55 protein-coding genes and 1 pseudogene (1 of these 56 cut by a window edge) are annotated in these 56824 nt (G+C 68.5%); 24 read left to right on the forward strand and 32 right to left on the reverse strand.

Annotated features, from left to right (window positions below):
* The 3 genes and pseudogenes from RJ1_RS02740 to RJ1_RS02750 all read left to right on the forward strand — a co-directional run.
* Nucleotides 1-468, forward strand: a pseudogene (locus RJ1_RS02740) (hypothetical protein); the annotation flags it as partial.
* A complete protein-coding gene (locus RJ1_RS02745) occupies nucleotides 449-994 on the forward strand; it encodes a DUF3558 family protein (protein ID WP_240319805.1) in 546 nt (181 codons plus the stop codon). The pseudogene RJ1_RS02740 and the gene RJ1_RS02745, both read left to right, overlap by 20 nt.
* A 35-nt stretch (nucleotides 995-1029) precedes the next feature.
* Nucleotides 1030-1518, forward strand: a complete 489-nt coding sequence (locus tag RJ1_RS02750) for a DUF3558 domain-containing protein (protein ID WP_240319804.1) — start codon at nucleotides 1030-1032, stop codon at nucleotides 1516-1518.
* 73 nt (nucleotides 1519-1591) lie between these two features.
* On the opposite strand, the gene RJ1_RS02755 is transcribed toward RJ1_RS02750, so the two are convergent.
* From RJ1_RS02755 to RJ1_RS02765, 3 genes are read right to left on the reverse strand one after another with little or no spacing between them, the layout of a single operon-like run.
* The gene (locus RJ1_RS02755; protein WP_073358369.1) at nucleotides 1592-2485 is read right to left on the reverse strand and encodes a metal ABC transporter permease; all 894 of its coding nucleotides are present in this window, start codon (nucleotides 2483-2485) and stop codon (nucleotides 1592-1594) included.
* Nucleotides 2482-3360 (reverse strand): metal ABC transporter ATP-binding protein, encoded by an 879-nt coding sequence (locus tag RJ1_RS02760; RefSeq protein ID WP_073358370.1) that lies wholly within the window; start codon nucleotides 3358-3360, stop codon nucleotides 2482-2484. The genes RJ1_RS02755 and RJ1_RS02760 overlap by 4 nt, the downstream gene beginning before the upstream one ends.
* 13 nt (nucleotides 3361-3373) lie before the next feature.
* Nucleotides 3374-4330 carry a metal ABC transporter solute-binding protein, Zn/Mn family gene (locus RJ1_RS02765; RefSeq protein WP_073358371.1) on the reverse strand — a complete coding sequence of 319 codons (957 nt, stop codon included), beginning with the start codon at nucleotides 4328-4330 and terminating at the stop codon, nucleotides 3374-3376.
* A 138-nt stretch (nucleotides 4331-4468) separates the two neighbouring features.
* On the opposite strand from RJ1_RS02765, the gene RJ1_RS02770 reads away from it, so the two are divergent.
* Nucleotides 4469-5557 (forward strand): LacI family DNA-binding transcriptional regulator, encoded by a 1089-nt coding sequence (locus RJ1_RS02770; RefSeq protein WP_073358372.1) that lies wholly within the window; start codon nucleotides 4469-4471, stop codon nucleotides 5555-5557.
* Nucleotides 5558-5576: 19 nt separating this feature from the next.
* Here RJ1_RS02770 and otsB read toward each other — a convergent pair whose 3' ends face one another.
* Nucleotides 5577-8117 carry a trehalose-phosphatase gene (otsB, locus tag RJ1_RS02775; RefSeq protein ID WP_073358373.1) on the reverse strand — a complete coding sequence of 847 codons (2541 nt, stop codon included), beginning with the start codon at nucleotides 8115-8117 and terminating at the stop codon, nucleotides 5577-5579.
* A gap of 68 nt (nucleotides 8118-8185) precedes the next feature.
* On the reverse strand, nucleotides 8186-8824 hold the full coding sequence (kstR, locus tag RJ1_RS02780; RefSeq protein ID WP_005566090.1) for a cholesterol catabolism transcriptional regulator KstR: 639 nt from the start codon (nucleotides 8822-8824) through the stop codon (nucleotides 8186-8188).
* A 94-nt stretch (nucleotides 8825-8918) separates the two neighbouring features.
* Here kstR and RJ1_RS02785 point away from each other — a divergent pair, with 94 nt between their 5' ends.
* From RJ1_RS02785 to RJ1_RS02810, 6 genes are all read left to right on the forward strand, one after another.
* On the forward strand, nucleotides 8919-11084 hold the full coding sequence (locus RJ1_RS02785) for an acyl-CoA dehydrogenase family protein (protein ID WP_073358374.1): 2166 nt from the start codon (nucleotides 8919-8921) through the stop codon (nucleotides 11082-11084).
* 83 nt (nucleotides 11085-11167) lie between these two features.
* A complete protein-coding gene (locus RJ1_RS02790; protein WP_073358375.1) occupies nucleotides 11168-12208 on the forward strand; it encodes an acyl-CoA dehydrogenase family protein in 1041 nt (346 codons plus the stop codon).
* Complete coding sequence (locus RJ1_RS02795; protein ID WP_073358376.1) at nucleotides 12193-13344, forward strand: acyl-CoA dehydrogenase family protein; 1152 nt, start codon at nucleotides 12193-12195, stop codon at nucleotides 13342-13344. The genes RJ1_RS02790 and RJ1_RS02795 overlap by 16 nt, the downstream gene beginning before the upstream one ends.
* A gap of 14 nt (nucleotides 13345-13358) precedes the next feature.
* Nucleotides 13359-14399 carry a bifunctional MaoC family dehydratase N-terminal/OB-fold nucleic acid binding domain-containing protein gene (locus RJ1_RS02800; RefSeq protein ID WP_073358377.1) on the forward strand — a complete coding sequence of 347 codons (1041 nt, stop codon included), beginning with the start codon at nucleotides 13359-13361 and terminating at the stop codon, nucleotides 14397-14399.
* Complete coding sequence (locus RJ1_RS02805; RefSeq protein WP_073358378.1) at nucleotides 14396-14818, forward strand: MaoC family dehydratase; 423 nt, start codon at nucleotides 14396-14398, stop codon at nucleotides 14816-14818. The genes RJ1_RS02800 and RJ1_RS02805 overlap by 4 nt, the downstream gene beginning before the upstream one ends.
* Nucleotides 14815-15984 (forward strand): lipid-transfer protein, encoded by a 1170-nt coding sequence (locus RJ1_RS02810; RefSeq protein ID WP_073358379.1) that lies wholly within the window; start codon nucleotides 14815-14817, stop codon nucleotides 15982-15984. The genes RJ1_RS02805 and RJ1_RS02810 overlap by 4 nt, the downstream gene beginning before the upstream one ends.
* Here RJ1_RS02810 and RJ1_RS02815 read toward each other — a convergent pair.
* Nucleotides 15956-17065, reverse strand: coding sequence for a flavin-containing monooxygenase (locus RJ1_RS02815; protein ID WP_073358380.1), 1110 nt, complete (start codon nucleotides 17063-17065; stop codon nucleotides 15956-15958). The genes RJ1_RS02810 and RJ1_RS02815 overlap by 29 nt on opposite strands.
* A gap of 109 nt (nucleotides 17066-17174) precedes the next feature.
* Complete coding sequence (locus RJ1_RS02820) at nucleotides 17175-18815, reverse strand: helix-turn-helix transcriptional regulator (protein ID WP_073358381.1); 1641 nt, start codon at nucleotides 18813-18815, stop codon at nucleotides 17175-17177.
* A 149-nt stretch (nucleotides 18816-18964) separates the two neighbouring features.
* Here RJ1_RS02820 and RJ1_RS02825 point away from each other — a divergent pair, with 149 nt between their 5' ends.
* A complete protein-coding gene (locus tag RJ1_RS02825; protein WP_073358382.1) occupies nucleotides 18965-19921 on the forward strand; it encodes an ATP-binding cassette domain-containing protein in 957 nt (318 codons plus the stop codon).
* The gene (locus tag RJ1_RS02830) at nucleotides 19918-20736 is read left to right on the forward strand and encodes an ABC transporter permease (protein ID WP_073358383.1); all 819 of its coding nucleotides are present in this window, start codon (nucleotides 19918-19920) and stop codon (nucleotides 20734-20736) included. The genes RJ1_RS02825 and RJ1_RS02830 overlap by 4 nt, the downstream gene beginning before the upstream one ends.
* Nucleotides 20737-20746: 10 nt before the next feature.
* Here RJ1_RS02830 and RJ1_RS02835 read toward each other — a convergent pair whose 3' ends face one another.
* The 3 genes from RJ1_RS02835 to RJ1_RS02845 all read right to left on the reverse strand — a co-directional run bounded on the left by RJ1_RS02835 (nucleotide 20747) and on the right by RJ1_RS02845 (nucleotide 22889).
* Entirely contained in the window at nucleotides 20747-21175 is a 429-nt protein-coding gene (locus RJ1_RS02835; protein ID WP_073358384.1) for an ester cyclase, read from the reverse strand.
* A 71-nt stretch (nucleotides 21176-21246) separates the two neighbouring features.
* Complete coding sequence (locus tag RJ1_RS02840; protein WP_073358385.1) at nucleotides 21247-21861, reverse strand: nucleotidyltransferase family protein; 615 nt, start codon at nucleotides 21859-21861, stop codon at nucleotides 21247-21249.
* Between the two features lie 35 nt (nucleotides 21862-21896).
* Nucleotides 21897-22889, reverse strand: a complete 993-nt coding sequence (locus tag RJ1_RS02845; protein ID WP_073358386.1) for an isopenicillin N synthase family dioxygenase — start codon at nucleotides 22887-22889, stop codon at nucleotides 21897-21899.
* Nucleotides 22890-23122: 233 nt separating this feature from the next.
* Between RJ1_RS02845 and RJ1_RS02850 the strand changes: the two genes are divergently transcribed.
* Nucleotides 23123-24067: an alpha/beta fold hydrolase gene (locus RJ1_RS02850; protein ID WP_073358387.1), complete on the forward strand. Its 945-nt coding sequence runs from the start codon at nucleotides 23123-23125 to the stop codon at nucleotides 24065-24067.
* Here the strand turns inward: RJ1_RS02850 and RJ1_RS02855 are convergent.
* Nucleotides 24064-24963 (reverse strand): LysR family transcriptional regulator, encoded by a 900-nt coding sequence (locus RJ1_RS02855; RefSeq protein WP_073358388.1) that lies wholly within the window; start codon nucleotides 24961-24963, stop codon nucleotides 24064-24066. The two genes, RJ1_RS02850 and RJ1_RS02855, sit on opposite strands and share 4 nt — an antisense overlap.
* 153 nt (nucleotides 24964-25116) lie before the next feature.
* Between RJ1_RS02855 and RJ1_RS02860 the strand changes: the two genes are divergently transcribed.
* Nucleotides 25117-26421, forward strand: a complete 1305-nt coding sequence (locus RJ1_RS02860) for an NAD(P)/FAD-dependent oxidoreductase (protein WP_073358389.1) — start codon at nucleotides 25117-25119, stop codon at nucleotides 26419-26421.
* A gap of 9 nt (nucleotides 26422-26430) precedes the next feature.
* Nucleotides 26431-26895 (forward strand): NUDIX hydrolase, encoded by a 465-nt coding sequence (locus RJ1_RS02865; protein ID WP_073358390.1) that lies wholly within the window; start codon nucleotides 26431-26433, stop codon nucleotides 26893-26895.
* Nucleotides 26896-26927: 32 nt separating this feature from the next.
* Here the strand turns inward: RJ1_RS02865 and RJ1_RS02870 are convergent, their stop codons facing one another.
* The 10 genes from RJ1_RS02870 to RJ1_RS02915 all read right to left on the reverse strand — a co-directional run bounded on the left by RJ1_RS02870 (nucleotide 26928) and on the right by RJ1_RS02915 (nucleotide 38246).
* Nucleotides 26928-29639 (reverse strand): molybdopterin-dependent oxidoreductase, encoded by a 2712-nt coding sequence (locus RJ1_RS02870; RefSeq protein ID WP_073358391.1) that lies wholly within the window; start codon nucleotides 29637-29639, stop codon nucleotides 26928-26930.
* Nucleotides 29636-30445 carry an FAD binding domain-containing protein gene (locus RJ1_RS02875; RefSeq protein WP_073358392.1) on the reverse strand — a complete coding sequence of 270 codons (810 nt, stop codon included), beginning with the start codon at nucleotides 30443-30445 and terminating at the stop codon, nucleotides 29636-29638. Before RJ1_RS02875 ends, RJ1_RS02870 begins: the two co-directional genes overlap by 4 nt.
* Before the next feature lie 4 nt (nucleotides 30446-30449).
* A complete protein-coding gene (locus tag RJ1_RS02880; RefSeq protein WP_501193843.1) occupies nucleotides 30450-31811 on the reverse strand; it encodes an 8-oxoguanine deaminase in 1362 nt (453 codons plus the stop codon).
* On the reverse strand, nucleotides 31811-32722 hold the full coding sequence (pucL, locus tag RJ1_RS02885) for a factor-independent urate hydroxylase (RefSeq protein ID WP_073358394.1): 912 nt from the start codon (nucleotides 32720-32722) through the stop codon (nucleotides 31811-31813). Before pucL ends, RJ1_RS02880 begins: the two co-directional genes overlap by 1 nt.
* Nucleotides 32723-32725: 3 nt before the next feature.
* Nucleotides 32726-33055, reverse strand: coding sequence for a hydroxyisourate hydrolase (uraH, locus tag RJ1_RS02890; RefSeq protein WP_073358395.1), 330 nt, complete (start codon nucleotides 33053-33055; stop codon nucleotides 32726-32728).
* The gene (uraD, locus tag RJ1_RS02895; protein WP_073358396.1) at nucleotides 33055-33567 is read right to left on the reverse strand and encodes a 2-oxo-4-hydroxy-4-carboxy-5-ureidoimidazoline decarboxylase; all 513 of its coding nucleotides are present in this window, start codon (nucleotides 33565-33567) and stop codon (nucleotides 33055-33057) included. The genes uraH and uraD overlap by 1 nt, the downstream gene beginning before the upstream one ends.
* Before the next feature lie 44 nt (nucleotides 33568-33611).
* Nucleotides 33612-34931: an amidohydrolase family protein gene (locus RJ1_RS02900; RefSeq protein ID WP_073358663.1), complete on the reverse strand. Its 1320-nt coding sequence runs from the start codon at nucleotides 34929-34931 to the stop codon at nucleotides 33612-33614.
* A 120-nt stretch (nucleotides 34932-35051) separates the two neighbouring features.
* Nucleotides 35052-35819 (reverse strand): alpha/beta fold hydrolase, encoded by a 768-nt coding sequence (locus RJ1_RS02905; RefSeq protein WP_073358397.1) that lies wholly within the window; start codon nucleotides 35817-35819, stop codon nucleotides 35052-35054.
* Nucleotides 35816-36880: an isopenicillin N synthase family dioxygenase gene (locus RJ1_RS02910; RefSeq protein WP_073358398.1), complete on the reverse strand. Its 1065-nt coding sequence runs from the start codon at nucleotides 36878-36880 to the stop codon at nucleotides 35816-35818. Before RJ1_RS02910 ends, RJ1_RS02905 begins: the two co-directional genes overlap by 4 nt.
* Nucleotides 36861-38246 (reverse strand): uracil-xanthine permease family protein, encoded by a 1386-nt coding sequence (locus RJ1_RS02915; RefSeq protein WP_073358399.1) that lies wholly within the window; start codon nucleotides 38244-38246, stop codon nucleotides 36861-36863. Before RJ1_RS02915 ends, RJ1_RS02910 begins: the two co-directional genes overlap by 20 nt.
* Nucleotides 38247-38387: 141 nt before the next feature.
* Between RJ1_RS02915 and RJ1_RS02920 the strand changes: the two genes are divergently transcribed.
* The gene (locus RJ1_RS02920) at nucleotides 38388-38951 is read left to right on the forward strand and encodes a helix-turn-helix domain-containing protein (protein ID WP_073358400.1); all 564 of its coding nucleotides are present in this window, start codon (nucleotides 38388-38390) and stop codon (nucleotides 38949-38951) included.
* 3 nt (nucleotides 38952-38954) lie between these two features.
* Here RJ1_RS02920 and RJ1_RS02925 read toward each other — a convergent pair whose 3' ends face one another.
* The 7 genes from RJ1_RS02925 to RJ1_RS02955 form a co-directional block, all read right to left on the reverse strand.
* A complete protein-coding gene (locus RJ1_RS02925; RefSeq protein WP_073358401.1) occupies nucleotides 38955-39683 on the reverse strand; it encodes an aspartate/glutamate racemase family protein in 729 nt (242 codons plus the stop codon).
* Between the two features lie 12 nt (nucleotides 39684-39695).
* Nucleotides 39696-41234 (reverse strand): NCS1 family nucleobase:cation symporter-1, encoded by a 1539-nt coding sequence (locus RJ1_RS02930; protein WP_073358402.1) that lies wholly within the window; start codon nucleotides 41232-41234, stop codon nucleotides 39696-39698.
* Between the two features lie 177 nt (nucleotides 41235-41411).
* Nucleotides 41412-42125: a GntR family transcriptional regulator gene (locus RJ1_RS02935; protein WP_073358403.1), complete on the reverse strand. Its 714-nt coding sequence runs from the start codon at nucleotides 42123-42125 to the stop codon at nucleotides 41412-41414.
* Nucleotides 42126-42136: 11 nt separating this feature from the next.
* Nucleotides 42137-43069 carry an allantoinase PuuE gene (gene puuE, locus RJ1_RS02940; protein ID WP_073358404.1) on the reverse strand — a complete coding sequence of 311 codons (933 nt, stop codon included), beginning with the start codon at nucleotides 43067-43069 and terminating at the stop codon, nucleotides 42137-42139.
* A complete protein-coding gene (alc, locus tag RJ1_RS02945) occupies nucleotides 43066-44061 on the reverse strand; it encodes an allantoicase (RefSeq protein ID WP_073358405.1) in 996 nt (331 codons plus the stop codon). Before alc ends, puuE begins: the two co-directional genes overlap by 4 nt.
* A gap of 89 nt (nucleotides 44062-44150) precedes the next feature.
* The gene (locus tag RJ1_RS02950; protein WP_073358406.1) at nucleotides 44151-45398 is read right to left on the reverse strand and encodes a DUF6986 family protein; all 1248 of its coding nucleotides are present in this window, start codon (nucleotides 45396-45398) and stop codon (nucleotides 44151-44153) included.
* 95 nt (nucleotides 45399-45493) lie between these two features.
* Nucleotides 45494-46072: a TetR/AcrR family transcriptional regulator gene (locus tag RJ1_RS02955; RefSeq protein WP_073358407.1), complete on the reverse strand. Its 579-nt coding sequence runs from the start codon at nucleotides 46070-46072 to the stop codon at nucleotides 45494-45496.
* 78 nt (nucleotides 46073-46150) lie between these two features.
* Between RJ1_RS02955 and zapE the strand changes: the two genes are divergently transcribed.
* A complete protein-coding gene (gene zapE / locus RJ1_RS02960) occupies nucleotides 46151-47068 on the forward strand; it encodes a cell division protein ZapE (protein WP_073358665.1) in 918 nt (305 codons plus the stop codon).
* A gap of 45 nt (nucleotides 47069-47113) precedes the next feature.
* Here zapE and RJ1_RS02965 read toward each other — a convergent pair whose 3' ends face one another.
* On the reverse strand, nucleotides 47114-48430 hold the full coding sequence (locus RJ1_RS02965) for a TrpB-like pyridoxal phosphate-dependent enzyme (protein ID WP_073358408.1): 1317 nt from the start codon (nucleotides 48428-48430) through the stop codon (nucleotides 47114-47116).
* Nucleotides 48431-48545: 115 nt separating this feature from the next.
* Between RJ1_RS02965 and RJ1_RS02970 the strand changes: the two genes are divergently transcribed.
* From RJ1_RS02970 to RJ1_RS02990, 5 genes are read left to right on the forward strand one after another with little or no spacing between them, the layout of a single operon-like run.
* Complete coding sequence (locus tag RJ1_RS02970) at nucleotides 48546-49520, forward strand: DUF4129 domain-containing protein (RefSeq protein ID WP_073358409.1); 975 nt, start codon at nucleotides 48546-48548, stop codon at nucleotides 49518-49520.
* Nucleotides 49502-49984 (forward strand): hypothetical protein, encoded by a 483-nt coding sequence (locus RJ1_RS02975; protein WP_073358410.1) that lies wholly within the window; start codon nucleotides 49502-49504, stop codon nucleotides 49982-49984. Before RJ1_RS02970 ends, RJ1_RS02975 begins: the two co-directional genes overlap by 19 nt.
* Nucleotides 49981-50937: an AAA family ATPase gene (locus tag RJ1_RS02980; RefSeq protein ID WP_073358411.1), complete on the forward strand. Its 957-nt coding sequence runs from the start codon at nucleotides 49981-49983 to the stop codon at nucleotides 50935-50937. Before RJ1_RS02975 ends, RJ1_RS02980 begins: the two co-directional genes overlap by 4 nt.
* Entirely contained in the window at nucleotides 50934-52184 is a 1251-nt protein-coding gene (locus RJ1_RS02985; RefSeq protein ID WP_073358412.1) for a DUF58 domain-containing protein, read from the forward strand. The genes RJ1_RS02980 and RJ1_RS02985 overlap by 4 nt, the downstream gene beginning before the upstream one ends.
* On the forward strand, nucleotides 52181-52510 hold the full coding sequence (locus RJ1_RS02990; RefSeq protein ID WP_073358413.1) for a hypothetical protein: 330 nt from the start codon (nucleotides 52181-52183) through the stop codon (nucleotides 52508-52510). Before RJ1_RS02985 ends, RJ1_RS02990 begins: the two co-directional genes overlap by 4 nt.
* Here RJ1_RS02990 and RJ1_RS02995 read toward each other — a convergent pair.
* The 3 genes from RJ1_RS02995 to kstD form a co-directional block, all read right to left on the reverse strand.
* A complete protein-coding gene (locus RJ1_RS02995; RefSeq protein WP_073358414.1) occupies nucleotides 52489-53016 on the reverse strand; it encodes an NlpC/P60 family protein in 528 nt (175 codons plus the stop codon). The two genes, RJ1_RS02990 and RJ1_RS02995, sit on opposite strands and share 22 nt — an antisense overlap.
* 170 nt (nucleotides 53017-53186) lie before the next feature.
* Nucleotides 53187-54053, reverse strand: a complete 867-nt coding sequence (gene chsH3, locus RJ1_RS03000) for an enoyl-CoA hydratase ChsH3 (RefSeq protein WP_073358415.1) — start codon at nucleotides 54051-54053, stop codon at nucleotides 53187-53189.
* Nucleotides 54043-55761, reverse strand: coding sequence for a 3-oxosteroid 1-dehydrogenase (gene kstD / locus RJ1_RS03005; protein WP_083400729.1), 1719 nt, complete (start codon nucleotides 55759-55761; stop codon nucleotides 54043-54045). Before kstD ends, chsH3 begins: the two co-directional genes overlap by 11 nt.
* 148 nt (nucleotides 55762-55909) lie before the next feature.
* On the opposite strand from kstD, the gene RJ1_RS03010 reads away from it, so the two are divergent.
* Nucleotides 55910-56695, forward strand: a complete 786-nt coding sequence (locus tag RJ1_RS03010) for a 2-keto-4-pentenoate hydratase (protein ID WP_073358417.1) — start codon at nucleotides 55910-55912, stop codon at nucleotides 56693-56695.
* Between the two features lie 11 nt (nucleotides 56696-56706).
* On the forward strand, nucleotides 56707-56824 hold the beginning of the coding sequence (locus RJ1_RS03015) for an acetaldehyde dehydrogenase (acetylating) (RefSeq protein ID WP_073358418.1). It continues 785 nt past the right edge of the window; the window shows 118 of its 903 coding nt (coding positions 1-118); it begins with the start codon at nucleotides 56707-56709; the stop codon falls past the right edge of the window.

Below are 56824 nucleotides of genomic sequence, written 5' to 3' on the forward strand. Positions count from 1 at the left end.
CTTCCGAACATAAGTCGGAAGATCAACCGGGAACTGGCCTTCGACTTCGCCCGCCAGGCCACCGACTACGCCGCCGCCGCGGGCGCGCAGGTGATCGCGGTCGAGGATCTCACCACCCTCGAGACCCGCGGACACGGACGGGCCAATAGCAGTGCATCAAGCTGTGTGACGATCACGCGAAGAAGTGGGGTGACCTCGCTGGTCGGGCTCGCACTGACCTGCGTGCAGTGGCCCTTGGGAATCGGTGAGGCCGACATTGCGTCGGCGGCGGATGTGGCCCGAAAGTTCGACGAGAAAGCTATCGGCGGGGAGGGAATCGATTTCGCAAACACCGCACTGGGGCTATTTCGAGCCCATCAGACGTATGCGCTGGACATGAAGTCGATGTTTGAAGCGGTATTGCGGCGGTACACCGAGCAGGATTCCGCGACCGCCTCCGTCCTAGGTAGTGCGAAGGCGATGTTGTGAAACGTCGATACCGAGTCGCGGCCGGGCTCGTTGCGGTGGCATCGCTGAGCTCGATTACGGCCTGTACGTCGACTACCGATGGCGAGGCGCGCAAGCAGAATCCTCAGACATTACGTATCAACCATGCGACGGAATTCCGGCGGATGCGATCGCGCAGGCGCGGATCAACGCGCAGGTGCCGGTGCGTCAAGAAGACGAGCACCCCACATCCCACTCGTGTCGATATCTGGATAGCGACCTGTATTACGGTGTCGTGGTCTCAGCGCGTGCCGAGACTGTCGAGGACATCGAGTCGAGCGGGCGATTCCAAGTCTTGACTGAGACCGAGATCGGCGGACGGCGAACTCTTGTCTCGGACTTCCATGGCGGTAGTGCGTGCACGGTCTCGGTGGACGTCGAGCCGGGGATCCTCGAAATCATGATTGGTTACAGCGAGTTGGAGGACTTCAAGACCGTCGATGCGGCGTGCGGTAGGGCACTAGAGGTCGCCACTACCCTTGCGCCGCACTTCCCAGAACGCCTTTGACCGTTCGGGGTCCTTCCGTCGTTGGTCTTGCCTTTGTGACGTTTCTTGTCGTTTGCGGTTGCGCAGAATCTGTCGACGGGCAGGCGGACGACGCGCCAACTTCTGAGATCACGTTTCATCCCTGCGATGCAATGCCCGCCGAGGCCATTCAGGGTTTGGGGCTCGACGTTCGCCCGCCCGACCGTCGCGACCACGACAATCCGAAGTCTCTGGGATGCGGGTATCTATCCAATGATCCTGAATATGGGCTGACGATCGCTGCGCGCCCTCACACGCTCGATGAGGTAAAGAGCGACGACCGCTTCAACATCCTGAGGGAGACCGAGATCTGCGGGCGTCGTGCGTTGGTGTCGGATTTCCGTGGGGGCAGTGCGTGCACGGTGTCGGTGGCGATCGAGCCGGGGATTCTCGAGTTCATGATCGGGTACAGCGAACTGGAGGATTTCACGACTGTCGATGCGGCGTGTGATCAGGCGACGAAGGTGGCGACGACGCTGGCGCCGTATTTCCCCGACCATCTGTAGGTGAGGTGTACTGAGCCGCCACTCTTCGGCGTGTGACGGCCGATTCGGCCGTGGGGTCGCGAAGAGTGGAGGCTCAGTGCGTGTGGGCGTGTGATGTGGCGATCCGGCCGGCGTTCTTGCGCCGTGAGGATCCGCTGAGCCTGCACACGAGGTAGATGATGAACGAGATCGTGGTGACGAAGCTCGACACCGGTACGCCGGGTGCGAGGGACAGCAGGATGCCGCCGACGGCGGCGAGTTCGGCGAACACGATCGACAGGATGGTGGCCTTGAGGGGGCTTGCGGTGACGTAGGCGGCGGCCGCGGCGGGGGTGATGAGCAGTGCCATCACCAGCAGGGCCCCGACGATCTGCACGCCGAGGGCGGCCGTGATGCCGACGAGCACGGCGAACACGATCGACAGCGCACGCACGGGGACGCCGCGGGCTTCGGCGACGTCGGGGTCGGTGCTGGCGAACAGGAGGGGCCGGTAGATCAGGCCGAGGACACCGATGACCAGCACGGCGCAGAGCAGCAGCAGTTGCAGGCCGCTGTTGCCGGGTGCCACGATCTGTCCGATCAGCAGCGAGAAACTGGTGCCGGTGCGACCTTGGTACGACCAGATGAACAGCACCGACAGTCCGAGCCCGAACGCCATGATGACGCCGATGACCGAGTCGCGGTCGCGGGCCTTCGCGCCGAGTAACCCGAACAGCACAGCCGCGACCACCGACCCGGCGATGGCGCCGGCCCCGACGCTGACACCGATGAGGAGGGCCGCCGACGCACCGGTCAGCGACAGCTCGCTCGTGCCGTGCACGGCGAACGACATCTGCCGGCTGACGATCAGCGGGCCGATGGCGCCGGCGAGCAGGCCGAGGATGGCGCCCGCGATCAACGCCTGCTGGACGAAGTCGTACTGGAGGAGGTCGACGGTGGCGGAGACGTCGAACATGTGCGACATCGCGTCGGTGAACTTGTTGCTCATGCGTGTCCCTCGTCCGTGTGGTGCACACCCTCGCCGGGGCGGAGGCCGCCCGCGCTGCCGAGCGCGTCGATGGCGTCGCCGGTGCCGATGACGACGAGGCGCCCGCGTACGTGCAGCACCTCGACGTCGGTGCGGTACAGCTCGGACAGCACCTCCGACGTCATGACTTCTTCGGGTTTGCCGATGCGGAACTGTCCGTCGACGAGGTAGAGCACGCGGTCGACGAGGGGAAGGATCGGGTTGATCTCGTGGGTGACGAACAGCACCGCGGTGTCGTGGGTGCGTCGGCGCCGGTCGATGAGACCGGACACGAGACTCTGGTTGGCCAGGTCGAGGCTGAGCAGCGGTTCGTCGCAGAGCAAAATCTGCGGGTTGCCGACGAGGGCCTGCGCGATACGCAGCCGTTGCTGCTCACCGCCCGACATGGAACCGATCGGTGCGTCCGCGTAATTCTGGGCTCCGACCTCGGCGATCGCGGAGTCGACGATCGCCCGCCGTCGGCCGCGCCGGAGCAGACCGGTTCCCCACTGGTGGCCGTCGACGCCGAGTCCGACGAGGTCGCGGCCCCGCAGCGGCAGTCCGTCGTCGAGTGACTTCTGCTGGGGGATGTACCCGACGTGTGAATTGCCCTTCCGTGCCGGTGATCCGGCGATGTGCGCGGTGCCGGAGCTGAGGGCGAGCTGGCCGAGCAGCACCTTGAGCAGCGACGTCTTGCCCGACCCGTTGGGCCCGAGGACGGCGACGAATTCGCCGGGTTCCACGGTGAGGTCGAGGTCCTGCCACAGTGTGCGTGCGCCGAAGGACAGTCGCGCCCCCGTCAGTTCCAGTGCGGGGACGCGACCGTTGCCGGCGTTCTTCGAAGTGGGTTCTGTCACAAGCCGATCAGTTCTATTGCAGAGCCGCAGCAAGCGACTCGGCGGTCTTGGTCTGCCACTGAATGTAGTCGAGGCCTTCGGGCAGGGTTTCGGTCACCTCGACGACGGGGATGCCCGCCGACTCGGCTGTGGCCCGCACGTCCTGGGTGACCCGGTCCTGCGTCTGCACGTTGTAGACGAGGGCCTGCACCTGCTTGTCGGTGAGCAGTTGCCGCGTCGCGGCGATGGCGGCGGGTGCGGGGTCGTTGCCGTTCTCGATGGCGCTGGTGAAGTCGGGCGGGGTGACGTCCTTCAGGCCCGCCGACTGGAGCAGGTAGTAGGCGATCGGTTCGGTCTGCGCGACGGGCGCGTCCTTGTGCGCGGCGGCGATGCCGTCGGTGATCGCGGAGATCTGCTCGAGCTGACCGTGGAAGGTGGCGGCGTTGGCCTTGTAGGCGTCGGCGTTGTCGGGATCGAGTTGGCCCAGCTTGTCGGCGATGGACTGGGCGGTGGCGTCGACGGTGTCGACGTCGAACCAGACGTGTTCGTTGACGTCGCCGTGGTCGTGGCCCTCGTGGGAGTCGCCGTCGTCGGAGTGCTCGTCTTCGTTCGCGTGCGCGCCGCCCTCGAGAAGGTCGAATGCGTTGACCGTGAGCTGGTCGCTGTTGCCGGTGCCGATGATGTCGTCGACGAAGTGGTCGTAGCCGCCGCCGTTGTAGACGATGAGCGACGCGTCGGTGAGCTTGGCGGCGTCGGCGGGGCTCGCCTCGAAGGAGTGCGGGTCGGACGACGGCTCGGTGATGATCGAGGTGACGTCCACCTTGTCGCCGGCGACGGCCTGCGCGACGCTGCCCCAGACGTTCGTCGACGCGACGACGGTCAGCGTGCCGTCGTCGGTGGTGTCGGAGCCACACGCGGTGAGGGTGAGGGCCGCGGCGAACGACAGCCCGACGGCGGCCGTGGCGGCACGAAAACCTGAGGAAGCGCGCACAGAAAACTCCTGACCGAAGACGAACGCTAAACGCTATTGGAAACCGTTACCGTTGCACTTTAGCGGATCGTTCCTGGTAGTGCACTTTCGGTGCAGCCCCGACGAGCCGGAAGCCGGGCCAGGTACTAACGTCCCCCTATGCCCAGGTCTCGACAGCCGCGTCGTCAAGCCACGCTGGCGTCGCTCGCGGCCGAGCTCAATATTTCGCGAACGACCGTCTCCAACGCCTACAACCGGCCGGATCAACTCTCCGCGGAACTCCGCGACCGGGTGCTGCAGGCGGCGAAGCGCCGCGGTTACCCCGGGCCCGACCCGGTCGCCCGCTCCCTGCGCACCCGCAAGGCCGGCGCCGTCGGACTGCTGCTCACCGAGGCCCTCAGCTACTCCTTCCGTGACCCCGCCGCGATGAGCTTCCTGTCCGGACTGGCCGAGTCGTGCGAGGCCGCCGGGCAGGGTCTGCTCCTGATCCCCGCGGGTCCGGGACGCGAGGAGGCCGACGCCGCCGCGGTCGTACAGCAGGCGGGCGTCGACGGATTCGTCGTGTACTCCGTGGCGGACGACGACCCGTACCTCGCGGCGGTGTGCGAACGCCACGTGCCGATGGTCGTGTGCGATCAGCCGCGCGAGATCCCGGGGGCATCGCTCATCGGAATCGACGACCGCGGTGCGATGCGGGGCCTCGCCGACTATCTGATCGGGCTCGGCCACCGCGACATCGGCGTGCTGAGCATGCGGTTGGGTCGGGACCGTTCGGACGGGGTGGCCGACGTCGAGCGTCTGCGGTCACCGCACTTCCACGTCCAACGCGAACGCATCGAGGGAGTGCGCGACGCGATGGCCGACGCGGGCCTGGACCCGCAGACCCTCACCGTCGTCGAGCGCTTCGAGCACACCGGAAAGGCGGGGCACGCCGCGGCCGCGCAGGCACTCGGCGTGAATCCCCGGATCACCGCGCTCGTGTGCACCACCGACGTCCTCGCCCTCGGCGCCCTGGATTGGGCGCGCTGGCAGGGCATCGACGTGCCCGGACAGTTGTCGATCACCGGGTTCGACGGCGTTGACGACGCCCTGCGCGAGGGCCTGACCACGGTGCGGCAACCACAAGAGGAGAAGGGCCGCCGGGCAGGCGCCCTGCTCATGTCGCCGTCGCATTCCGGCGTCGCGACCGTCGAGATGCTCGACACCGAACTGCTGCGGGGTTCGACGGCCGGGCCCGCCAAGCGCTGACCCAGCCATCCCATACGCGCTAGGCCAGGAGCTGAGCGCAGCGCAGCAGACCGAGGTGGCTGTACGCCTGGGGGTGGTTGCCCAGTGAGCGTTCGGCGACGGGGTCGTACTCCTCGCTGAGCAGTCCGGTCGGTCCGGCGGCGTCGACGAGTTGCGCGAACAACGCCTCCGCCTGCGACCGCTGACCGATCAGCAGGTACGCCTCGACCAGCCAGGCGGCGCAGAGGTGGAAGCCGCCCTCGGTGCCGGGCAGTCCGTCGTCGTGGTGGTACCGGTACACGGTCGACCCGCTACGGAGTTCGGCCTCGGTGGCGGTGACGGTGGCGGCGAACTTCTCGTCCGACGGGTCGATCAGCCCGGACAGTCCGATGAACAGGGTGGCGGCGTCGAGGTCGGTGCCGTCGTACGCGGCGGTGTACGAGCGGACCTCGTCCTTCCAGCCCTTCTCACGCACCTCGTCCGCGATCTTGTCACGCAGCGGCGTCCAGCCGGGTTCGATGTCGCGGCCGAAGTGCTCGGCCAACGCCACCGCACGGTCGATGGTGACCCAGCCCATCACCTTGGAGTACACGTGGTGACGCGGGTTGTCGCGGATCTCCCAGATACCGTGATCGGGTTCGAACCAGCGACGTTCCACGGCCTCGACCATGGCGCACACCAGTTCCCAGTCGCGGTCGTTGAGCGCCACCGCGACGCCCTGCTTCTCGCGGGCATGGGACAGATCGTGGATGAGCTCGACGATGGGTCCGAACACGTCGAGTTGCACCTGCTGGTTTGCCGCGTTGCCGATGCGGACCGGACGCGAACCGGCGTATCCGGGCAGCGAATCGATCACGGCCTCGGGCGGAAGCCCACCGCCGTGCAGCGTGTACAGGGGGTGCAGGCGTTCCGGGCCGGGCAGCGTCTCGAGGACGTCGTGCACCCAGTCGAGGTACCCCTCGGCCTCTCCGAGCGAGCCGAGGCTGACGAGCGCGGACGCGGTGAGCGCCGCGTCGCGCAGCCAGCAGTAGCGGTAGTCCCAGTTGCGGACGCCACCGATCTCCTCGGGCAGCGACGTGGTGGCTGCGGCCATGATCGCGCCGGAGTCGACGTGCACGAGACCGCGCAGGGTGAGCGCCGACCGCTTCATCAGGTCGGGTTTCAGCGTGGGCAGGGTGAGGCTCTTCGCCCAGTCCGACCAGTACGACTCCGCGAGTGCGCGGCGCTCTTCTTCCGGAGTTTCCGAAGGTCCGAGTTCCTCGGTACCGCACCGCAATTCCAGCACGATATCGCCGCCGGACGGATCGACGACGGCATGAGCGGTCTGCTGATTGCCGTCCGACGTGACGTTCCACTGGACGCCGGGGGAGCGCAGCACGATCGGCTCGTTGGTGCCGTGCACCCGCAGTCCCTCGCTGACCGCCTCGAGGATCACCTGGCCCTGACCGAACTCGGGCCGCGGTGCGAACGTCACGACCGCAGCGGCCCGGCCACTGATGACCCGGGTCAGGTCGGTGCGGCCCTGGCGGACGTCGTGCGGCAGGTAGTCGGTGACGGCGAGGCTGGCCCACCGGGTCTGCACGGTCATCGTGCTGTCGATGTACCGCTGGCTCAGCGGCAGGGCGCTGCGGTGCGGGCCCACGCTGAAGTGGCCGGCTTCAGGTCCGCCGAGCAGATGCGCGAACACGGACGCGGAATCGGGTTCGGGATGACACAGCCACGTGAGGGTCGCGTCGGGGGTGACGAGGGCGACGGTCCGGGGGCTGGCGAGCATGGTGAGTCGCTCGATCGGCGGCGCGTGTGCCCCGGACAGCCAGGTGCGGCGCTCATCCAGCAGGAACGCGAGGGCCGCGGCCACGTCTTCGGTGCTCGACACCCGGAATTCGGCGAGGCTCTCGCCGGGTCCGACCTTCACACCGAGGTCGGGGCCCTGGAGACGCGCGAACGCCTTCTCGTCGGTGACATCGTCGCCGACGAAGACGGCTGCTGTCGCACCGTCCTGGTGGCGGATCAGGTCGAGGGCATGGCCCTTGTCGGTGGCGACGACGGCCAGTTCGATGACGGACTTGCCCTCGGTGACCTGCACGCCCACGCGCTGCCCGGCGTCGGCGCGCACTGCGGCCAGGGCCTGGGGACCCTCCTCGGCGTCGGCGTTGCGGACGTGGAGGGCGACGCTCGCCGGCTTCGCCTCGACGGACGTGCCGGGGTGCAGCGTCGAGATCCGGGTGAGTTCCTCGGTGATCTCGACGAGAAGCTTTTTGGCGTCGGCGTCGATCGCGTGGATGAAGCCGATGTCGAATTCCGAGCCGTGGCTGCCGACCAGTTGGACCTCGGCGGGCAGCCGCGACAGCGCGGCGAGGTCTTTGAGGGCGCGCCCCGAGATCACGGCAGCCGTGGTTCCCGCGAGGCTGGCCAGGGCGCGGAGAGCGCGCACCGATTCGGCGTGGGGAAATGCCTTCTCGGGGTCGGAAACGATGGGGGCCATCGTGCCGTCGTAATCGGAAGCGACGAGTAGGCGAGGGGTCCGTGCAACCCTCGACAGGGCACGACGAAGTTCGATGGGCAGATCGTGGGCGCTCACATGTTCAAATCTAGGGGATGCGACGGCTGTGAGCGCGTTGTCGGCCGGGGCTGTGCCCCGATCGGGTCCTACTCCGGTCTGCGGCTTCCGTCACCGAGCAGCAGTTCGACGGTGAGTTCGAGCCGATTCGCGACATCGGTCGCGGAAGAGCGGCGTGTGAGCCAGGCCACCAGGTTCGACAGCCACACGTCGGAGATGACCCGGGCGACGGCCAACTGGTCCTCGGTGGGCTCGGTGTCCGTCATCGCGCGGGCGAACAGCCGGTCCATCAGCTTGCCCACCTGATCGACCTCTGCGGCCGCGGAGGCGTCGGCGAACATGAAGGCGCGCGTCATGGCCTCGGTCAGCAGCGGGTCGCGCTGCATGGCCCGGGTGATCTGGCTGAGGATCAGCTGCATCCGCTCGAGCGGGTTCCGGCCCGGCGGGTTCTTGCCCCGCGAGTCGATCCGCTCGAATTCGCGCGCGAGCGCCGACACCAGCAGGTGCACCTTGGACGGGAAGTAGCGGTACAGCGTTCCCACGGCGACGTCGGCGCGTTCGGCGACGGCCCGCATCTGCACGGCTTCGTACCCGCCCTTGGACGCCAGGGCCAGGGTCGCGTCGAGGATCCGCTTGCGCCGTTCCTTCTGCGCGTTGGAACTGAGATCGTCCTCGCCCAGCGTCGCCGCAGCGACCGTCGTGGACCGTGATCGAGAGCTGGTCGTCATTACCTGTTTTCCTTCGCGCCTTGACTCATGGCCAGGTGTCATATTAGAACACGTTCTAGACGAATGTGTCATTCAGGAGAGGCGGATACCCGTTGTGACAATCGCCACCACCGAAGAACAGAGGGCTGCAGCGGGTTCGATCCAGGCGTGGGCGCGGTCGACGGACCCGCTGGTCACAGTACGGCAAGGACCAGCAGATTCGTGGCGCACGTCGTGGCAGTCCTTCTCCGCGCTCGGAATTTTCTCGGTCGCCGTGCCCGACGAGGTCGGAGGGTCGGGGGCAGAAATCGTCGACCTCGCCGCCATGCTCGAGCAGGCCGCAACTGAACTCGTCCCGGGGCCTGTTCTCCCCACCGCTCTCGCCGCACTCGTCGTCGGGCGCAGCTCCGGCGCCGCCGCGAAACGATGGTCCGAGGATCTCGCGGAGGGCTCGACGCCGTGCGCGGTGGCTCTCGGCAGCAACTCCCCGGTGAACGCGACCCTCGGCGCCGACGGCGGGTTGACGGTCACCGGCGACGCAGGGTTCGCGATCGGTGGGGACACCGGGGTGTCCGTGCTGCTGCCCGCCGACGTGGGCGACGGCGTCGTGTGGTGCCTGGTCGACGGCGACTCCGACGGCCTGGACATCACGATCGCCGACACGATCGACAAGAGCCGTCCGCTCGCGCGGGTGCGGTGCGACGGCGTGTCGGTGAGCGCCGACCGGGTGATCACGGGACTGCGGGACGGCCTGGTCCTCGACCTCGCCGCGACGCTGGCCGCCGCGGAGGCGACCGGGATCGCGAGCTGGTGTCTGCGAACGGCGGTGGAGTACGCCAAGATTCGCGAACAGTTCGGCAAACCGATCGGATCGTTCCAGGCGATCAAGCATCTGTGCGCGGAGATGCTGTGCCGCGTCGAACAGTCCGGGGCGGCGGCGTGGGACGCGGCCGTGGCGGCGGAGGGCGCTTGGGATGCGGACGGCGGCGAGCTGCCCGTCGCGGCCGCGGTCGCGGCGTCGATCACGCTCGATGCCGCCGTCGAGACCGCGAAGGACTGCATCCAGGTGCTCGGCGGCATCGGCTTCACCTGGGAGCACGACGCCCACTTCTACCTGCGCCGGGCCACGTCGCTGCGGCAGCTGCTCGGCGGCTCCGCGCGCTGGCGGGCGCGGGTCACGGAACTGACGCGCGCCGGTGTGCGCAGGCACCTGACGATCGACCTGTCGGCGCTGGACGACGAGCGGGCACGGATCCACGCCGAGATCGCCGAGCTGGTGGCGCGGCCGGAATCCGAGCGACGCGCGGCCCTCGCGGAATCGGGCTACCTGGCCCCGCACTGGCCCGCACCCTACGGACGCGGTGCGCGCGCGGCCGAGCAGATCCTGATCGAGGAGGAGCTGGCGGCCGTCGGGATCGGCAGGCCCGACCTCGTGATCGGCTGGTGGGCCGTTCCGACCATTCTCGAGCACGGGAGCGCCGAGCAGATCGAGCGCTTCGCGACCCCGACGCTGCGCGGCGAGATCATCTGGTGCCAGCTGTTCAGCGAACCCGGCGCCGGCTCAGACCTCGCGGCGCTGCGGACGTCCGCGGAGAAGGTGGACGGCGGATGGAAGCTGAACGGTCAGAAGGTGTGGACGTCGCGGGCGCAGGAGGCGGACTGGGCGATCTGCCTCGCCCGCACCGATCGGGACGTGCCCAAGCACAAGGGCATCAGCTATTTCCTCGTCGACATGACGAGCCCCGGCATCACCATCTCGCCGCTGCGCGAGATCACCGGCGACGCCCTGTTCAACGAGGTGTACCTCGAGGACGTCTTCGTGCCCGACGACCTGGTGGTCGGGAATCTCGGGGACGGCTGGAAGCTGGCTCGCACCACGCTGGCCAACGAGCGGGTCGCGATGGGCGGAGGGTCCTCGCTCGGCGAGGCGATGGAGGAACTGCTCGCGCTCGCCGGGGACAGTGACCCGCTGACCGACGACAAGCTCGGTCACCTCATCGGCAACGCGCTCGTCGGCTCTCAGCTCGAACTGCGCACCACGCTCCGGCAACTGGACGGCCAGGACCCCGGACCCGAATCGAGCGTCCGCAAGCTCGTCGGTGTCCGGCAGCGGCAGGCGGTCGCGGAATTCGCGATGGAACTCGGCGGCCCGGACGGCTGGGTCGAGGGGCCGCTGGCGCGGGAGTTCCTCAACACGCGCTGCCTGTCCATCGCGGGCGGAACGACGCAGATCCTGCTGACGGTCGCGGCCGAACGGATCCTCGGGCTGCCCCGCGGCTGAGCCGGGTCGCGAACGGTCTTTCGCGAGTTCCGGGATGGTGATACAACTAGAACACGTTCTAAATTGAAAGTGGGATTGTCAGCGTGGACTTCACTCCAGACGAAACCCAGGAGGCCGTGGCGCAGGTCGCGGCCGGACTACTGGCCCGCGACCTCGACGGCGACGCCCTCTGGGCGGCCTTCGCCGACGCCGATCTGCTGACCCTCGCGCTGCCGGAACGTCTCGGCGGTGAAGGGCTCTCGGTCACCGACGTCGGTGCGCTGCTCACCGAGGTCGGGCGGAAGGCGGCGCAGGTCCCCGCCCTTGCGACGCTGGGATTCGGCGTGCTGCCGATCGTGGCGCTGGGCGACGACGCGACGCAGGACGCACTACTCACAGGTCTCGCCGACGGTCGCACGTTCACCGCCGCGCTCGCGGAACCCGGGGCGCAGTTCCCCGCACGGCCCTCGGCGACCGCGGTCGCGGACGGCGACGCCTACTCCGTCACCGGGCGGGTGCTCGCGGTGCCGTTCGCGGAGGGGGCCCACCGGATCCTCGTCCCCACGAACGCGGGGGTGATGCTGGTCGATCCCGGCGCGGACGGCGTCACGCTCACCCCGACACCCTCGGCGTCGGGGAGTCCCGAATACGCGATCACGTTCGACGGGGCCCGCGGCGACCTGCTCGCGGCCGGTGAGGACGCAGTGCAGACGCTCTACCGCATCGCGCTGGCATCGATCGGGGCGGTGGCGGACGGACTGCTCTCGGGTGCAACGGTTCTGGCGGGCGAGCACCTCGCCACCCGCCACCAGTTCGGCAAGCCGCTCGCCACGTTCCAGGCCGTCTCACAGCAGATCGCCGACGTCTACGTCACCTCCCGCACCCTCCACGTGTCGGCGCTCGCGGCGTCGTGGCGGGTGTCCGAAGGACTGGACGCGCAGGATGATCTGGACGTGATGGCGTACTGGATCGCCGCGGAGGTGCCCGCCGCGATGCAGGTGCTGCACCACCTTCACGGTGGCATCGGCGTCGACGTCACGTACCCGCTGCACCGCTACTACTCGACCGCCAAAGACCTGGCCCGCCTCGTGGGCGGCGCCTCGTACCGACTCGACCTCGTGGGGGCCCGGTGTTCATCGATCTGACCGACGAGCAGCGTGAACTGCAAGCCGAACTCCGGCGCTACTTCTCCGGGCTGATCTCCCCGGCCGAGGCGGAGGTGATGCGCACGGAGCGCCACGGCAGCACCTACCGCGAGGTCGTCCGCCGGATGGGCAAGGACGGCTGGCTCGGCGTGGGCTGGCCGGTGGAATTCGGTGGCCGCGGTTTCGGCGAGATCGAGCAGCAGATCTTCGTGAACGAGGCTGTGCGAGCCGATGTTCCGCTGCCCTCGGTGACGCTGCAGACGGTCGGTCCGACGCTGCAGGTGTACGGCACGGAGGAACAGAAGCGTAAATTCCTACCCGCGATCCTGGCCGGCGAGGTGCACTTCGCGATCGGCTACACCGAACCGGAAGCGGGCACCGACCTCGCCGCGCTGCGCACGACGGCCGTGCGGGTGGGCGACGAGTACGTGGTCAACGGGCAGAAGATCTTCACCACCGGCGGTCACGACGCCGACTACCTGTGGCTCGCCGTCCGGACGGGTTCGGCAGATTCGCGGCACCGGGGCATCTCGATCCTGATCGTGGACACGAAGGACCCGGGCTACAGCTGGACGCCGATCATCACCTGCGACGGTGCACATCACGTCAACGCCACCTACTACTCCGACGTCCGGGTACCCGCGGACATGCTGGTCGGCGAGGAGAATCAGGGCTGGCGGCTGATCACCACCCAGCTCAACCACGAACGCGTCATGCTCGGGCCCGCCGGCCGGGTGGGAGGTCTCTACGACCGCATCCGCAACTGGGCCGCGGCGCACGATCTGCTCGGCGAACCGGACGTGCGGCGGGTGCTCGGCGAGATCCACGCGACGTACCGTCTCAACGAACTCCTCAACTGGCAGGTGGCGTCGAGTGAGGCCGCCGCCGTCGACATCGCCGACGCGTCCGCGACGAAAGTGTTTGCCACCGAACGTATTCAGCGCATCGGCCGTCTCGTCGAGGAGATCGTCGGACGGTACGGCGACCCGTCCGAGCCGGCGACCGCCGACCTCATGACGTGGCTCGACATGCAGGTCAAGCGCAACCTCGTCATCACCTTCGGCGGCGGTGTCAACGAGGTGATGCGTGAACTGATCGCGACCGCCGGCCTGAAGCTTCCCCGAGTCCCGCGATAGGAGCGCCGCGCGCTATGAGTTCCGAACAGATTCTCGCTGCCGCAGCCGAGGTCCGGGCCGCGGGCCCGAGTGCCCCCCGCGCCGGACGCGACCCGATCAACCTGCCGATGATCCACAACTGGGTGGAGGCGATCGGCGACAGGAATCCGATCTACGTCGACGACGCGGCCGCGCGGGCGGCCGGCCACGACGGCATCGTCGCCCCGCCCGCGATGGCCCAGGTGTGGACGATGCAGGGCCTGAACGCCGTTCGGCAGCCCGACGACCCGCTCGGACGCATGACGAACATCCTCGACGAAGCCGGGTTCACGTCCGTCGTCGCCACCAACTGCGACCAGATCTACCACCGCTACCTGAGGGTCGGCGAGGAGGTCACCATCACCACGACGCTCGAGGACGTGGTGGGCCCGAAGAAGACGGGACTCGGGGAGGGGTTCTTCTTCACCACTCGCAGCCTGTGGCGGGTCGCGAACGACGACGGCACCGACGAGGTCGTGGCCGAGATGCTGTTCCGGATCCTGAAGTTCGTCCCCAAAACCGCTGAACCGACGTCACATTCGGGCAGTCGACCGGCGCCGCTGTCGCAGTCGGCGAACGGGCAGGGCGCGTCGTTCGACGATCTGGACCCGACGAAGATGATGCGGCCCAGCGCCTCGCAGGACACCCAGTTCTTCTGGGACGGGATCGCCGCACACGAACTGCGGATCCAGAAACGTGCCGACGGTGCGCTGCAGCACCCGCCGGTGCCTGCGCTGTGGAAGGACAAGGCGGAGACGACGGATTACGTCGTCGCGTCGGGCCGCGGCACGGTGTTCAGCTATGTGGTCCACCACGCGCCGAAGGTGCCGGGGCGTTCGCTGCCGTTCGTGGTGGCGCTCGTCGAACTGGAGGAAGGCGTCCGCATGCTCGGTGAGTTGCGCGGTGTCGAACCGTCCGAGGTGACGGTCGGGATGCCGGTGGAGGCCATCTACCTCGACTTTCCCGGCGACGAAGACACCGGCGGCACGCCGTGGACCCTGTACGCGTGGCAGCGCGGAGCGAAGGAGCAGTCATGACGTCCACTCTCGATGTCGCGGTGGGAACGACACTTCCGGAGCTGTCCGTCACCGGCGACCCCACGTTCGTCGTCTCCGCCGCCCTCGCGACACGCGACTTCCAGGACGTGCACCACGACCGCGACCTGGCGCAGCAGCGCGGATCCAAGGACATCTTCGTCAACATCCTCACCGACACGGGACTGGTGCAGCGGTTCGTCACCGACTGGGCGGGACCGACCGCGGTGATCAAGTCGATCGCGCTGCGCCTCGGGGTTCCGTGGTACGCCTACGACACGCTCACGCTGAGCGGCACGGTGGCGTCGGTGGACGACGGCGTCGTCACACTCGACGTCGTCGGGAAGAACGGTCTCGGTGACCACATCACGGCGAAGGTGACCCTCGTCCTGGACGGACGCACGAACGGAGCGGGTGCATGAGCGGGCTGTCGGGCAAGGCTGTCATCGCGGGTATCGGCGCCACCGACTTCTCCAAGAACTCGGGCCGCAGCGAGTTGCGGCTGGCGGCGGAGGCGGTCACGGCGGCGCTGGACGACGCCGGGCTGACCCCCGCGGACGTCGACGGCCTCACATCGTTCACGATGGACACCAACACCGAAGCGGCCGTGGCCCGTTCGGTCGGTATCCCGGACCTGAAATTCTTCAGCCGCATCCACTACGGCGGCGGTGCGGCGTGCGCGACCGTGCAGCAGGCGGCGATGGCCGTGGCCACCGGTGTCGCCGACGTGGTGGTGGCGTACCGGGCGTTCAACGAGCGGTCGGGGATGCGCTTCGGCCAGGTGAACTCCGGTCTGGTGCAGCAGGTGAACTCGTCGGGCACGGACAACGCGTTCTCCTACCCGCACGGACTGTCGACGCCCGCGGCGTTCGTCGCGATGGTCGCCCAGCGGTACATGCACGAATATGGCGCCACCAGTGAGGATTTCGGGCGTGTGGCGGTCACCGACCGCAAGCACGCGGCCACCAATCCGAACGCCTTCTTCTACGGCAAGCCGATCACCCTCGAAGACCACCAGAATTCCCGCTTCATCGCCGAGCCCCTGCATCTGCTCGACTGCTGCCAGGAATCCGACGGGGGCATCGCCATCGTCGTCACGTCCCCGGAGCGGGCGAAGGACCTGAAACAGAAACCGGCCGTGATCGCGGCGGCGGCCCAGGGCAGCGGCAGCGACCAGTACATCATGACCAGCTACTACCGTCCGGAGCTCGCGGGACTGCCCGAGATGGAGTTGGTCGGGAGGCAACTGTGGGAGCAGGCCGGGCTCGGACCGCAGGACATGGATCTGGCCGTCCTCTACGACCACTTCACACCATACGTATTGATGCAGCTCGACGAGCTCGGCTTCTGCGGACGCGGTGAGGCCAAGGACTTCATCGCCGACGGCGCCATCGACCTCGACGGCACACTGCCGCTCAACACCCACGGCGGCCAACTCGGCGAGGCATACATCCACGGGATGAACGGCATCGCCGAGGGAGTGCGTCAGATCCGCGGCACGTCCGTGAACCAGGTCTCCGACGTGCGGAACGTCCTCGTCACCGCCGGGACCGGGGTGCCTACGTCGGGGTTGGTGCTGACGGCCTGAGATCGGCCCGCGTCCGTCTGCGCGCAATGTGTTTCGCGACGTACTCGGCGTCCCGCCCCACCCCGCCGGTGAGCATCGAGGCGAATGCCCGCAGGAACGGCAGCCCCACGAAATAGAGTCCCGGATGGTCCGGGGAGACGCCGCGGGACTGCTCGGGCCAGCCGTCGGATCCGGTGACGGGGATCTGGATCCACGACGTGTCCTTGCGGAACCCGGTGCACCAGACGACGTTGCGGACGTCGACTTCGGTGCCGTCGCTCAGGACCGGCCTGCCGTCGCGCACACTCGTCACCTTCGCGGGGAAGTGCTCCACACCGGCTTCGGCAAGGTCGGCTCGTTTGACCCGCAGGAGCGGTCCGCCACCCGAGCGGACGTGGGCGCGCATCTTCCGGCCGATGGGTGTGCGTTCCGTCAGAACATGATTGGCCATGAACCACATGATCGGGATCGCGACGTGGGCGGCGCGCCCCTCGATGTCGAACGGCACCTCACCGCGGACCGGTCCGGAGATCGTGGTGCGATGCGAACGGGAGACCTCCAGTGCGATGTCCGCGCCGGAGTGGCTGCACCCGACCACCAGCACCGGCCCGTCCTGCAGTTGAGAAGGATTGCGGTAGTCGCTGGAATGCAGTTGCCGGATCCGGGGGTCGAGTTGCTCGGCGAGATCCGGGACGAGCGGGTTCTGCCACGTCCCGGACGCGACGACGACGTTGTCGGCCTCGAAACGGTCGGTCCCGGCGGTGACGACGTAACGATCGCCGAGACGGGACAGGCCGTCCACGGTGACGCCGGTCCGGATCGGTAGCGCGAATCTTTCCGCGTAGGCCTCGAAGTAGTCGGCCACCTCGTCCTTCCCTGGCCAGGACCAGGCTTTCGCGGGAATCCCCCAGCCGGGGAGGCCGTCGTAGCGGGCGGGACTGTAGAGGCGGAGCGAGTCGAACCGCTCCCGCCACACGTCTCCGACGCGGTCGTGGGCGTCGAGGATCACGAAGTGCTGTCGGCGCCCCGCGAGGTGGTATCCGGTGGCGAGGCCGGCTTGTCCGGCACCGATCACGATCGTGTCGAAGCGTTCTGTGGACATCGTCTGCCTTCTTCCGTCGGGTGATCGGTGGTCACGTTCAACGCTATGACCGGGCCGATCTCGACGCGTCGGGCGAATGGCGCAGATACGTACGACCGTATGGGTACTTTCATGCAGACGGCTCGACGAGATGGTGCTCGTACGCATAGGCGGTGGCCGCAGACCTCGACGAGATGCCCAGCTTGACGAAGATGTTGCTCAGGTGCCGTGCGACCGTCTTCTCGCTGAGGAACAGCTCCGTCGCCACCGTGCGATTGCTCTTGCCCGCCGCGACGAGGCGGAGCACGCACACCTCACGCGGCGTCAGCGGCGTGGCGGCCGCCGCGTCGGGGTGGAACTCTGCCCGGAGGCGTTCGAGGTCCGGGACCGCGCCCAGTTGCCGGTAGGCGGCGGACGCGAGGTCGTGCTCCATCTGCGCGGTGTCTTCGTCGCCCAGGTCGCGGCACACCAGCGCGACCGATTCCCGGACGCGCGCGCACTCGTAGGGCGCCCCGATGTCCTGCCAGCGCCGCCACGCGTCGCGGAGGACGGTCAGTGCGTCGCCGGCCCGGCCTTCGGCGTGCAGCACCGATCCCGACGCCTGAGTGGACAGTGCAGACAGATAGGGAATCGCGAACCGTGTTGCCGTCGAGGCGAGTTCGTCGGCGGCAACGCGCGCTGCCGGGACGTCGCCGGCGGCGAGCTGGATCTCCACGTACGCGGGCAGCAGCCGGGCGCGTTCGACGGCGCCATTGGACTCGTCCACCGCGCAGCGGATCGAGGCGGCTGCGCTGCCGACCCGTCCCTGCGCCATCCGCAGCAGGGCGAGGCCGGGTTGCGGTTGCCTGCCCCACCGGTTCGCCTCCACGAACAACTTCTCGGCCTGGGCGATCTCGCCGCGCAGGCGGTGGAGATCACCCATCACGTAGGCGGCCGACCCCGCCGCGGCATGCGAGGCGAGCCGCTCGTGCGCCCGCCGGGCCGAGTCCATCGCCGTCGGCCAGTCGCCCTGCAGTTGCAGGATCTCGGCACGGTGGACGAGACACTGGCCGCGGTACGGCACGAGGTCGGGTTGTGAGGAGCACCATTCCTCCAGTGCCACAGTCCATTCCCTGGACCGGCGGAGATCGCAGATGTTCTGGCACTGCTCGATCACCGCGCAGTACACGATTCCCGCCACCACCGGGGACACCTCGTCGGACATCACCCCGACCATCGCCTCGTCGAACGCGGACACCGCCTCGGCAACGTGTCCCAGGAGCACGAGCGAATGGCCAGTGCCCAGAACCCCGAGCGTCGTCAGATCCGGGTCGGAGAACCGGGTGCCCGCCTCCGTCACCGCGAGGAAGATGTCGCGGGCGGCGGTGCCGTCACCCTCGTCGATTTTTCGCAGCCCCTGCGGCACCAGCAGGTAGCCGCGCTCGGCGCAGTCCACACCCGCGGTGTCCAGCAGTCGCTGGGCCTTGCTCAGCCAGCCGCCGCCGCGCGCCTGCTCGCCCCGCATGATCAGGACGAACGACAGCCAGAATGCGCACCGCGCGGACCGCACCGGTTGGCCCGCGCGGGACCACTCGCGCAGGGCCCGTTCCCACCAGTCGGTGCTGGCGTCGTCCTCACCGAGCAGGTACGCGGCGGTGGCGAGCAGTTCGAGATCTTCCCCGGGCAGCGGGTTCTGCCGGTCGGCGCTCGACAGTCGTGTGTAGGTGTCGCGCCAGTCTCGTCGATCGAAGGCCACCCGGCCCGTCCGGAGTTCCGACGCTGCGTCGGACATCACTGTCTCCTGCCGAAGATCTGCGCGCTGACCTGCTCGGATTTCAGACTACCGCCGCACCGGGCCGCCCGGGAACGTCGAATATCCCCTGCACCCTGTCGGTGCCTCGAGTCACACTGGGTCCAGACGCCAACGGATGGGAACTTCTGATGGTCGATGCGATAACGGCAGAGGGTCTGGTCAAGAAGTACGGCAAGGTCACGGCACTGGACGGGATCGACCTCGCGGTGCCGTCGGGAACGGTGATGGCGCTGCTCGGCCCGAACGGCGCCGGCAAGACGACCGCGGTGCGGGTCTTCACCACCCTTCTCGTCCCGGACGCCGGCCGGGCGCAGGTCGTCGGACTCGACGTCGTCCACGACGCGCGGGTGCTCCGATCCAGGATCGGGGCGTCGGGGCAGTACGCGGCCGTCGACGAGTACCTCACCGGATTCGAGAACCTCGAGATGGTCGGGCGGCTCTACCACCTCGGAGCCAAACGCAGTAAGGCGCGAGCCCGGGAACTGCTCGAACAATTCGACCTGGTCGAGGCGGGAGATCGTCCCGTCAAGGGCTACTCGGGTGGCATGCACCGCCGTCTCGACCTCGCGGGCGCGCTCGTGGCCGAGCCGGAGGTGCTGTTCCTCGACGAACCGACCACCGGGCTCGACCCCCGTGCCCGGCTGTCCCTGTGGGACGTCATCGACAATCTCGTCGCCAAGGGCACCACGCTTCTCCTGACCACGCAGTACATGGAGGAGGCCGAGCGCCTCGCCGACCAGATCGCGGTGATCGACCACGGTTCGGTCATCGCCCGCGGAACCGCCGACGAACTGAAGGACCGCGTGGGCGGTGAGCGCATCGAGCTGAGCGTCCGGGAGGGCGTCGAGCTCTCCGTCGTGCGCGACGAACTGGCCCCGCTCGCCGCCGGCGACATCCTGGTCGAAGACAACGTGCGCCGGGTGACGGTGCCGGTGACCGGCGGTGCCGACGCCCTCGTCGAGGCGCTGGGCCGGCTCTCGAACCGAGGAGTGAAGGTGTTCGACGTCGGTCTGCGCAGACCGACTCTCGACGACGTCTTCCTCACCCTGACCGGACACGAAGCCGAAGAGGAGCACGTCTCATGAGCGCCCAGCAGACGGCGTCCGTGCACACCGCGCTCGCGGACGGACTCACGATCGCCAAACGCAACATGATCAAGATCAAGCGCGTCCCCGACCTCATCGTGTTCACCACGTTGTCGCCGATCATGTTCGTGCTGTTGTTCGCGTACGTGTTCGGCAGCGCGATCCAGGTTCCCGGCATGTCCTACCGGGAATTCCTGATCGCCGGGATCTTCACGCAGACCGTCATCTTCGGCGCCACGTGGACGGGCCTCGGGATGGTCGAGGATCTGCAGAAGGGCATCATCGACCGATTCCGGTCGCTGCCGATGGCCCCGTCCGCGGTGCTCCTCGGTCGCACGTCCACCGACGTCCTGATCAACATCGTCAGCCTCGTCGTGATGTCGCTGACCGGTCTGATCATCGGGTGGCGCATCCACTCGAGCTTCGGTGAAGCCCTCCTCGGCTACCTGCTCCTGCTGCTCTTCGCCTACGCCCTGTCGTGGGTGATGGCGGTGGTCGGGCTCTGGATCCGCACGCCGGAAGTGTTCAACAACGCCAGCTTCATCGTCATCTTCCCGCTCTCGTTCATCGCGAACACGTTCGTCGAGACCACCAACCTGCCCGGACCGCTGAAGGTGATCGCGGAATGGAACCCGGTGTCCGCGGTGACGCAGGCCGTGCGGGAACTGTTCGGAAACACCAACCCGGACATGACCGTTCCCGACGCCTGGCCGTTGCAGCACCCGATCATCGCCTCACTGGGATGGTCGGCGGTGCTGCTGGTGATCTTCGTGCCGTTCGCGATCCGCCGGTACAAGAAGGCCGTCAGCCGCTGAAGCTGTGGCCTCAATTCGCTGCGGTGGGGATCACCCCCAACTGCTGGAGCATGGCGAGGACGTCCTTGTCCGACCACTTCTCCGCGATCCGCCCGTTCTCGATGCGGTGGATGACGGTGGCGGTCATCTCCATGTGGTTCCCCGTCGCGGGAATTCCGGGAAGATCACCCGTGTGCTTTCCGGTGCATAGCAGCCGGGTGACCACCTTGTCGCCCTCGGCCACCTGATCGTCGATCCGGTGCGTCCCCGGTGTGGCATCCCAGAACAACCGGAACTCCTGTTTCAGTCCCTCACGCCCCGGTGCGTCGAGACCGGGAAACGGCGCAGGTGAATGGTCGAGGTAGTTCTCGTCGACGAGTTCATCCAGTGCGTCGATGTTGCCCGCGTCGATCTCGGTGTAGAAACGCCGGATCAATTCCTTGTTCGTTTCCAGTGACATGACTCCATTGTCTGCCGCGCGGTTCCCGGCGTATACCCCATCTCCGCTGCGCGAACGGGACGCTCGTTGCGTCAGATCGAACCGGCGTCCTGTTCGTCCAGCGGTCGGCCGAGTTCGCGCGGCGAATCGACGTCGCGGCCCGATCCCAGGTCGGAGCAGTCGACCCTCTCGGCGCCGTGTGCCTCGAGGTATTTCCGTGCACCGGAGTCTCCGGTGAGGCTGCGCCGCAACGGGAGCCAGTGGTCCCGGCCGATCAGAACGGGGTGGCCCGGACGTCCGCCGTAGTGGGCCTGGCGGAGCGCAGTCCGGGCGTCGCCCTGCGGCACCGATCCCAGCCGGCACACGGCGTCGACGCCGAGGTCGGGGAGGTCGACCAGGGTGATGACGACGGCGTCGACGTCGTCGAACGTCGCCGCGACCTCCAGTCCCTTCCGCAGGGATGCGGAGAGCCCCGACTGCCAGTCCTCCGCGATCCCGACGGTCACCGCGACGCCGTCGGGCAGCAGGTTCTCGGCCTCGTCGGCGCGGGCGCCGAGCACCACCACGGTGTGCTCGCATCCGGCGTCCGTCAGCACTCGGACGCCACGGGCCAGCCACGGCTGCCCGTCCGCGCCGACGACGAGTGCCTTGGGCATGCCCATGCGCGAACCGGCGCCGGCGGCGAGCAGCACGCCCCCGATCGTCATCGAGTTCTCACCGGTCCGCGCTGCATGCGTCCAACCTACTTTTCCTCGGCGAAGTTCGCGTTGACGCGCTGGTAGAGGTAGTCCTCGGCCGTGATGTCGGGGTACTTGCCCGCCGGCCCGGAAATGACGACGTCGCGGTTGGCCTGGGCGAAGAACGCGAGGCTGTAGCGGGCGCCGTGGTCGCCGTCCGGTCCCGGATTCTTGACGCGGTGGAAGTTGGACGGCAGCCGGTCGTCACTCCACCGCATCAGCATGTCACCGATGTTGCAGGTGATCGCGTCCTCGGACGGCTCGATCGAGGTCCACTCCTCAGTCTCCATCTCCTTGCCCGGCAGCACCTGCAGCCCGCCCTGGCCTTCCTGCTGGAACAGGAGAGTGAGGCAGTCGAAGTCGGTGTGGGCGCCCGCGCGCCACAGGCCGAGGTCGCTGCGAAGGTGCTTCGGGATGGCAAAGTAGTGCAGCATCCGCAGGGTGCTCTGGTAGCTGTCCACCGACGGGTCGTGAGCCTGGGCGAAGAAGTCGCGCTCGAACCCCAGTTTGTCGGCGAAGCAGGACAACAGTCGCATCGCCACCGCCCAGCACTGTGCCTCGAAGCCGAGCATCGTGTCGCGGAAGCCGGCCAGTTCTTCCTCGGTGGGCCACAGATCGCCCATGCGGGGCCGGGTGATCTGGTACGACTCCTTCTCGTCCGGGACACCGATGGACGGGCGCACCTGTGTTTTACTCTCCCACCCGGAGTTGAAGGCTTTCTTCAGCGGGTACTGCGCCTTCACCGCCGGATCGAGGGCGAAGAACTGCTCGGACATCGCGAAGGCCCTGCGCACGTCGGCGAGGTCGATGCCGTGGTTGTAGACCTGGAAGAAGCCGACGTCGACCGCCGCGTCCCACAGCTGTTCGCTGATGTCCGAACGTCGAGCATCGAAGTCCGAGAGGTCGATTCGGCGTATCTCCCGGTCGGTGGTCTCCGTCCCGGGACCGCCCATGCGGGATTCCTTCGCGAGTTCGTTCAGCGTGTGGCTGCCGGTCATGTGTCGCTCCGTTCATGATTACATGCAATCTTGGTGTTCCACCCACTATGGCCACTGAAGATGACGATCAAGGATCCGGGTGTGACGTGCGCGTTAACTGGGTTGCCTGCATCGACCTGCAGAAACAGCCGAGTGACTTCATTACATGCAATATGAAGTCAGGGCCGATGTCGCTGCGTGCGCCGTAGACTGGCCGTGGCCTCGACACGGCGACAGTCGGAACGGACGGACACATGGTGGATCCGAAATCAGTCGGCGAACCTGCTCAGCAGGGCTTCGCGCAGCGATGGGGTGGCGCGGGCAGCATCGTCGACCTCGACGGGCCGGTGCACTGGGTCGAGTACGGCGAAGACACCGGGTCCCCGCCGGTGGTCATGGTCCACGGACTCGGTGGCTCGCACCTCAACTGGGTCCGGATCGCACCGATCCTCGCCGAGCGCACCCGGGTGCTGACCGTCGATCTCCCGGGATTCGGGCTCAGCCCGTCCGGACGTCGCCGGACCGGGGTCGGCGCCAACGCGAAAGTGCTGCACCGCTTCCTGCGTGACGTCGTCGGCCGCCCCGTGATCCTCATGGGCAACTCGATGGGCGGAATGATCTCGCTGTTCGAGGCGGCGGCGCACCCCGAGACGGTCTCGGCCCTGGTTCTCGTCGACCCCGCACTGCCTGTCGCGCAACGGATCCCGGACCCACGGATCGCCGCGCAGTTCGCGATGTACTTCACCCCGTTCGTTGGGGAGCGGTTCCTGCAGTACTCGAGCAGGAAGATGACGGACCGGCAGTTGGTCGAGCGAATGATCGATCTGTGCTTCGCCGACCCGAGCCGGGCGTCCGAGGATTCCCTCGACGCGGCAGCGGCGCTCGCGGGCTACCGGCGCGGACAGCCGTCCGAGGACGCGGCGTTCCTTCAGGCCAGCCGCTCACTGATGCGGGTGCTGGCGCGCCCGCGGCGATACCTCGACGTCATGCAGTCGATCGCACAACCCGTCCTCCTGCTCCACGGCGACCGCGACCGACTGGTCCCGGTCGCGGCGGCCCGCAAGGTGGCGACGGCAAACCCGCGGTGGGACAGCGTGATTCTCGCGGACGTGGGGCACACGCCGCAGCTCGAGGTTCCCGACACGTTGCTCGATCGCGTGCTGACGTGGGTCGACAGGCACGGTCTGATCGACGTCTAGATTTCGGCCGATCCGCCGGACCCGGCGATCGACTGCGCGAGTGCGCGGAACAGGTGCGTCAGTTCGGGCCGGGTCGCGGTTCCGCTGCGGACGACACCGCACACCGGGATGCGCAGACGGTCGTGGGCCTCGCGCAGGAAGCTCAGCCCCCTGCGGGGTGTCGCGTCGGCGGTGTCGGCGTACAGCACGGTCCACGACCGGGGTGTGGTGAGGACGTCGAGGGTGGCCGTGTGGTCGCTGGGGATCGACGGTCCGAGCATCACCCGCTGCCCGACCTGCCGGAACGCGTCCTCGACCACCGTGTGGATCAGGATCTGACTGCTGCGCGGCGGGAGCAGCAGCGGGTACGGCGCCAGTTCGCTCAGATCGACGCTGGAGACCCCGGCCAGCGGGTGTTTGCTCGACGTGACGATGACCAGGTCTTCGAGCCCGAACTCCACCGTTTCGAGGCCCGGCCGATCGACGCCGCCGCGGATCAGCGCGAGATCGGCGTCGCCCGACGCGACCGCGGTCATGCGGTCGGTGAAGTCCTTGATGACGAATTCGATGTCGAGCTGTGGGAAGTCTTCGCGGACAAGTGAAATCGCCTCGAGGCTCTGCGTCGCGAAGCTCATGCTCGCGCTGATGCGCAGCCGGTTGCGCGGATCGAGCCCCACCGACAGCGCGCGCGCCTCGAGACCCATCATCTCGGCGGCGATCGGCATCAGGCGCTCGCCGGCGGGGGTCAGCCGGGTGGCGCGCGTCGACCGCTCGAGCAGAGTGGTGCCCAACTCGTGCTCGAGTTTGGCGATCTGGTGGCTGATCGCCGACTGGGAGATGAAGCAGCGTTGCGCCGCGCGCGAGAAACTGCCCTCCTCGCCGACCGCGAGGAAGTAGCGAAGCTGTCGGAACTCCATGACTCGAGGTTACGTCTTCCTGTGCTGACTTATGAGCAATCGAGATAACACAATTTCGATTTCCCCAGCTTACTGGCGATTAACATCGGCCGATCCCTAATGTGGAGCTCATACGCAGCGCTAACAGATGCTCGAGGCAGTAGGAGGTTTTCGGTGGATCGCACACAGGTCGTCATCGTGGGATCGGGATTCGGCGCCCTCGCGGCGGCGAAGAAGCTCGGCAAGGCCGGCACACCGTTCGTGCTGATTTCCGAGACCACCGAACATCTGTTCCAGCCTCTCCTGTACCAGGTCGCCACCGGTGTCATCTCGCCCGGCGAGATCGCTCCGTCGATCCGCGCGATCCTCGCCAAGTACCCCAGCGGCGACGTCCGGCTGGGCCGCGTCGTCGACGTCGACCCGGACAAGAAAGAGGTCGTCTACGAGGCCGGCAGCATCCGCCACACCATCGGATACGACAGCCTCATCGCCGCGACGGGCGCACGGCAGGCCTACTTCGGCCACGACGAGTTCGCCGAGGTCACGTACGCGCTCAAGACCGTCGCCGACGCCGACCGGCTGCGCCGTCAGATCGTCCGCTGCTTCGAGGAGGCGCACACCACCTCCGACCCGGAGCGTCGCCGCGACCTGCTGCATTTCATCGTGATCGGTGCCGGCCCGACCGGTGTCGAACTGGCAGGTCAGATCAAGGAACTGGCGGGCCGCTACTTCGAGAAGTCGCTCCGCGACATCACGTCCGAAGACGTCACCGTCACCCTCGTCGAGGGTGCGAACGAGACGCTGCCGGTCTTCGGCGGCAAGCTCAGCAAGTACACCCAGGACTCGCTGGAGAAGGCGGGTGTCGAGGTGGTGCTCGGCACGATGGTCACCGACATCGACGACCACGGTGCCACGCTGTCGTCGCCGAGCACCGGCTTCGAGAAGCGCCTCACGGCCGACACGATCATCTGGTCGGCCGGCATCCAGGCCAACGACTTCGCCGCCGTACTCGCGGACCGGACCGGTTGTGAGACCGGCCGTGGCGGCCGCCTGCTGGTCGACGAGGACCTCACGGTGGGCCGCTACGACGATGTCTTCGCGATCGGCGACATGGCCTCGCTGAACAACCTGCCCGCGCAGTCGCCGTTCGCGATGCAGGGCGGCCGGCACGTCGCGGCAATCATCACCGGGAAGCGCGCCCTCGGAACGCCCTTCAAGTACCGGGACAAGGGCAGCATGGCCATCATCAACCGGTTCCGCGCCATCACCCGCGTCGGCAAGATCGAGCTCACCGGTGTGCTCGCCTGGTTCCTGTGGCTCGCCGTGCACCTCGTCTACCTGGTCGGTTTCCGCAACCGGTACGTCGCGGTGATGTCGTGGTTCGGTTCGTTCCTCGGACACCGCCGCCCGCACTTCCACTACGCCCAGGAGATCGAACCCGCCGAACTGACCGAGCAGCGAGAGGGCGCCGCGGCCTAGCATCGGTCGATGACCGTCACCAGCGCTGGAGTACTCCTGTATCGCACCGACGATGCGGGAGTGCTCCAGTTGTGGCTCGTGCACATGGGCGGCCCGTTCTGGGCGCGCAAGGACGAAGCGGCGTGGTCGATCCCCAAGGGTGAGTACGTCGAGGGCGAAGATCCCTACGCCGCCGCGTTGCGCGAGTTCGAGGAAGAGATCGGCGCGCCCGCACCGGCGGTGGAGTACGAATTGCTCGGACAGTTCAAGCAGCCGTCCCGCAAACTGATCACCGTCTACGCGGCGGAGGTGAACGAAGACGTCACCTTCGTCGAGAGCAACACCTTCGAGTTGGAATGGCCGCCTCGATCGGGGAAGCGGCAGCAGTTCCCGGAGGTCGACGACGCCCGCTGGTTCCCGGCGAGCGTCGCCGAGACCAAGCTGGTCAAGGGGCAGCGTCCGATCATTAGAGCCTTGCGCCTTCGGCGCCCGTGAGTACTTATTAACCGCGGAACGTTACTAAGTACTCACGGGCGCGGGAGCGCACGCCAGACGGCGGCCGGGTTCATCGGGATCCGGCGAAGCCGCGCGCCTGTGGCGTCGGCGATGGCGTTGGCCAGGGCCGGAGCGACCGGGTTGTACGGGGATTCGCTCATCGACTTGGCACCGTGCGGGCCCAGCTCGTCGTAGGTGTCCGCGAAGTACACCTCGGTGTCCGGCACGTCCACGAGCTGCGGGATGTGATAGTTCCGCAATTGCGGGTTGAGCACCGTTCCGGCGCCGTCGAGCAGGATCTCCTCGTACAGCGCGCTGCCGATCGCCTGAGCCACACCACCCTCGACCTGCCCGCGGCACTGCTGCGGGTTGAGGACCGTCCCGGCATCGGCCGCCTGGATCGACTGCAGGATCCGGACCTCACCGGTGACGGTGTCGACCGCCACCCGGAACGCGTGCACGTTGAACACCACCGAGCGGGGTGTGCCGTCGTGCCTGCCTTCGGCCCGGAGCGGTCCCTCGGGCACCAGCTTGTCCAGTTCGACGACCCGCCCGGCGACCTCGACCGCGTCGGGTGTCAGTGTGCAGTCGCTGTCCGGGTCGGCGCCGGCCACGCGGCGCGCGACCTCGAACAGCTGTTCCCGCAACCGGGTGCCGGCGAGGTGCACCGCCTTGCCGGCCACCACCGTGCCGGCGGAGCCGAACGCGCCGGTGTCGTGCCCGGCGACGTCGGTGTCGGATTGCAGCACGGTGATCCGGTCGGCGGTGGTGCCCAGTGCCGATGCGGCGAGTTGGGCGTGCACGGTGGTGGTGCCGTTGCCGAACTCGGCGGTGCCCACCCGAAGTTCGTACCGACTGCCTTCGACGAGGGTGCAGGACACGTCCGCGAAGTGCCCCCGCGGCGGGATGGTCGCGATCATGGACGCCGCCATGCCCTCACCGACCCGCCACTGCGGTCCGTCCGGCGGGCGCACGTCGTTGCCGCGGCGCAGTGCGGCCTCCGCAAGGTCGAGGCATTGGTCGAGCCCGTAACTGCCGTACGTGAGGTCGCCGTGCTCCACCTCGAAGTCGACGAAGTCGTCGCCCGGAACGACCACGTTGCGGCGGCGCAGCTCGAACGGATCGATGGACAGCTGCGTCGCCAGCTGATCGAGCGCGGACTCCACCGCGAAGATGATCTGGCCGAGCCCGTAGCCGCGGAACGCGCCGGACGGCAGGTTGTTGGTGTAGACGGCCTGTGCGTCCACCCTCTTGTTCGGCGACCGGTACAGCGCAACGGATTCGCTGCAGCCGTGGAACATCACCCCCACCGAGTGGTTGCCGTAGGCGCCGGCGTCCGAGAGCACGTCGACGGCGAGCGCGGTCAGCTTTCCGTCCCCGTCGGCCCCGACCTTCACCGCGACCCGCATGGGGTGCCGGCACGGGGCGATCGTGAACTGGTCGGACCGGGTGAGCTCGTACTGCACCGGTCTGCCGGTGCGCAGAACGGCGAGGGCCACGAGGTCCTCCACCAGCATCTCCTGCTTCGCGCCGAATCCGCCACCGACGCGGGCGGTGAACACCCGGACCTGTGAGCGGTCGAGCGAGAACAGGTGGGCGAGTTCGTCGCGGACCAGGAAGGGCACCTGGGTGCTGCTGCGGAGGGTGAGCCGTCCGTCGGAGTCGAGCCAGCCGACGGCAGCGTGGGTTTCGAGGTGCGTGTGCTGCACGCGTTGCGTCTGCCATGTCCCCTCGACCACCGCGCCCGTGGCCCGCGCCGCCGCGAGTCCGGCTGCGAGGTCGCCGACTTCGCCGTGGACTTCGGCCACCAGGTTGCGAGCCGGATCCGCGATCCGGGAATCGGCACCCTTGTCGCCGTGCAGCAGCGGCGCGCCGGGGCGGCGTGCCAGGTCGGGGTCGAAGACGGGTTCGAGGATTTCGTACTCCACCTCGATCAGTTCCAGTGCGCGCCTGGCGATGTCGACGGAGTCTGCGACGACCGCCGCGACGCGCTGGCCGCGGAACCGGAGCACGGTGTCGAAAATGTAGGTGTCGTCGGGGTCGTCGGTGCGGAATTCGTGGCGCGCCGTGGAGAAGGCGATATCGGGACTGTCGCAGTGGGTGAGCACCGCGTGGACGCCGGGCAGTTTCTCCGCAGCGGACGTGTCGAGGCGGGTGATGCGTGCGTGCGCGTGGGGGCTGCCGAGGATCTGGATGTGTGCGAGTCCGGCGACGGTGAGGTCGAGCGTGTACGGCTCGGCGCCGCACACCACGCGGGTGGCGGCGGGTGCGGGAATCGACCGGCCGAACGACTCACCGGCACTGTCCGATTCGGTGGTGCACACCCCACCGACGGCGTCGCGAATCGCGCGATACCCGGTGCAGCGGCACAGATTTCCCTTCAGGGAGCGCGGCAGGTCGGCGCGTTGGCTGTCGTCGAGTGCGGACGCGGTCACCACGATCCCGGGCGTGCAGAATCCGCACTGGAAACCGGCGGCGTCGACGAATTGCTGCTGCACGGGATGAAGTTGGTCCGGGCTGCCGAGACCGGCGGCGGTGGTCACCTCGCGGTCCGCGGCCCGATGTGCGGGCACGACACACGAGTGCACCGGACTGCCGTCGAGCAGGACGGAGCACGCACCGCAGTCGCCGGCGTCGCAGCCCTTCTTGACCGCGAACCGCTGCTGATCCCGCAGGAACGTACGCAGGCACTGACCGGGCCGGGGGTCGGCATCCACCGACTGCCCGTCGACCGTCAACTTCATGCCAGTTCCCTCCTGATCTCCTCGGCGAGAACTCCCGTGACGTGACGACGCCAGTCCGCGGCGCCGTGTGCGTCGGTCAGGTAGTCGTCGGGGGAAATCCGTTCCGACAGAGAACGGCTCAGCACGTCGGCGTCGGGGACGGCGGGGGATCGCAGCACGAACGGCCGGACCGTGGACGCCGTGACGGTCAGCGTGAAACCGTCCGCGCCGACGCGCCCGACGAGCAGCGCACCGGACCGTCCGAGCGGCGAATACGCGATCTTGCGCAGCGAGGTGCGCCCCCGCAACGCGGCGGCGGGGAGATGAATGCTGCGGATCAGGTCGCCGAGGCCGAGCGACGTGCGACCGGCGCCGGTGACGAACCGGTCTACCGGAACTCGGCGTTCACCCCCGTCGGCTGTCCAGATCAGCACTTCGGCGTCGAGCGCGCAGCACAGCGTGATCATCGCGCCGGCGGGGAGAGCCAGCGCGAGGTTGCCGCCGACCGTCGCGGTGTGCCAGATCTTCCACGACGCGACCAGCGACTCGGCGCACGGCCGGAACAGGTCTTTGGCCGCCCACTCGGCGGGAAGCGGTGCATTGCAGAGGTTCTCGATGGTGCACGTCGCAGCGAGTTCCAGCCCGTCCTCGTGCACGGTGATCGCCGGCCAGTCGAGGGTGGCCAGGTCTACCAACCGGGTGACCGTCGGCTGCGGTTCCGAATACAGCCAGGTTCCCCCTGCCAGATACGCCGTTCCGGGTTCCGGGGCGGGCAGGTCGTCGCGGCTGCGGGGGGCCGATATCTCCGTGACGAACGACAGATCCATGGTGTCAGCCGGCCTTGCGCACCAGGACCCGATGGGCCCGCTCGACCTCCGCGGCGACATTCTCCTCGTTCACGGTGATCACTCTCCCACGCTCGACGACGGTCCGCCCGTTCACCAGAAGCAACTCCAGTGGTGGAGTGACGCCGAGGACGAGCGCCGCCACCGGGTCGGTGATGCCGGAATGCGCGAGTGTGTCGACCCGCCACAGCGCGAGGTCGGCCAGTGTGCCGGGCTCGAGGGAGCCGAGTTCGTCCTCCCGGCCGAGCACCCGGGCCCCGCCGCGCGTGGCGAGTTCGAGGGCGGTGCGCACCGACATCTCGCGCGGGCCGCCGCGAGCCCGGGCGAACAGCACGGCGTGGCGGGCCTCCTCCAGCATGTTGCACGCCTCGTTGCTGGCGGCGCCGTCGACACCGAGACCCAGCGGAACCCCGGCCGTGTGGAGGTCCTTGACCCGGGCGATCCCGGCGCCGAGGCGGGCATTGGACGTGGGGCAGTGGGCGGCGCCGGTGCCGGTGCCGGCCATCGTGCCGATCGCGGCGTCGTCGAGGTGGACGGCGTGGGCGTACCAGACGTCGGGGCCCACCCAGCCGAGTTGCTCCATGTACTGCACCGGGGTGCAGCCGAACCGCTCGGCGCAGAAGTCTTGCTCGTCAAGGGTTTCCGCGAGATGGGTGTGCAACCGGACCCCAGCGGACCGGGCGAGCGCCGCGGCCTCGGTGAGCAGGTCGCCGGTGACGGAGAACGGGGAGCAGGGTGCCACCGCGACCCTCAGCATCGAGTCGGGCGCCGGGTCGTGCCAGCGGTCGATGACGTCCTGGGTGCCCTTCAGCACGTCGTCGAGACGCTCCACCACCGAGTCGGGTGGCAACCCGCCCTGACTGTGGCCGAGGTCCATCGACCCTCGGCAGGGGTGGAACCGCAGTCCGACGGTCTGCGCGGCCTCGATCTCCGCGCCGAACACGTCGCCGCCGTCGCGGGGCACGACGTAGTGGTGGTCGGTGGTGGTCGTGCACCCGTGTTTCGCCAGCCAGGCGAGACCGCCGGTGGCCGCGGTCCGGACGGCGTCGGCGTCGATGCCCGCCCAGATCGGGTAGAGGGTGGTCAGCCAGCCGAACAGGGTGTCGTCGGCGGCGAGCCCGCGGGTGATCCACTGGTACAGGTGATGATGGGTGTTCACCAGCCCCGGGGTGAGCAGGCAACCGTGTCCGTCGACCACCCGGGCGCCCTCGATGACCGGCGCGGGACCGGCGCCGACGTCGACGATGCGGTTGCCCCGCACCACCACGTAGCCGTCCGGATGCTCGGTGCCCGCGGCGTCGACCGTAGCGACGTAGGCGCCGGAGATGACGACCGTGTCGGGGGACATCAGCTGAGCCACCCCGCGTACGCGGACCATGCGGGCCCGGGGTCGGGAGCGTCGGAACGCTGCACCGTGGCCTGGATCAGGCCGTAGGGGCGGTCGGCGGCATGGAACACCTCGTTGTCGTTCTCCACGCCGAAGCGCGCGAGGTCGTGCGCGAAGTGGTGCTTGTTGGGCGCGGACAGGCGCACCTCCGCGAGCACCGGGTACCGCTCGAGGATCGCCTTGCCGATCTCGTACAGCGTCTGCTGCAGGGCGAGCGAATGGACGGTCGCGAACGTCGCGACGATCTGTTCTTTGATGCCGTCGTAGACACTGTTCCAGTCGACGTCGGTGCTCACGAATCGCCATTGCACGACAAGCGAAGTCGCCATCACCCGGTCGTGGGTCTCCTCGAGGATCGTGTACTCGTCCTTCAGGAAGCCGAAGAACTCGCTGCCGGTGGACTTGAGGATCACGAGGTCCTTCAGCCCGCCGACCACCCACGTGCCGTCGGCGTCGACGGTGACCGCCGCGGTCCGCACCTCCTCACCCTTGCGCACCCACGTGTGATCGTGCTCGGCCCCGTCGACCACGGCGCGCTGCCACGCGTATTCCTCGATCTCGATGCGCGCACCCTGAACCGGGGCGACATCGTCCACGAAGTGCCGTGCCAGCGTCAGACCGTACTCCTCGATGGAGTCGAGCCCCTTCTCCTTCGCGTAGGAGTACGCCGTCTGCTTCTGGGTGTCGGTGGGCAGCACCGAACTCTGGTCGCCGGCGAGGTGCGCCGCCGAGAAGTCGCCGCGCAGGCACGTCGACACGCTCACGTCCCGGATCTCGTGCCGGGGGGTGTCGCGGTAGATCCGCACGATGCGGTTCTCGGCCTTGCCGTACTGGTTGTCGCCCAGGACGATGGCGCCGGTGAGGTCGGTCATTCTTCAGCTCCCGCGGTAGGTGGAATAGGCGAAGGGGGACAACAGCAACGGGACGTGGTAACCGCGCTGCGGGTCGTCGAGGACGAACGTGACGCACACCTCCGGGTAGAACGTCTCCTGGCCGCGGGCGGCGAAGTATTCGCCGGTGTCGAAGGCCAGCGAATAGGTGGCCGCGATGAGACCCTCCGGCGCGATTTCGGCGATGCGGCCGTCCGCATCCGTCGCCGCGCTCGCGATGACATCGCCTTCAGGTGACAGCAGACGGACGTGCATCCCGGCCGCGGGTGTGCCGTCGGTGGCGTCGAGCACGTGGGTGCTGAGGATCTTGGACATCAGTGTGCCGTGTCTCCGATCTCGCCGAGAAGGCGTTCGAGGCGTATCCGGTTGATGGCGGCCAGTTCGGTCCGCAGGATCTTGCGCTCCGTGGCGCCGTCGTTGCCGAGGCGGTCGCGCAGCACGTCCAGCAGTTCCTGCGCCGACCGACCGGACGCGCACACCAGGTAGACGTGCCCGAACTTCTGCTCGTACTCCTCGTTACCGGCCCGCAGGCGCGCGCGGACGTCGTCGTCGGCGGCGGCGACCGCCGACTGTTCGCGAGCGGACGACGGGTTGTCCGCCCGGTCGCCGATCCTCGGGTGGCCGGCCAGGGCCGCGTCGATCTCGGACTCCGTCAGGTCGCCGAGCACGTTCTCGGCGGCGGTGTACAGCGCGTCGGCGGACGGAAACGGACGGCCGACGGCCATCCGCTGCGCCCACACCGTCGACGAGCAGCACTGCACGAGCAGATCGACGGCCCGCGCGTCGCTCAGTGCGTTGAACGAAATCAGGCCGGGCGGTTCGGTCATGAGGGCTCCTCGCTCGTGCGCCTTTTCGGTACCTCTGGCTACCACTATGGCGCACCGGTGGCGGTCAATTCGGCGATAAGCCCTGCTTCGTCGACCCTGGTGCTGTGTCCGTCCCGGATCAGCACTTCGCCGTCGACCAGCACGGTGTCGACGATCTGCCGGCTCCCGGTGGTCAACAGCGTCGCGCCCGGGTCGCGGACCGGCAGGCAACCGAAGTCGCGCTCGAAGCGGATCAGGGTCAGGTCGGCTGCGCCGCCGACGGCCACACCGTTCGGGCGGGACGCGAAACCGACATTCTCGTTTGCGCCGTTCGTCGCGAGGTCCATCATGGCGTCGAATCCGAACAGGTCGGCCGTCTTGCGATGCGCCCGCTGCACGTAGGCGCCCATGCGCAGCGTTTCGAGCATGTCCTGGGTGTCGTTGCTGGCGGCGCCGTCGACGCCGAGCCCGACCGCGATGCCCGCCTCGAGCATCTCCGGAACGGGAGCGACACCGCTGCCGAGGCGCATGTTGCTCATCGGGTTGTACGAGACGGCCACGCCGCGGCGCGCCAGCACCGCACGTCCGCGGGCGTCGAGTTCGCAGCAGTGCACGGCGAGCAACCGGTCCCACAGGAATCCGTTCGCGTCGAGGAAGTCGACTGCGCCCGCGCCGGCATGCTCGCGGCACATCACGTCGTCGGTGGGTGTCTCCAGCAGATGGATCGACACGGTCATGTCGCGTTCGCCCGCGAACCGTCGCACCGCCGCCATCCCCTCCGGGGTCAGCGACCGCGGGTTTGGGACGGCCAGACCGACCGTGACCCGGGTTCCCTCGGCCTGCTTGACCAGGTGGTCGGTGTGCTCGAGCACGCCGGGCAGCGGCTGCAGGAGGCGCGGGTCGACGCCCCATTTGCGCGTTGTGTCCGCGCGGTCCGCCACTCCGCGGCCGAGGAGCGCCCGCACGCCGGTGTCTTCCAGGGCGCGCAGCACCGCGTCGTGCACGTCCGGAGACGGATGCGGCCACATGTGCTCGACCAGCGCCGTGGTTCCGCTGCGCAGGGCGTCGAGGCTCGCGGCGACCGCGGCCAGGTAGGCCCGCTCCGGGGTGATGACCGCGGATTCCTCACCCACGGTCAGCAGCCAGCTGAGCAGCGGCTGCCCCTCGCCGATGCCGCGCATCAACGACTGCTGCAGGTGGGTGTGGGTGTTGACGAATCCGGGGATCAGATATGCCCCCGCACCGTCGACCGCTGTGGCCCCCGACGGTGCCGGAGCGGTCGGGCGGATCTCGGTGATCAGACCGTCGGCGATCAGGACGTCGCGGTGCGGCAGCCAGCTGCCGTTCGAGTAGACGGTGACATCGGAAATCAGATCGGCGTGCATCCGCATCCTCCATGGGTTCTCGGGAGTGCGGCTGGTTCGCGCCCGCCGGACACGGGTTCGCACATTGCTCGTTTCAGCCATGGGCAATGTGCTCCGAAATATAGCGGGATCGTGTTTCCATCAGATTTCCTGTGCAGAAACAGGTCTCGCGACAGCCGAGGCGCAGAAGTCGACGAGCGCCGTGAGCAGGGCTTCGCGCGCCGACAGCTGCGGTGCGTGGTCGCTGGCCAGGGTCACCACCGTCGCACCCGGCACCCGGGCCTGCATCGCACGCTGCGTCACGAGCGGCACCGAACGGTCGAGCGTCGCCTCGACGTACAGTCGCGGGACGGTGCCGAACCGCTCCGGCGTCCACGGCGGGGCCATCAGCCGCGCGGTTTCCAGCTGCGGCCGCAGCTTTCGCGCCGCTGCGATGGCGTCACCAGCCGTGGACTCGTGGAAGAACACGGCGGCCGCGGCCTCCGGGGGCACGACGGTCCCGGACCCGTCGGGGGTGGACTGCAGCCAGGCCGAGATCCCGACCGGTTCCGGCAGTCGGAGGTCCTCGCAGAGGTCGCCGAAGTTGCTTCCCGAGGGCAGCATCATTCCGGCGACGTACGCCACGCCCGCGATGCGGTGCGGAATGCGTTCGGCCACTTCGGTGGCGACGATGCCGCCGCCCGAGTGTCCGACGAGGAATACCGGTCCGTCCAGGGACGCGATGTGGGCGGTGACCGCGTCCGCGACGTCGTCCAGGCCGGTCCGGGCTCCGTCCGCCCAGCTCCCGACACCGGGAAGCTCGAGCGGGTGCGGCTCGTATCCGTTGTCACGCAACGGCTCCAGCAGTGTGTCCCACACCCAGCTCCCGGCCCAGGCGCCGTGGATCAGTACGACGTGCGCACGGCTCACCGGGCGGCCTCGCGTTCCGCCGCGGCCAGGACCCGTTCGGCCTCGCGTCCCGGGGCCGTGTTCTTCTTGCCGTGACGGGAACCCGCCAGCTTCGCCTTGATGTGCTCGCGGACCGTCACCGGCTCGTAGCCGTCGTCGGAGTCGCCGCACAGTTGCGGCAACGACGCGATTACCGCATCGACGTTGCCGTCGTGGAAGAACGCCGCCGACCGTCGGCGCTTGATCGTTCCGTCGACGACCGGGGGTGTGACGCGGTGCAGCGTCGACATCCACCGGTCGTTGGTGAGCCGGGCGGTGAGGTCGCCGAGATTGACGAGCAGCGCGTCCTCCGCAGGGCTCACGTCGTGCCAGCGCTCGTCCCGCCCGAGCACCTGCAGTCCGGCCACACGATCGGCCCACAGCACCGTGACCAGTCCGAAGTCGGTGTGCTCGCCCATGCCGGTGAGGTCGCCGTCGAGGGTGACGCTGCCCTCCGGCAGGGCGTAGTTGTTCATGCGGAGGACGTCGATGGAATGGTCGGTCAGGGCGGCGAAGAACTCCGGATCGAGCCCGAGGGCGTCGGCGAAGATCCGTGTCAGGGTGCGTGCGACGCGCTCGCCGTGCGCGTAGTAGGCCTGCACGGACTCCGTGAAGGCCACAATCTCGGGCCACACGTTCAGTCCGTAGTCGTCCTCGGACAATGCCAGGCCAGGAAACGAGCGGGCTTCGGTTCCGACGTTGTAGGCCTCGAAGAAGTCGTTCATACGGGTGGCCGACTCGACGCCCAGGCTCAGACTGAGAGACTCGCTCTTCGGCGGGCTGTACCCCCGGTTGGCACCCTCCACGCGATACGCCTTCTTCGCCTCGAGCGGAAGCGCGAAGAAGTCGTCGATGGCACCGGCGAGTCCGTCGATCACCGGGGCCGGGATGCCGTGGCCCAGGATCTGGATGAATCCGACGGTGGCGCAGGCGGAGTCGACCTCGCGCGCCACCCGGGCCCGCTCCGCGCCGGACCCGCCGGTGACGTACGGGGAGATGTCGATGACGGGGACGTCGAACGGCTCAGGCTCGGGCGGCAGCATGCGGCTCCTCGGAGGTGGTGGGAACGGGGTCGGAGTGGGCGACGACCGGGGCGGACGCGGCGCGGGCGGCGGTTCCGATCCGGGTGTGGTTGAACAGCAGGTTCAGGGAGAACGCGGAGATGGCGGCGAGGGTGATACCACTGCCCAGCAGGATCTGGGCGGAGGAGTTGAAGTGCTCGAACATGCCCTCGGCGAACTCGGGCAGCAGACCGATGCCCACCGACACCGCGACGATGGTGGTGTTGATCCGATCGCTGAGATCGACCTTACGGAGGGTGTTCATACCCACCACCGCGACAGTCGAGAACAGGATGATGCCGACACCGCCGACGACCGGTGCGGGCAGTGCCGCCACCACGGCACCCATCTTCGGGATCAGTCCGAGGACGATCAGGATGGCGCCGCTCGTGGCCGTGACGTACCGGCTGTGGACGCGGGTGGTGGCGACGGCTCCGACGTTCTGGGTGAAGATCGTGTCGACGAACGCGTTGAAGATGCCGCCGAGCACACCGGACATCGCGTCGCCGACGAGGCCGTGGGCCACGTCGCCCTTGGTGAGCGGCTTGCCGGTGATCTCGCCGAGCGCCAGCATGCTCGCCGTCGACTCCGCGAACACCACGGCCATCACGATGCTCATCGCGACCACCGCGGTGATCGGGAATTCCGGTGCGCCGAAGTGAAACGGTGCGGTGACGCCGAACCAGGAGCTGCCGGACACCCCGCCCAGGTCGATCAGGCCCATCGGAATCGCGACGAGCGTGCCGATGACGAGGGCGATGAGGACACCGAGCTGGGTCCAGATCCCGCGTCCGAGGCAGAGGAATCCGATCGCGACGAGCACGACGACGCCGGCGAGCATGATGTTGCCGGGATCGGCGAAACCGTCTGCCGTCGGATCGTTTCCGACGATGAGACCGGCGGCGACACCGATCAGGGAGATGCCGACGACGGTGAGGACGACCCCGGTGACGAGTGGTGGGAAGAACCGGATCAGTCTGGCGAAGGGGACCGCGAGCGCGAGTCCGACGAGACCGCCGGCCAGCATGGAACCGTAGACCGCCTGAAGCCCGTACTCCTGGGCGATGAGGATCATCGGTGTCAGCCCGGCGAACGTCGCGCCGCAGACGATCGGCAGTCGTGCGCCCGCCAGCTTCCCCACCCCGAGACTCTGGATGATCGTGATGATGCCGGCGATCAGCAGATCGGCGCTGATCAGCAGCGCGACGGTGGAGTTGTCGAGTCCTACTGCGGCACCGAAGACCAACGGGACGGTGATGCAGCCGGTGTACATGATCAGGACGTGCTGCAGACCGAAGGCCGCTTGCCGCACGAGGGGCAGGCGCTGGTCGACTGCGTGGAAGGACATGGGTCGATCTCCATCCGAGTGAAGGGAGCGTTCGAGTTCACGTTCTATTGAGCACGTCAATCTTTACTAAGCAGGGTCAATTTCGTTTCGTCCGTGTTATCAGTCGAGGTTTCCGCGAAATCCGGTGCTAGCGTTCGGCTCATGGACGAGGATCAACACCTGCTGGCCGTTGCGATCGGTACCGCGATCAGATCGGCCAGGCGCGACGCGGGGCTGACCCTGCGCGACGTGGCGGCGAAAACGGGACTGTCGCAACCGTTCCTGAGTCAGGCCGAGAACGGCCACTCGGTGCCCAGTGTGATGAACCTGCACCGGGTGGCCCAGGTGCTGGGCACCACGGCGCATGCCCTGCTCGAGCAGGGTGCGCGCACGCCGACCAGTCTGGTGCGTAGTCGGGAGGGCAGACGCTTCGCGCTGTCGGACGGTGCCGTGCTCCGGTTCTGCTCCACGGGTGCGCGGGCCATGGAACCGAACGAGGTGACCGCCCAACCGGGTTCGCAGGCCGGGGAACACACCGAACACGCCGGTGAAGAATTCATCTACGTCATCGAGGGCCGAATCCGCGTGGAGGTGGGGGTGGAGGAGAGCTATGTGCTCGAGCGGGGCGACACACTCTACTACCCCGCCACCGTGCCGCACCGGTGGTTCAACGACGCCGCCGAACCGGCCCGGTTCCTCATCACGAGCACCCCGCCGTCCTTCTGACGCTCAGCGACCGAACCCCTCGAGCAGTCCGGTGTACGCCTTGGGCAGGGGAGGCGCGAACTCTCCGCGCGCACCGGTCCGGAGACCGAGCGTCACGAGGGACTGCACCATGAGGGTGGCCGCCGCCACACCGTCGACCACGGGCACCCCGAGTTCCGCCGAGATGACGGCGCACAGGTCAGCCATGCCCGCGCAGCCCAGCACGATCGCGTCCGAACCGTCCTCGTCGAGGGCGACCCGGCACGCTTCGGTGATCACCTTCACGGCATCGGGGTCGCGGTCGAGGTCGAGGACCGCGATCTCGCACGCGTGTACGCCGAGGCAGAAGCGTTGCATGCCATACCGTTCGGCCAGTTCCCACGCCCGTCCCCGGGTGCGTCCCAGCGTCGTGACGACGCTGAACCCGCGCCCGAGGAAGCTCGCGGCGTGCATGGCCGCCTCCGCGATTCCGAGCACGGGTCCGGACGCCAGTTCACGGGCCGCGTCGAGGCCCGGGTCGCCGAAACAGGCGATCACGTAACCGTCCACCCCCGCCTCCTCGCCGCGGGCGATCTCCTCGAGAAGCCCGGGGACGCTGAGCGCTTCGTCGTAGTGACTCTCGATCGACGCGGGACCCATCGTCGGGCTCACCGCCTCGACGAGCGTCCCGAGGCCCGCGACGGAGCGGGCGCAGTCGCCGATCTTGTCGGTCATCGACTGCGTGGTGTTGGGATTGACGACCTTGATGAGCACGATGTTTCGAACCTACGCTTCGATCGGGGCCGCGCGATTCGCGCGACGGGCGCCGGCGGACAACAGGAGATAGCAGGTGAATCCGACGCCCATGCCCAGGAACCACGAGTACTGGGCAGCGCCCGCCATGCCCCACACGTCGAGTCCGAACGGCTGCGCCTTGAAGACGACGGGCACGACGGCGACCAGCGCTCCGACGACGGTGGAGATGATCGCGGCCGGGTTGTAACCCTTCTTGTACCAGTATGTTCCGCCCTCGGACATGGTGAACATGTCGTCGACGATCACCCGCTGCCTGCGCACCAGGTAGTAGTCCGCGATGAGGATGCCGAACAGCGGGCCGATGAACGCGCCCAGCGTCTCGAGCGTGTAGTGAATCACCTCGGGATTGTTGTACAGATTCCACGGCGTGATCAGGACGGATCCGACGGCGGCGATCATCCCGCCGGTCCGCCAGCTGATCCGCTGCGGGCTGACGTGGGAGAAGTCGAACGCCGGGGAGACGAAGTTGGCGACGATGTTGATGCCGATGGTCGCGACGATGAAGGTGAGCAGGCCGAGCACCACGGCGAACAGGTTGTCCATCTGCGCCACCGTCTCGACCGGATCGGTGATCAGGCGCCCGTACACGGGCAGGGTCGCGGAGGCGGTGACGACGGTGAGGATCGAGAAGAACAGGAAGTTGACCGGGAGGCCGAGGAAGTTGCCGCGCTTCACCGCGGCGAACGTCTTGCCGTACCGGGAGAAGTCGCCGAAGTTGAGCATCGGGCCCGAGAAGTACGACACGACAAGGGCGATCGCGCCCAGCACCACGGGCACGGCCGACCAGCCGGTGTAGTTGACCTCGCCGAGGTTCAGGCTGATGTTCGACCAGCCGGCCTCGCTGATCAGGTAGATCGCGAGCATCATCATCACCACGTAGACCGCGGGGCCGCAGAAGTCGATGAACTTGCGGATGCTCTCCATGCCGCGCCAGAACACCAGCGCCTGCAGCACCCACATCGTCATGAATCCGGCCCAGCCGAGCGCCGACAGCCCGAGGAATCCGTGCTCGTGCACGTCCGCCCACGGTGCCAGGCCCGGCCAGATCTTCAGACCGAGGATCACGAACGCGTGCGACGCCAGGTAGGTCTGGATTCCGTACCACGCCACCGCGATGAGTCCACGGATGATGGCAGGCACGTTGGCACCCAGAACGCCGAAAGCGCTGCGGCACATGACCGGGTACGGAACGCCGGTGACCTGGCTGGGCTTGGCCACCAGGTTCGCGAACACGTTGACGATCGCGATACCGACCACCAGGGCGACGAGAACCTGCCAACTCGTCAGGCCGAGCGCGAACAGGCTGCCCGCGGTCACGTACCCGCCGACGCTGTGCACGTCGGACATCCAGAACGCGAAGATGTTGTACGAAGACCACGACTGCGTCTTCAGCGGCGCGAGGTCGTCGTTGGTCAGTCGCGGGTGATAGCCGGGCTTGATGAGCCCCGCGCCGGCCAGGTGTGCACCGGGGACGGTTCCCCCTTCGGAGGAGGGCGCTGTCTGAGTCATCGTTTTGCTCCCTGGTGCAGTCCGGAGATGACTGCGTCGACGTAAGGGTGCCTCGGTGAAAAGCACACCACCGAAGCGCTGGGAGCAAAAGTAGTTTTCGGATATTTCCTGGTTGTGACAGCGAAGATATATTCTCAGCGGCGCTCGGTCGAGCCGAGAATATATCTTGCCGGGGGTCTAACCGGGCGTGTCCCGGAAGATTCCGGTGTCCGTGGGCAGCGCGGCGATCACCGTGTCGAGTTGTTCGTTGTGCCGATCGGTGGCCGCCTTCAGGGCCGCGGCGTCACGGGCGAGGAACGCCGCGAGCATGTCGCGGTGCCCGAGGTGGAGCCGCAGCCGCTCCGGGGTCCCGACCTGCGACATCGGCTGCACCGGTTCGGTGATGTTCCATGCCGCCTCGAACATGTGCAGGAGCCGCTGCATCCGGCACGGCGACGCCAGAGCGAGGTGGAAGTTGCGGCTCTCGCGGTGGTACGCGGTCAGGTCGTCCTCGAGAACCGAGCGGTCGAGGGCCTCGTACGCCTCCCTCGCGCGGGCGTCGTCCGCCTGGTCGGCGAGGGTGATCGCCACGGAGTGCGCCGCCGACTCGAGGACGCCCCGCACCAGGTAGAGCTCCTCGAGTTCGTCGACGGTGAGCCGGGCGACCGTGTACCCGGCGTTGGCCCGGTGATCGACCAGGCCTTCGCCGATCAGCGTCTTCAGCGACTCCCGGATCGGGATCCGGCTGACACCGAAATGCTCGGCCACCTCGTCGACCGGGATCGGCGTGCCGGGCGGGGCGCCGCCGCTGAGGATCACCCGGCGCAGTTCCTCGAGGATCACGGTCTGGGAACTGCCGGGATCCCGGTTGGCCAGGTTCGTGACCAGCATCGACGGTCGGCGCGGTGGCATCGGGACCGTCCTCAGGCGGGGTGTGTGTCGCGCCAGTGGCGGGCGATCTCGATGCGCCGGGCGACCCAGACGTCGTCGTGCGACTGCACGTGGTCGAGGAAACGCTCGAGCGCCGCGGTGCGGGCGGGTCTGCCGACGATGCGGCAGTGCAGACCCACGGACAGCATCTTCGGTGCCCCGGCCGTTCCCTCCGCGTACAGGACGTCGAACGCGTCCCGCAGGTGCGCGAAGAACTGCTCGCCGCTCGGGAAACCGCCGGGCGACGCGAACCGCATGTCGTTCGTGTCGAGGGTGTACGGGACCACCAGGTGGTCGACGAGACCCTTCCCGGGGGCGTCAACCTTCACCCAGTAGGGCAGGTCGTCGGCGTACGAATCGGAGTCGTACTCGAAGCCGCCGTGCTCGACCACCAGTTGCCGGGTGAGCGGGGAGTCGCGGCCGGTGTACCAGCCCAGCGGCGCCTCGCCGGTGAGGTCCCGCAGGATCTCCACTGCCTCGGCCAGGTCCCTGCGTTCGGCGTCCTCGTCGGAGAGTTGGTACGACTTCCACCACAGGCCGTGGCAGGCGATCTCGTGACCGAGTTCACGAAACGCGCTGACGGCCTCCGGGTTCCGCTGCATCGCCTTGGCCACCGCGAAGATCGTGAGCGGCAGCCCTCGGCGCTCGAACGCCCGGAGCACGCGCCACAGGCCGGCGCGGGATCCGTATTCGTAGATCGATTCCATGCTCATGTGCCGGTTCGGGAACGACTGCGCCCCCACCATCTCGGACAGGAACGTCTCCGACGCCTCGTCGCCGTGGAGCACGTTGTTCTCGGCGCCCTCCTCGTAGTTGAGGACGAACTGGACGGCGATCTTCGCGCCCCCCGGCCACTGCGGATCGGGCGGGTGCGGCCCGTATCCGACCAGGTCACGGGGATAGCTGGTATCGAAACCGTGGGTCATACCGTCAACCCTTCCCGACCCGCCTCGGTCAGGGAACCCCACAACCGCAACCGCGCCATGCCGCCGTCCGGGAAGATGTCGAGCCGGGCGTCCGTGACGGGCCGATCACCGTCGAGGACGAATCGGTGCCTCGTGTCGGGCTGCAGACGTGTCCGCGGGAACAATTCCGTCCACTCGCCGTCGCCGTCCCGTCCGAGGAGGCTCGCCTCACCCGGGGCGTTGCCCAGGAAGTAGGAGGTGTCGATCTCGACCAGCGACACGGTGCCCTGGGCGGCGAGGCGGATCTCGACCCAGTCGTTGTCGTCGTCGCGCCGGCGGGACGTCTCCCAGCCGTCGCCCATCACCCGGGCGAGACCGGGGAGCAGCATGTTCTGCGGCGACCCGTAGAACATGTTGGAGCAGGACGTGACTCGGGCGCCGTTCTCGAGCGCCGCGAGATCGACCGGGCCCGCGTCGAGGAACCGGGGGTCGGGACGACCCTCGCCGTGCACCCGCAACCGGGCGACACCGCCGTCCGGGTGCATCGTGAGCTTCACGTGCGTCCACCGCCGGTCGGAGTCGACCGCGAACGGATTCTCGGTGTCGCCCTGAACGGGGCTGCGCTCGACGATCGTGGTCCAGTCGGCGCCGACCAGTTCCTCGGCGGACGGGTAGCCCTCGACGGACGCGGCCTCCACCGAGATCTCCGGCGGGTAGTTGCCCTTGAACCACGCGGTGTCGACGACGACGCCGCGCACCACGCCGGGAACACCGAGCCGGACGATCGCCTCGTCGCTGCCGGCCACCCGACGACGCCGGGTCTCCCAGCCGTCGTACACCTGACCCTTGTGGCCGAACGTGGCCGGCTGGTACACGGCGGCCGTCGGGCGGATGAGGTTCTCACGCTCGGCGAACAACTCGTCGTTGGCCCAGACGACGGCGCCGCCGAGGGTGCGTACGGCCAAGTCCGGGAGACTGCGGAAATCGGGTGTGGTCGGGGTGTTCGGGGACACGGTGTGCGGCTACCTCCTGATCGGGCGTGGGGCAAGTGTAGGGGAGTTCGGGGCGCGCGGCGCCGACCGCGAGCCGGGACGTGCGGGGCTCAGGGCTCCGGAACCACCGTGCGCGAGAGGACGTCGCGGAGGGTGCCGGCGTCGCAGCTCGGTGCCTGGGCGAGCACGGCCGCCTCGTCGAACGCGCCACACGCCAGTCCGCGCAGGACCACCGTCGCGAGCGCCTGTGCGGTGGCCGGTTCGTCCATCACCCCGCCACCCTGGCGGTCGAGGTAGGCCTGCAACCGGGTGGCCGCGGCGGGCAGCGCGTCGCGGTAGAAGTCGAACGTCGCGAGCCAGCGGGTGATCAGGTGCCCCGGATGCATGTCCCAGCCCTGGTAGTACCCGCGTTCGAGCGAACGGGTGACGAGCCGGTAGTGCCTTGTGAGGGCGGCGCGGATCTCGTCGTCACTGCCCTGCGGGACGACCTGGGTGGAGCCGTCGCACACCCACACCCCGGTTTGCGCCGCCGCCACCAGCATCACGGACTTCGCGTGATCCGCGACCGGGTGCTCGAGCGACTGGAACCGCGAGGCGATCCCGCAGGCCGCACTGTAGTCGTAAGTGCCGTAGTGCAATCCGGTGCAGCGACCGTCGGCGAGTTGGATGGCCTTCGCGACGGTGACGGTGCCGTCCGGCCCGAGCACGGCCTGCGGGCTCTCGATCTGCAACTCGAAGAGCAGCGACCTGTCGGGGAGCCCGTACGCGCGCTCGAGCTCCTCGCACAACGCGACGACGGCGGTGACCTGCTGGGCTGCACGTAGTTTCGGGACGGTGAACACGAAGCCGTCGGGAACCCCACCCGCACCTTCGAGGACGAGTTCGAGGGTGCGGATCCCGCGCCGGCGCTCGTGCGGGGCCAGGCCCTTGGCCCGGATCCCCAGCGACCGCGGCCCGGACGGGTCGGCGGAGAGCCTACGCAGTGTGCGGCCCGCCTCCAGCGCGGCCGCGTCCTCGACGTCGTCGCTCCGCCAGCCGAAGCCGTCCTCGAAATCGATCCGCAGATCCATGACCGGACGAGTTTCGAGCATCGCGCGGACGTCGGGAAGCGCACCGGTCGTGCCGATTTCGGACAGCGCGTCGGCGTGCCGGTCCAGCAGCGCGACAGCCTGCTCCCCCCACACCCGCGGGGTGTCCGGTCCGGCGTCCGCGGCGCTCACGTAGACGGTGTGGATGGGCTGCGGCTGCTGCCGATCACCCGGAAAGGCCGCCGTGAGGTCGGTGTCGACCGGGGCGAGCAGTGCGTCGACGCGGTCGAAACCGCTGTCGGGGAGACGGCTGAGGTACTGGGGGTTCACGCCACGATCTTGGCAGAAGTGCGGGATTCCCGTCGTCCACGGGCTTCGCCCGATGTCATCTCGGTCTGCTCCGACCGCACCGCGGTGACCTCCGGTCAGGCGGTCGCGCCGCGCAGATACGACTCGACGGCGCGCATCAGCTGCTGCACGCTGCGCTCGGTGCCCGGCTCGATTCCGTCGAGCGATCGGGCGCCCATGAAACGGTCGAAGACCAGGCCTTCGACGACGCTGACGAAGTCGGCGCCCGCGCTGTAGGGGTCGGCGACACCGAGGGCGTCGAACAGTTCGGCGGCGTGGACGCGGGAGAACAGGCAGGTCGCGAGCAGCGCATGCAGTTCGGCGTCGCCGGACAGTTCGACGGTGAGCGCGTGCCGCGCGATCAGGTCGTCGCGGCGGGTGTGCAGCAACCGGTCGAGCGACCGGGCCACGTCCTCGGCCAGGGAAGACAGGTCCCCGGGAGGGGGTGCGGTGTTCTCGAAGTCCCGCCGCGAGCGTTCGGTGAGCCGGCGTACCGCGGATTCGACGAGCGCACGCCGGGTCCGGAAGTAGTACGACGTCGATCCGCCCGGCAGACCCAGTTCGCGGTCGACGGCCCGGTGCGTCAGGGCGCGCATGCCGTCGTGGGCGATGATCGTGATCGCCGCGTCGGCTATCTGCTCACGCCGCTCGGGCACGGTGTCTACCTCCTCACATCGGGTTGTCGCCGATGACTCTACATTCGTAGTGTCTCCTCTATGGATGTAGAGGTTCTGTTGGACGACGCGCAGCGTGTTGCCGCGGCCGTCCTGCACGAGACCGCCGACGGCCTGGCGGAGGGTCGGTCCGGGGTTCGTGGCGTCTACCTGTGGGGACCCGTCGGCCGAGGCAAGACCTGGTTGATGGACGGCTTCCAACGTTCGGCGCCGGGACCGAAGCGCCGGGTGCACTTCCACGACTTCTTCCGAAAGCTCCACGCGGACGCGCACGATCTGGGGTCCATCGACCTCGCGATCGACGCGGCGCTCGGCGACGTCCGGCTGCTGTGCTTCGACGAGTTCCACCTCCACGACGTCGGGGACGCGATGCTGGTGGCGCGGCTGCTGACGGCACTGTTCGCCCGCGGGATCACGCTGGTGGCCACCTCGAACTACCCGCCCGATGGGCTGCTGCCCAACCCGCTGTTCCATCACCTGTTCGCGCCGACGATCACCGTCCTGGAACGGAATCTGACGGTGGTGCGGGTCGCGGGACCGGTCGACTACCGCACGGTGACCACGTCGGAAACCGGGTTCTCGCTCGGACGGTTCGCCGGCGCCGCCGAGATCGAGGGTCCGGACCTCCGCGAACGCGTCACGCTGCCCGTCGGCACGCGCACCGTGACGGCGTCGGCGGTACGTGACCGGACCGTGTGGTTCGACTTCTCGGCGCTGTGCGACACCCCGACCGCACCCGCCGACTACCTCGACCTGTCGGCACGGTTCCCGTGCTGGGTGATCAGCGGTGTGCCCCGACTACGAGAGGTGGGCGCGGAGACCGTGCGACGCTTCGCGAACGTCGTCGACGTGTTGTACGACAGGGAGACACCGCTGACCGTCGTGGCGGACGCGCTGTGGGAGGACCTGTTCGCCGGGCTCGAGGGCACGCTCGACGTCGACCGCCTGGTGAGCCGGTTGTCGACGCTGCAACGATGACCGCGCCGGGCAGACCCCGAGGTCTGCCCGGCGGCGGCGCATCGATCAGACGTACTTGCTGTACGCGGGCAGGTCCAGCTGACCGTTGCCGGACAGTCCGATGACCACGACCTCCGGATCGGTGACCGTGCGCGCATGCGCGATGGCGGCGGCCACGGCGTGGGTGGATTCCGGCGCGGGGATGATGCCTTCGGCGCGGGCGAAGAGCAGGCCCGCGGTGAGGGCGTCGTCCTGTTCGATCGCGGTGGCCTCCATCAGGCCGAGGGCGACGGCGTGCGAGACCATCGGCGACATGCCGTGGTACCGCAGGCCACCCGCGTGGATCGCGGGCGGAACGAAGTCGTTGCCCAGCGTGTACATCTTCAGCAGCGGAGTCAGGCCCGCGACGTCGCCGAAGTCGTAGCGGTATTCCCCCTGCGTGAGCGAGGGGCAGGCCGCCGGCTCGCAGGCGACGAGGCGGGTGGTCGTTCCCTCGCGCAAGTTGCGGCCGAGGAACGGGAAGGTCAGGCCGGCGAGATTGGAACCGCCACCGGCGCAACCGAATACCGTGTGCGCCACGGGCTCGCCGGCTTCCTCCAGCTGCGCCAGGGCTTCCTGGCCGATCACGGTCTGGTGGAGCATGACGTGGTTGAGGACGCTGCCCAGTGAGTAGTGCGCGCGGGGGTCGCCTGCGGCCACCTCGACGGCCTCGCTGATCGCCATACCCAGCGAACCGGTGGTGTCGGGGTGCTCGGCGAGAATCGCCCGACCAGCCTCGGTGAGGTCGGACGGCGACGGATGGCAGATGCCGCCGTAGGCCTCCATCTGCAGTCGGCGGTAGGGCTTCGCGTCGAACGAGGCCCGAACCTGCCACACCTCCACCTCGAGACCGAGCAGAGCGCCGGCGAACGACAGCGACGCGCCCCACTGGCCCGCACCGGTCTCGGTGGTCAGTTTGGTGGTGCCCTCGAGGGCGTTGTAGTACGCCTGCGCGACAGCCGTATTCGGCTTGTGCGAGCCGACCGGGCTCACACCCTCGTACTTGTAGTAGATCCGTGCGGGGGTGCCGAGGACCCGTTCGAGCCGGTGCGCGCGCACCAGCGGCGACGGACGCCACGTGCCGTAGATCTCACGGACCGTGTCGGGGATCTCGATGTAGCGATCGGTCGCGACTTCCTGCTCGATGAGGCTCGCGGGAAACAGCGGCGCCAGGTCCTCCGGGCCCAGCGGCTCCCGGGTGCCGGGATGCAGATGCGGCGGAACAGGTTCCGGAAGATCGGCTGCGAGGTTGTACCAATGGGTGGGTACGGCCGAGGGAACCGTAACCCCCAGAGGTTCCAGCGATCGAGCGAGTTCGGCTCCGGTTACCGGGGACGTGGTCAAGTAACTCTCCTTCGTGGATGGGTGCGTCCGGAACATGCTGCGCTGTCTGCTGCCGTGAACGGGTGATTTTCCCGGTCCCCGCGTGTCACGATGGAAGGGCAACTCGGGAGTGAGGATGCCGGACCGTCGGGTGAGAAGCAGGGTCGTCCACACGGTCGCCCTGCTGGCGGCCGTCGTGACGGTCACCTTTGCGGCGAGGGTGGTCCCCGCGCCCGACACCCCCGCCACACCGACGGAGCCCGGCGCCGGGGCAACGCGGGCCCTGGTCGTCCTCTCGGCGACCGCCGTCGTCGTCGCGGCCGTGGCACTCGCGTCGGCCATCCGCGGCGGTCGGCCACGCGTCGCCCCCGATTCGCCGACCATGGGTCCCACCGGAAGCACCGGAGCCTCGGTATCGCGTCGGCACATCGTCGGGTGGGCGGCGTTCGCTGCCCTCCTGGTGGCAACGGTGCTCGTCGCCGGATCCGTCGGTGGCGACGACCCACTGGACCAGCCGCGGTCCCCGGCGAACCCGACCGCCGACGACAGCGCCGATCGAACCGACACGGTCGTGCCCGCCGAGACGAATCCACCGCCCGGCGACGTCGACGCGAACCGCGAGGACCTCACGGAATTGTGGACCGCGGCAGCGATTGTCGGGCCGATGCTGGTGACGCTACTGATCCTCGGTGCCGTGGCGCGGCGCCCGCTCCAGGCCCGGGCCGGTGCCTGGACCTCGGCGCGTTCCGCCGACGTCCCGGGCACCTCGCAGTCGTTGGCCCGGGCGGCGGAGGAAGGGCTCGCGGTGGTCGTCGTCCCGAATCTGCCGCCGCGCGAGGCCATCATCGCCAGCTACGCCGCGATGGAAGATGCGCTGCGCGGAGCCCCGGGCGCCGAGCCACGGGACTCGGACACACCGTCCGAAGTGCTGGCCCGTGCAGTGCAACTCGGCGTCCTGCGATTCGAGGCCGCGGCGCCGCTCGTGCGCCTCTTCTCCGAGGCGAGGTTCAGCCTGCATCCGATGGGCGAACGCCACCGCGACGAGGCCGCGAATCTGCTCAGGCGGGTGCGGGGCGACCTCGGGAGCGACTCGTGTTCGCCGTCGCAGTAGTCGGTGTCGGGGCAGTGCTGGCCGTGGAGGTCCCGCTGGTGGCGGCCGGTCGGTACAGCGCGGCCGTGCTGGTCGCGGGAATTGTGACCGCCCTGGTGCTCTTCGAGATTCGACGGCGCCTCACACCCGCGGAACCGGACGACCTACCGTCGGGTGTGGAGGCGGAACGGGCCGAGGCGATGGCCCGCTGGGTGGCGCGGACCGAAACGCTGATCAGCTGGGCCGACGGCACACGCGGCGACTGGGACCACCATCTGCGCCCGCTCCTCGCGCGCGAATTCCAGCAGTCGACCGGACAGCGGCCGGGGCTCGACCCGGCCGACACCGCGGCAGCGGGCGAGGTGTTCTTCGGCGACCTGTGGCGGTGGGTCGATCCCGACGGCATTCAGCGCACCGATCGGACCGCACCCGGCCCGGGCCGCGACGTGCTCGACCGGATCCTGCAACGACTGGAGCTGCTGTGACGATGCCCGCCGAGATCACCACCGCGCGCGCCCACGCGGTGCTGGCGGAGGTCGAACGGGCGGTGGTCGGCAAGCACGACGAACTCACGTCGATCCTGATCGCGGTGCTGGCGGGCGGGCACGTGCTCATCGAGGATCTGCCCGGGCTGGGAAAGACGTTGGTGGCGCGAACTTTCGCTGCCGCTCTCGGGCTCGACTTCACCCGGGTCCAGTTCACCCCCGATCTGCTGCCGGCCGACCTGCTCGGCGCCACCATCTACGACATGCCGTCGGGTCGCTTCGAGTTTCGTCCGGGACCGATCTTCACGAATCTGCTCCTCGCCGACGAGATCAACCGCACCCCACCCAAGACCCAGGCGGCGCTGCTCGAGGCGATGGCGGAGGGACAGGTCAGCGTCGACGGCACCACCCGCATGCTGCCGCGTCCGTTCGTCGTGCTCGCCACCGACAATCCCATCGAGTACGAGGGCACGTACCCGCTACCCGAGGCCCAGCTGGACCGGTTCGCGCTCCGACTGCGACTCGGGTATCTCACCGAGAACGACGAGCACGAGATGCTGCGTCGGCGGCTCGATCGGGGATCGGCACCCGTCGTGATTGAGCAGGTGGTCGACGCCGCCGACCTCCTGGCGATGCGCGAATCGCTCGAGCAGGTCAGTGTCCATCACGACGTACTCGGGTATGTCGTCGCGCTCGCGAACGCCACCCGCCATCACCCGCAGGTCGAGGTGGGGGCAAGCCCCCGAGCGGAACTCGACCTCGTCCAGCTGGCGCGGGCCCGCGCCCTCCTCGCCGGCCGCGACTTCGTCATTCCCGAGGACATCAAGGCGCTGGCCGTTCCCGCTGTCGCGCACCGCATCAGCCTGCGCCCGGAGATGTGGGTGCGCCGCATCCGGAGCGACGACGTCCTCGCGGAACTGCTGCGCCGCCTCCCGGCGCCGAGGGCACGATGACGGAGCGCACGCTGGCGTGGCGGGCGTCGCCGGCAGCCCTCGCGCTGGCGACCTGCGCGGCCGTGGCACTGACCGCGGGGGTCGTGGGGCGCTGGTGGGAAGTGGTGGTGTTCGCCGCCCCGATGCTGGGCGCGCTCGGTTCGGTGACGTGGCTGCCACGACCGGCCACCGGCGTCCGCGCCGACACGTCGGGACGCATGCTGCGGTGTTTCGAATCCGAGTCCGTGCGGTTCACGGCGCACGTGGTGACGTGCGGCGGCGCGGCCGAACTCGCGGTGACACCGGCGCCGTCCGACAACTACACGGTCGAGCAGGTCGGCGACGGCGACTATCAGCTGTCGGCGGACCGATGGGGTCGGTACGAACCCACCCTGATCGTCACGGCCCGCGCCGGCGGCGGTCTGCTGACGGCGACGGCGCGGGTCCCCGTCGCCGAACTGCGGATCTTTCCGCTCGCACCGCCGATGCCGACGCCACTTCCACATGCCCCGCTTCCGGACCGCATCGGCGCGCACCGCACCCGCCGATTCGGTTCCGGCGTCGAGTTCGGCGACATCCGGCCGCACGCCCCCGGCGATCCGCTGCGCAGCGTCAACTGGCCCGTGAGTGCCCGCCGCGGCCGGCTACACGTGACCGAACGGATCATGGACCGCGCCGCCGACGTCGTCGCCGTCCTCGACACCACCCCGCAGGCGCCGGGACCCGCGTCGGAGAGCCTGCACCGGACCGTCCGCGGGGCGACGCAGGTGGTGCAGGCGGCGTTGCAGCGCGGCGACCGGGCCGGGGTTGTCGCCAGCGGGCTTCGGCTGCGGTGGCTCGGCGCCGACATCGGGCGCAGGCAGTTTTACCGGATCCTCGACACCGTCCTCGACTCCGAGGCCGGCGCCACCGAATCCGAGGTCGGCGGCGGCGCCTCCGAGGGCACCCTTGTGCCCCGGGTCGCGCTGCCGCCGAGGGCCGTCGTCATCGCGTTCTCCACCATGCTGGACACCAATTTCGCGCTGTCGCTGCTGGAGTTGAGGCGACGCGGGCATGTCGTCGTGGCCGTCGACGTGCTCCGCGGCCCCCCGTTCGAACACGAACTCGACCCGATGACCGCCCGGATGTGGCGGCTCGAACGCCGGAACATGTACCGGAACATGGGCGTTCTCGGTGTCCCGGTGGTGGCGTGGGAGGACGATTCGGCGCTGGATCTCGCGCTCGCGCTGGCCGATCGTGCCCGCAGGCCCTCGGCGGCGTTCCGATGAGATGGGGTGCGGTGCTCGTCGTGCAGGGCGCGTTGATCGCGCTCGTTCTGGGCAATGCGTCCGCGGTCGCGGCGGCCGCCGCCGGTGTCGCGGCGACGGGACTGCTGCTCGTCGCGTACACCGGTCTCGCGCCGGGCGTCCCGAGGCTACTGCTGGGCGCGGTCGTTGCCGGCGCGGCCGCGAGTCTGGCGGCGACACTCCCGGACGGACCGGCATGGTCGTCGCTGCTCGGACCGGTTGCGGTGGTGGTGCTGTTCGTCGTCGCGGTGTGGCCGTACGTCGGCAACCGCAGGTCGGCCGAAAGTCAGAACCGGCGGATGCTGTAGATGTGGAACTGCGACAGCGGCGCCAGACCCACCGGCACGCCGCGTCCGTACGCGTTGAAGACCTGACCGAAGCCCGCGTAGATACCGATGTGCGACGCGTCCGGGTTGAGCACCACGATGTCGCCGGGGGCCAACGCCCACAGCGGAATGGGGGCGCCGACCTCGGCCTGCTCCCACGTGGTGCGGGGCAAATTCACGCCTGCCTGCCGGAATGCCCACTGCACCAGACCCGAGCAGTCCCACGCGTCCGGGCCCGTCCCACCCCACAGATAAGGCTTGCCCGTCTGGGTGGTTGCCGCCGCGAGCGCGGCCAGCCCGGTCGGCGTGGGAATGGGCGTCGGGAGAACGGAAGAACCCATCGAACTGCCGCCGGTGCTGCCGCTGTCGGAACTGCCTGCCACCGGTGCGGCGTTGGCGGGAAGCGCGACCAGCGCGGTCGCGCAGAACGCGAGAGCACCGGCAACGGCCGCACGCCGCACGGGACGGAGAGGTCTGCGCTGGGACACGACGTCCCCCCTTTGTTCGCTACTGCTCGTGAGAGCCGTGGAACCGCCCCGACCATCGGTGCACACGCCTCGATGAGATCACGGAAAGCGTACAAAGTGTTGCGGCATCGTGCCTGACATTCGCGAATATCCGTCCGAACTGGGCAGATTCGGTCAAATGTCGGTAGCTGTCACTCCTGCGTCAGGGTCAGCACCACGTCGGCCAGTGCCGGCGCATAGTCACGCTCGGGAACCGTGGCGGAGATGAGGAGTCTGCCCTCTTCCTTCCAGATCCGCGTGTGAAGCGTCTCGCCCGGAAAAACCACGCCCGCGAACCGGACCCGGAACCCCGCTACCTGCGACGCGTCCGCGTCGAGGACCGTGTCCACCGCGGCCTTGCACACCATTCCGTAGGTGCAGAGGCCGTGCAGAATCGGTGCGGGAAACCCTGCGGCGGAAGCGAACTTCGGGTCGGAATGCAGCGGGTTGCGGTCGCCGCACATCCGGTACATCAGCGCCTGCTGCGGTAGCACGGGGGAGTCGACCTCGGCGTCGGCCGGACGGTCGGGCAACGTGATGGACTGGGACGGTCCGCGCTCACCACCGAAACCCCCTTCACCTCGGGCGAAGATGGACGAGCGACCCGTCCACAGGGGAGTGCCGTCGAGGTCGGTGGTGGTCGATTCCTGCACGATGACGGCGGCTTTGCCCTTGTCCCACACCTCGGCGATGCGTGTGGTGGTGCGGGCCTTGCCCTCCGGGGGAATCGGCCGGTGCACGGTCACTTCCTGGCTGCCGTGCACCACTTTGGCCAGGTCGATCTCGACTCCCGGGAACGACACGCTCGGCGCCTCGGTGGCATGGAAATTCGCGGCGACCGTCGCGAATGTGGGAAGCACCTGCGGCGTCCCGTCGGTCAGGTACCGCAATTCCCTCTCGTCGAGCGGACGCGACCCGGCGCCGAGGGCGAGGTGGTAGTGCTGCACGTCGGAACTGGTCCAGGAGAACTCCTGGGTGGGCAGTTCGGCCCCGACGGCGATGTTCGGATCAATGGGCATTGGTGGTGTCTCCGGTGAGTGACGTCGGCGAGTCGGTCCGGGCGGACTTCGCGAGAATATCGAGAACCGCGAGATAACCGAACGTCATCGCGGGACCGATGGTCGCGCCGGGGCCCGCGTAGGTGTGGCCCATCACCGGGCCGCTGGCATTGCCCACAGCGTAGAGGTTCTCGATGGTGCTGCCGTCCGTCCGGAGGACACGCGCGTTCCTGTCGGTGCGGAGACCGCCCTTGGTGCCGAGGTCGCCCGGGACCATCTTGACGGCGAAGAACGGCGCCTTCTCGAGAACGCCGAGGCTCGGGTTCGGTTTGTTGCGGGGATCCCCGTAGTAATGGTCGTACCCGCTCTCACCACGGCCGAAGTCGTCGTCCTTGCCGTTCCGGGCGAAAGTGTTGAAACGCGAGACCGTTTCGGTGAGCGCGTCGACCGGGACACCGATCTTCTCGGCGAGTTCGGCGACGGTGCCGGCCTTGACGATGACGCCGGCCTTCAGCCACCGACCCGGGAACGGGGAGCGCGGGGTGACTCCGGCGAACGCGTACCGGTCGCGGTAACGCTGGTCGAGGACGAGCCAGCACGGAACGTTCTCGCCGGGTCCGTCGCCCTGTCCGTAGGTGCCGCCGTACATCGCGTGCGTCGCCTCGACGTACGGTGCGGACTCGTTGACGAAACGCTTGCCGGATTCGTTGATCATGATGCAGCCGGGCAGGCTCCGCTCGGACAGTGCGAACCACGGGCCGCCGGTGAGCGGGATCGACGGACCCCACCAGGCGTCCTCCATCAGATCGAGCGCAGCGCCGAGCTTTTCACCCGCCCAGATGCCGTCGCCGGTGTTGGCCTTGGCTCCGACGGTCCACTCGGTGCCGATCGGGGCGCGCTGATACTTCTTGCGGGCCTCGTCGTTGTGCTCGAATCCGCCCGACGCGATCACCACGCCGCGGCGCGCCCGGAACACCTGCGGCTGCCCGTCGACCGTGGCGTTGACCCCGCGGACCACGCCGTCCACCACGTACAGGTCGGTGAGCGGGGTGTCGAGCAGGATCGGGACGCCGGCCGCCTTCAACCCGGCCTGCAGTCCCGCGACGAGCGCCTGACCGCGGACGAGCAACCGCTTGCCGGTGAGTTTGGCGCCCAGGAATCGGAGCCCGACCCGGGCGGCGCGCAGCGGACCACGCGGGTTGCGCATCAAGAGGTTCAGCCAGCGGTAGTCGGCCTGGGTGATCACGAAGTTCGACGGGGCCTTGACGTAGTCGGGCTCGAGCTTCGCGAGGTCGGCGCCGAGCTTCCGGCCGTCGAACGGTGTCGGCTCGACGGACCGTCCGCCCAGCCGGCCGCCGGGGGCCTCGGGGTAGTAGTCGGAGTATTCGGGCACCCACTGCAGCTTCAGCGGGCTGTTCTTCAGCACGAACGACAGCATCTCGGGGCCGCGGTCGATGTAGGCGTCGATGCGGTCCTTCGGGACGACGTCGCCGATGATGCTGTGCAGGTAGGTGCGTGCGGCGTCGGTGGTGTCGTCGACTCCCGCGGCGATCAGCGCCTCGTTGTTCGGGATCCACACGCCCCCGCCGGAGCGAGCGGTGGAGCCGCCGAAGTGCGGTGCCTTTTCCAGGATGACGACGCTCAGTCCCTTGTGGGCCGCGGTCAGGGCCGCGGTCATACCACCGGCACCGCTACCGACGACCACGATGTCGTATTCGTGCTTGCTCATGTAGAACACGTTATAGAATGATGGGGTTGTCAGTCCATCCTTTCTGCCAGGAAGTATTACTGACGACAACAAACAAGAACGAAACACGTTGCAGTGAAAGCCGGTGGGCGTGCGCACGCAAACGAACTCCAGGGAAGGTCCTCACACCATGCTCTCGACGCAACTACGCACCGAGTTGGCGAATCAGCTCGACGCCGCGGAACGCAGCCGCGCTCCCATCGGCCCCCTCACCGCGGACCATCCCGACATCGACGTCGTCGACGCCTACGAGATCCAGCTCGTCAACATCCGCCGCCGGCTGCAGGACGGCGCGCAGGTCGTCGGGCACAAGGTCGGCCTGTCGTCCCTGGCCATGCAGCAGATGATGGGCGTCGACGAACCCGACTACGGCCACCTGCTCGCCGACATGGAAGTGTTCGAAGACCAACCCGTCGACACCTCCCGGTTCTGCTTCCCGCGCGTCGAGGTCGAGGTCGCGTTCGTGCTGGGCGCCGACCTCCCCGGCGCCGGCTGCACCGAACAGGACGTCCTCGACGCCACTGCTGCGTTCGCGCCGTCCATCGAACTGATCGACAGCCGGATCACCGATTGGAAGATCACGCTGCCCGACACCATCGCCGACAACGCGTCGTCCGCCGGCTTCGTGCTCGGCACGAACCGGGTGCGGCCGTCCGACATCGACATCAAGGCCATCGACGCCGTCCTGACGAGCAACGGCGAGATCAAGGCCGAGGGACGCAGCGACGCGGTGCTCGGCAACCCGGTGACGGCCGTCGCCTGGCTCGCGCAGAAGGTCGAGAGCTTCGGCGTCCGGTTGAAGGCCGGCGACATCGTGCTGCCCGGCTCCTGCACCCGCGCCATCGACGCTCACCCGGGCGACCACTTCCGTGCCGAGTTCAGTGGGCTCGGATCCGTATCCCTGCAGTTCAAGTAGGAGTGTCATTCATGACGAAGGCAAGTGTGGCGATCGTCGGTTCGGGCAACATCAGCACCGACCTGCTCTACAAGCTGCAACGATCCGAGTGGCTCGAACCCCGCTGGATGATCGGGATCGACCCCGAGA

Origin of the sequence: Rhodococcus jostii NBRC 16295 (assembly GCF_001894825.1) — a bacterium.
Taxonomy (GTDB): Bacteria; Actinomycetota; Actinomycetes; order Mycobacteriales; family Mycobacteriaceae; genus Rhodococcus_F; species Rhodococcus_F jostii.

Coding starts and splice junctions, on each gene's coding strand:
- RJ1_RS02815 (WP_073358380.1), bottom strand. CDS start 17,065: ATGTCCACAGAACGCTTCGACACGATCGTGATCGGTGCCGGACAAGCC.
- RJ1_RS02990 (WP_073358413.1), top strand. CDS start 52,181: ATGAGATGGGGTGCGGTGCTCGTCGTGCAGGGCGCGTTGATCGCGCTC.
- RJ1_RS02855 (WP_073358388.1), bottom strand. CDS start 24,963: ATGGAGTTCCGACAGCTTCGCTACTTCCTCGCGGTCGGCGAGGAGGGC.
- RJ1_RS02865 (WP_073358390.1), top strand. CDS start 26,431: ATGACCGTCACCAGCGCTGGAGTACTCCTGTATCGCACCGACGATGCG.
- RJ1_RS02935 (WP_073358403.1), bottom strand. CDS start 42,125: ATGCCACCGCGCCGACCGTCGATGCTGGTCACGAACCTGGCCAACCGG.
- RJ1_RS02920 (WP_073358400.1), top strand. CDS start 38,388: ATGGACGAGGATCAACACCTGCTGGCCGTTGCGATCGGTACCGCGATC.
- RJ1_RS02835 (WP_073358384.1), bottom strand. CDS start 21,175: ATGTCACTGGAAACGAACAAGGAATTGATCCGGCGTTTCTACACCGAG.
- RJ1_RS02930 (WP_073358402.1), bottom strand. CDS start 41,234: ATGACTCAGACAGCGCCCTCCTCCGAAGGGGGAACCGTCCCCGGTGCA.
- uraD (WP_073358396.1), bottom strand. CDS start 33,567: ATGACCGAACCGCCCGGCCTGATTTCGTTCAACGCACTGAGCGACGCG.
- RJ1_RS02880 (WP_501193843.1), bottom strand. CDS start 31,811: ATGTCCCCCGACACGGTCGTCATCTCCGGCGCCTACGTCGCTACGGTC.
- RJ1_RS02985 (WP_073358412.1), top strand. CDS start 50,934: ATGACGGAGCGCACGCTGGCGTGGCGGGCGTCGCCGGCAGCCCTCGCG.
- RJ1_RS02820 (WP_073358381.1), bottom strand. CDS start 18,815: ATGTCCGACGCAGCGTCGGAACTCCGGACGGGCCGGGTGGCCTTCGAT.
- RJ1_RS02870 (WP_073358391.1), bottom strand. CDS start 29,639: ATGAAGTTGACGGTCGACGGGCAGTCGGTGGATGCCGACCCCCGGCCC.
- RJ1_RS02830 (WP_073358383.1), top strand. CDS start 19,918: ATGAGCGCCCAGCAGACGGCGTCCGTGCACACCGCGCTCGCGGACGGA.
- RJ1_RS02770 (WP_073358372.1), top strand. CDS start 4,469: ATGCCCAGGTCTCGACAGCCGCGTCGTCAAGCCACGCTGGCGTCGCTC.
- RJ1_RS02755 (WP_073358369.1), bottom strand. CDS start 2,485: ATGAGCAACAAGTTCACCGACGCGATGTCGCACATGTTCGACGTCTCC.
- RJ1_RS02915 (WP_073358399.1), bottom strand. CDS start 38,246: ATGTCCTTCCACGCAGTCGACCAGCGCCTGCCCCTCGTGCGGCAAGCG.
- RJ1_RS02910 (WP_073358398.1), bottom strand. CDS start 36,880: ATGCTGCCGCCCGAGCCTGAGCCGTTCGACGTCCCCGTCATCGACATC.
- RJ1_RS02825 (WP_073358382.1), top strand. CDS start 18,965: ATGGTCGATGCGATAACGGCAGAGGGTCTGGTCAAGAAGTACGGCAAG.
- RJ1_RS02805 (WP_073358378.1), top strand. CDS start 14,396: ATGACGTCCACTCTCGATGTCGCGGTGGGAACGACACTTCCGGAGCTG.
- puuE (WP_073358404.1), bottom strand. CDS start 43,069: ATGACCCACGGTTTCGATACCAGCTATCCCCGTGACCTGGTCGGATAC.
- kstD (WP_083400729.1), bottom strand. CDS start 55,761: ATGAGCAAGCACGAATACGACATCGTGGTCGTCGGTAGCGGTGCCGGT.
- RJ1_RS02875 (WP_073358392.1), bottom strand. CDS start 30,445: ATGGATCTGTCGTTCGTCACGGAGATATCGGCCCCCCGCAGCCGCGAC.
- RJ1_RS02840 (WP_073358385.1), bottom strand. CDS start 21,861: ATGACGATCGGGGGCGTGCTGCTCGCCGCCGGCGCCGGTTCGCGCATG.
- RJ1_RS02900 (WP_073358663.1), bottom strand. CDS start 34,931: ATGCACGCCGATCTGATTTCCGATGTCACCGTCTACTCGAACGGCAGC.
- RJ1_RS02810 (WP_073358379.1), top strand. CDS start 14,815: ATGAGCGGGCTGTCGGGCAAGGCTGTCATCGCGGGTATCGGCGCCACC.
- RJ1_RS02970 (WP_073358409.1), top strand. CDS start 48,546: ATGCCGGACCGTCGGGTGAGAAGCAGGGTCGTCCACACGGTCGCCCTG.
- RJ1_RS03010 (WP_073358417.1), top strand. CDS start 55,910: ATGCTCTCGACGCAACTACGCACCGAGTTGGCGAATCAGCTCGACGCC.
- kstR (WP_005566090.1), bottom strand. CDS start 8,824: ATGACGACCAGCTCTCGATCACGGTCCACGACGGTCGCTGCGGCGACG.
- chsH3 (WP_073358415.1), bottom strand. CDS start 54,053: ATGCCCATTGATCCGAACATCGCCGTCGGGGCCGAACTGCCCACCCAG.
- pucL (WP_073358394.1), bottom strand. CDS start 32,722: ATGACCGACCTCACCGGCGCCATCGTCCTGGGCGACAACCAGTACGGC.
- RJ1_RS02845 (WP_073358386.1), bottom strand. CDS start 22,889: ATGACCGGCAGCCACACGCTGAACGAACTCGCGAAGGAATCCCGCATG.
- RJ1_RS02850 (WP_073358387.1), top strand. CDS start 23,123: ATGGTGGATCCGAAATCAGTCGGCGAACCTGCTCAGCAGGGCTTCGCG.
- RJ1_RS02800 (WP_073358377.1), top strand. CDS start 13,359: ATGAGTTCCGAACAGATTCTCGCTGCCGCAGCCGAGGTCCGGGCCGCG.
- uraH (WP_073358395.1), bottom strand. CDS start 33,055: ATGTCCAAGATCCTCAGCACCCACGTGCTCGACGCCACCGACGGCACA.